The sequence below is a fragment of the Streptomyces sp. NPDC096311 genome (assembly GCF_044763085.1).
In the GTDB taxonomy this organism is placed as follows: Bacteria; Actinomycetota; Actinomycetes; order Streptomycetales; family Streptomycetaceae; genus Streptomyces.
Genome location: NZ_JBIWFN010000011.1, coordinates 364,501 through 405,417 on the forward strand (window position 1 = coordinate 364,501; position 40,917 = coordinate 405,417).

Sequence of the window (40,917 nt, forward strand, 5' to 3'; positions counted from 1 at the left end):
GGGGCCGAGGAGTCGTCGTCCGCGCCCATCTTCACGGTGCAGGACGGGTGGTAGACGGTGTTGTGGGTCTTGTGGATGTAATCGAGCAGCTCGTCGTCCCTCCGGACGTCCGGCCCGGGGGCCAGCTCCGCGCCCGCCCAGCCGCTCAGCGCCGGCTGGGAGGCGATCTTCCGCGCCAGTTTCAGCCCGTACGTCATCACGCGCACGTCGTGCTCGTGCGTGAAGTAGCGCGGATCGACCATCGGCTTGTCCCGGTAGTCCTGGGTGCGCAGTCGCACCGTGCCGCGTGACTTCGCGCGCGTCACGTTCGGCGTGAGGCAGAACGCGTTCTCGGACGTCGGGAACCCGTGCCGAGCCGTGTTCATGTCGAACGGCACCGAGCCGTAGTGGTACATCAGGTCGGGCCGGTCCAGGCCCGGTTCGGTGTCGTAGAAGATGCCCGCCTCCCACCACTGGCTGGACGTGGTGATCATGGGCTGCTTGGCCTCCCACATGATGACGCCCTCGGGGTGGTCCTGGAGGTTCTTGCCCACCCCCGCAGAGTCCACCACCACCTCGACCCCCACCTCGCGCAGATGCGCGGCGGGCCCGATGCCCGACAGCATCAGCAATTTGGGAGTGTCGATGGACCCGCAGGACACGATCACCTCGCGGCGTGCGCGCACCGTGCGGGTGTGGATCAGGTCCGGGTCCAGGTACTCGGCGCCCACACAGCGGCGGCCGTCGAGCACGAGTTTCTTGGCCCGTACCCCGGTGCGCACTTCCAGATTCGGCCGCTTGTCCATGACCGGATGCAGATACGCGACCGACGAGGACTGCCGGATGTTGTTCTCGTCGGAGTTGATCTGGAACCAGTTGGCGCCACGGATCACGGTCTTGCCGGTGTTGAACGCGGTGGTCGGAATGCCCGCCTGCGCACACGCCTCCAGCAGGGCGGAGCCACAGGGGTCCGCGCCCTTCAGCGTGCGCAGTTTCACCGGGCCGGTGCGGCCGTGGTGGTCACCGGGAGCGTCGTTCGACTCCAACCGCTGGTAGAGCGGGAAGAGTTCGGCCGCGCTCCACCCCGTACAGCCCGCTGCGGCCCAGTCGTCGAGGTCCTCCGCGGGTGCCCAGAAGGCGATGCAGGAGTTGTGCGAGGAACAGCCGCCGAGCACCTTGGCGCGGGCATGCCGCATGAAACCGTTGCCGCTGACCTGCGGTTCGACCGGGTAGTCCCAGTCGTATCCGGACTCCAGCAGTCCCATCCAGCGTTCCAGCTTCAGGATGTCGTCGTCGCCGACATCGCTGGGGCCCGCCTCGAGGACGCACACGGTGACGGACGGATCCTCGGAGAGCCGGGCCGCGACCACGTTGCCCGCGGTGCCGCCGCCGACCACGACATAGTCGAACTCATCGACGTTCATGGGGAGTTGACCTCCTTGCTTTGCTCTTCGGTCGGTCGTGTGACGGTCCTTCAGTCGGTCGCGGGGGTCACGGGGGTCGCGACGGAAGCCGTCGCGGAGGCCTGGAACTGGTGCTCGGCGAGCACCCCGGTCCGGTGCCGCTGCACGAACCAGTAGTAGGCGAAGCCGCCGCCCGCGACGACGCTCACGAACAGGACGGCACCCCAGCGCAGGTACCAGTGGTACGGCGCGGTCGCGTTGTAGACCGCGGAACGTGGCCAGATCAGGTTGATCGTCATGGCCGCGCCCCACACCACGGCGACGATGTTGACGAGCAGCCCCCAGCGACCGAGCGAGAACTTGCCGTCGCCTGCTGGCTGCCACGTGCCACGCAGCCGTGCGATCAGCATCGGACCGGTCACCAGCAGATATGCCAGGTAGATCATGATGATGCCGATGCTGGTGACCACGGTGAAGATCTGCGGCTGGCGGATGTTGACCACCAGGATCGCCAGTGCGAGCACACCGATGATCACGGTCGGCAGGACCGGCGTCTGGAAGCGCGCGTTGACCTTGGCCAGCTTCGAGGAGGCGGGCAGGTTGTTGTCGCGGGCCATCGCGAAGGCCAGCCGGATCGCCGCCGTGTGCACGGCCAGGGCGCACACCGTGACCGCGATCAGCACGCACCACAGCATCGCCTTGCCGGCCGTCGGGCCGAGCACATCGAGGACGATGTACTGCAGACCGTCGGTGGAGAGCTTGTCGCCCTTCAGGCTGGAGACGCTCATCAGCGCGAGCAGCAGCACGAGCCCGCCGAGGACGAACGAGGCGACGATGGCACGGATGATGGCGCGCGGCGCGTTGCGCGACGGGTCGAGGCACTCCTCACCGAGCGAGGAGGCCGTGTCGAATCCGTACATGACATACGCGGACGCCAGCGAGGCCACCAGGAACGCGCCGAGGTAGCCGAACGACTGCCCATGGCCGGTGCCCTGGGTGTCCATCACCACCTGCGGGCCGCGTGTGATGTGCACCGCGAACAGGATGATCAGTACGACGGTGGCGATCAGCTCGATGAAGACGCCCGCCGTGTTGATGGTCGCCATCAGCTTCACACCGAAGGCGTTCACCACGGTGGTGAACAGGATCAGTACGGCCGCCAGCAGAACCGCGTTGGTGGCGACGTCGTACTTGCCCGTGCCGTCACCCACGAACTGGAAGGTGGAGGAGATCTGGGGAAGCGTCAACTGATAGGCGAGTGCCACGGCCGAGATCGACACGATCGACGCGAGCAGCATCATCCAGCCCGCGAGCCAGCCTATGTGCGGATTGCCCACCTTCTTCGACCAGTTGTAGACGGAGCCGGCCACGGGATAGCGGGCGGCGAGCTCGGCGAAGCAGAGGGCGACCATGAACTGGCCGATGAAGACCATCGGCCAGGACCACCAGTAGGCGGGGCCACCGCTGCCGTAGCCGAAGTAGAAGAGCTGGAAGGTGCCGGTGAGGATGGAGATGTAGCTGATGCCGGCGGCGAAGGTGTGGAAGTTGCCAAGGGTGCGCTTGAGTTCGGGCTTGTAGCCGAACTCGGAGAGTTCGGCGTCGTCGTTCTGCTCGGTCGCGGGTGGATGGGTGGTCATGAGCGGCCTCCTGGATCAGGGGAGAGGGGCGCGGCTCGTGCGGGTGGTGGGGGGAATCAGGGGATCAGATCATCCGGACGTCACCGGGGGATCATCAGGGGATTACGCGAACCACCCCTGTGGGGACGGGTTGGTGTTGCGCCAGATGTGCTTGGCCTCGCGGTACTCGGCGAGGCCGGCGGGTCCGAGCTCGCGCCCGAACCCGGACTGCTTGAAACCGCCCCATTCCGCCTGAGGGACGTAGGGGTGGTAGTCGTTGATCCAGACCGTGCCGAGCCGCAGCCGGGCCGCCACGCGCTGGGCCTTGGCCTCGTCGGTGGTGAAGACGGCGCCCGCGAGCCCGTAGATCGTGTCGTTGGCGAGCCGCACGGCCTCCGCCTCGCCGCTGAAACGCTCCACGGTCAGCACCGGCCCGAAGGACTCGTCCTGGACCACGGACATGTCGGACGAGCACTCGTCCAGCACGGTCGGCGGATAGTAGAAGCCCGCCTCGAACTCGGGTCCGGAAGGCCGCGCGCCGCCGCAGCGCAGCACCGCGCCTTCCGCCAGCCCCTTGGCGACGTACGCCTCGACCTTGGCGCGATGCGCCGCCGAGACCAGCGGCCCGCTCTGTGCCCGCTCGTCGAACGGACCGCCGAGCCGGATCTCCGAGGCCCGGCGGACGACCTCGTCGACGAACCGGTCGTGCAGCGAGTCCTCGACCAGCAGCCGGGCCCCGGACGAACAGACCTGCCCCGAGTGCAGGAAGACCGCGGTCAGCGCCATGTCGACGGCCGTCTCGAAGTCGGCGTCGGCGAAGACGATGTTCGGGTTCTTGCCGCCGAGTTCCAGGGCCACCTTCTTCACCGTCCCGGCCGCGGCGGCCATCAGCCGCCGCCCGGTCTGCAGCCCGCCGGTGAAGGAGACGAGGTCGACGTCCGGATGATCGCCGAGCGGGGCCCCTGCCTCGGGGCCCGCGCCGAGGACGAGGTTGGCCACTCCGGGCGGCAGCCCGGCCTCCTCCAGCAGCCGCATCAGATGGATCGCCGTGTGCGGGGTGAGCTCGCTCGGCTTGAGGACGAAGGTGTTGCCCGCGGCGAGCGCCGGGGCGACCTTCCAGGCAGTCTGCAGGAGCGGATAGTTCCAGGGGGTGATCAGCGCGCACACCCCGACCGGTTCGTACACGACCCGGCTGTCGACGCTCGCCGTACCGGTCTCGACGACCCGGCCCGTCTCGGCGGTGGCCGCCCGCCCGAAGTAGCGGAAGCAGTTCGCGATGTCGTCGATGTCGTACTCGCTCTCGACGAGCCGCTTGCCCGTGTCGAGCGACTCGGCGCGGGCGAGCGCGTCCTTGTCACGTACGAGGAGGTCGGCGACACGCATCAGCAGGTCACCGCGGTCCGCGGCCGGGGTCGTGGGCCAGGGCCCCTCGTCGAAGGCGCGGCGCGCGGCGGCGATCGCCTCCACGGTGTCCTTGCCGCCGGCCTCGTCGACGACGCCCACCAGGGAGCCGTCGGCGGGGCAGCGGATCTCGCGCGTGCGCTCGTCGAGAGCGCTCCGCCACGTACCGTCGATGAACAGGTCAGGCACTGGGGCCTCCCAATTGCTGGATCAGCCACTCGTGGAAGATCCCGATGTGGTGCTCGGTGGGCACCAGGACACCACCGTTCCGGTAGGCCCGCGAGGTCATGGCCGGCTGCGTACGTTCACACGCCTCGAAATCCTGTTCGTTGACCCGGTGGAAGAGCTCGACCGACTTGGACACGTCCGCGCCGGACTCCACGACCTCCGGCGCGTAGAGCCAGTCGCACTCGACGACCGTGCGGTCCTCCGCGAGCGGGAACATGCGGTGCAGAATGACATGGTCGGGGACCAGGTTGATGAAAACCGTCGGTTTCACAGTGATCGCGTAGTAGCGACGGTCCTGGTCGTCCGCTATGTCCGGCAGCCGGCCGAAGCCCTCGCTGCCGTCGACCGTGAAGCCCTGGATGTCCTCGCCGAACTCGGCGCCGTGCCCCACGTAGTACTGGGCCGCGTAGCCCTCCGCGAACTCCGGGAGGACGTCGACGAGTTCGGGGTGGATCGTCGCGCAGTGGTAGCACTCCATGAAGTTCTCGACGATCAGCTTCCAGTTCGCCTTCACGTCGTAGGTGATGCGCTTGCCGAGGGCCAGCTTCTCGGTGCCGTAGTGCCCGATGGCGGCCGCGTTGCCCAGCCGCTCCACGGCCGCGCCCATCACCGTCTCCTCGAAGGAGGGCGGCTCGTCGGCCAGGCACACCCAGGCATACCCGAGCCACTCGCGCAGTGCGACCTTGACCAGGCCGTACTCCACGCGGTCGACGTCCGGCATCTTGATCAGGTTCGGCGCGGCGACCAGCTTGCCGTCGAGGTCGTAGGTCCAGGCGTGATATGGGCACTGCAGATTACGGCGGACCTCCCCGGACTCCTCGGTGCACAGCCGGGCCCCGCGGTGACGGCAGATGTTCAGGAAGGCGCGCAGCTCACCCGTGCGGGAGCGGGTGATCAGGACGCTCTCGCGGCCCACCTGGACGGTGCGGAAGGCGCCGGGCCGGGCGAGATCCGCGGAGCGGACGGCGCAGAACCACATCGACTCGAACAGGGACTCCTGCTCCTGCCGGAAGATCTCCGGATCGGTGTAGTAGTGCCCCGGGAGGGTGGCGATCAGGCTGGGGGAGAGGGGGGACGGGGAGACGGGGATCGTCGTCACGTGCGTACTCCTCAGGCGGGCGCGGCGGCGAGGCGGTGGGAGTCGAACAGCCCGATCGGGTGATCGGTGGCGCCGGTCAGGGCGAGGTCGGCGACGATCTCGCCGACGACCGGCACGAACTTGAAGCCGTGCCCGGAGAATCCGCAGGCCACAGTCACGGACTCCGGGCGGGCGGGGTGGCGGGCGATGACGAAGTGCTCGTCGGGAGTGTTCGAGTACATGCAGGTGGCGGCCTTCTCCCAGATGTAGATCGGGTGGTTCTCCGGCAGGAACGGCCAGACTCTGCCCCTCGGCTGGAACCAGTACATGACCTGGCGCTCGATCGTGAACGGCACCCCTGGATCGGTGAGCATTTGCGGTGCCCACGCGCCCGGGCAGATCACCAGCTGGGCCGCCGTGTAGGTGTTCTCGGCCGTGTGGACGCGTACGCCGTCCTTGTACGGCTCCCAGCGGGTCATCGGTTCCTCGAAGTGCAGGTCCGCTCCCTGCCGGGTGGCGAGCTGGAGGTGCGCGGCGACGGTGTTCTCGGGGCGTAGGAGCCCGGCCCGCACCTCGAACAGCGCGACCTCGTCGTCCTTCGGGGTCAGGGTCGGGAAACGCCGGCGGATCTCGGAGGCGTCCAGCATCTCGTGCGGCAGGTCCCACTGTTCGGCGGAGAGCAGCGAACCGGAGACCGTCCGGGAGTCGGGGCGTCCGACCATGACGCCGCCGCACAGGGTGGCGATCTCCCGGCCGGTCGCCCGCTCCAACTCCTCGTACAGCTCGTACGAGCGCAGCAGCAGCGGCACGTACGCCGGGTCCTCGAAGTAGGACTGGCGGGTGATGCGGGAACCGTCGTGGCTGGAACCGCGGTTGTGCACCGGGCCGAACTTCTCCAGGCCGAGCACGCGGGCACCGCGCGCGGACAGATGGTGGGCGGCGGCGCTGCCCATGCCGCCGAGACCGATCACGATCACGTCGTACGCGGGGGACACAGGGGCCTCCTCATGCCGGGTGGCCGGGCTCATGCTCATGCCGTGTGGCCGAGCTCCTGTCTATTGATCGGTTTCAGCGGCGGATTCGGTTCATCCTCGGGTCGAAGAGGGGTTCTTCCGCGACGGTCGCGGGGACCTTCTCGCCGAAGTACTCGATGTGCACGCCCGTACCGGTCGGGAGCGTCGGCAGCCAGGCGTACGCGACGCAGCGGCCCAGCGTGTAGCCGTACGAGGCGCTGGTCACGTATCCGGACGGGGCGCCGTCGACATAGACGGGCTCCTTGCCGAGCACGACGGCGACCGGGTCGTCGAGGAGGAGGGGGGTGAGCCTGCGCGCGGGTTCCTCCGTGGCGAGGCCTTGCAGCGCCTCCTGGCCGACGAACCCGTCCTTGTCCATCCGGACCGCGAAGCCGACCCCTGCCTCGAACGGGTTGTGCTCGTCGGTCATGTCCACGCCCCAGGCGCGGTAGCCCTTCTCCAGGCGCAGACTGTTGAAGGCGGAGCGCCCGGCCGCGATCACGCCGTGCTCCTGGCCCGCCTCCCACAGCGTGTCCCAGAGCCTGAGCCCCAGATCGGCGGACGTGTACAACTCCCAGCCCAGCTCGCCGACGTACGACAGTCGCATCGCCGTCACCGGGACGTGCCCGAGGCAGGCCTCCTTCGCGCGGAAGTAGCCGAAGCCCTCGTGCGAGAAGTCGTCGCGAGTCAGCGGCTGCACGAGCTCGCGGGCGAGCGGACCCCAGACGCCGATGCAGCAGGTGCCGGAGGTGATGTCCCTGATCCGCACGTCGTCCGGGGCGTGCCGCACCAGCCAGTCCAGGTCGGTGGGGGAGTTGGCGCCCACCTGGAAACGGTCCGGGGCGAGGCGTGCGACGGTGAGGTCGGAGCGTACGCCGCCCGTCTCGTCCAGAAGCAGCGTGTAAGTGACCGCGCCCGGCTTCTTGCGGAGGTTGTTGGTGGTCATGCGCTGGAGGAAGCCGAGGGCCCCGGGCCCGGTGACCTCGAGGCGGCGCAGCGGGGTCATGTCGTACAGGGCGACCTTCTCGCGGGTCGCCTTCGCCTCGGCGGCCGCGATGGGCGACCAGTAGCGGGCCGACCAGGCGTCGCGCTCGGGCCGACCGTCCACGAGCGGGGCGTTCGCCTCGTACCAGTGCGGGCGCTCCCAGCCGCCGCCCTCCAGGAAGTAGGCGCCGAGTTCCTGCTGCCGGGCGTAGAAGGGGCTGACACGCAGGGGGCGCGGGTGCTCCATCGGCTGGAGGGGGTGCAGGACGTCGTACACCTCGACGAACTGCTGCGAGCCGCGTTCGCGGACGTACGACGGCGAGCGCTGCGCGTCCTCGAAGCGTGCGAGGTCGCATTCGTGCAGGTCGATGGAGGCGCGCCCGTCGACCATCCATTCGGCGACCGCCTTCGCGACCCCCGCGGAGTGGGTGACCCAGACGGCCTCGGCCAGCCAGAATCCGCGCAGTTCGCGCGATTCCCCGAGCACCGGCATGCCGTCCGGGGTGAAGGAGAAGACGCCGTTGAAGCCCTCCTCGATCTCCGTCTCGCGCAGGGCTGGCATCAGCCGGCGGCAGTCGTCCCAGCTCGGCGCCCAGTCCTCCTCGGTGAAGGGGTACGACGACGGCATCTCCATGTCGTTCGCGCGCGCCTCGTCGTAGGGGAGGATCCCGAACGGGTCGATGGGCAGCGGCTTGTGGGCGTAGCTGCCGATGCCGATGCGGTCGTGGTGCTCGCGGAAGTAGAGGTCGCGGTCCTGGAAGCGGAGGATGGGCTTCGAGGCGTCGGTGAGGGTGTGAGCAGTGGTTTCAGCTGTGGTTTCAGCGGTGGCTTCGGAGGTGGCTTTCGGGGTGGCTTCGGCCAGTTCAGGGAGCTGCTTGGTCTTTGCGTACTGGTGTGCGAGCGGCTGAAGGGGGACATCGACTCCAGCCATCCGGCCGATGACCGGGCCCCAGAACCCGGCCGCGGAGACGACGTGGTCGGCGGGGAAGGTGCCGCGCTCGGTGACCACGGCGGTGACCTTGCCGTCCTCCTTTTCGATACCGGTGACCGTGTGGCGGTCGAGGAAACGGGCGCCCCGTTCGGTGGCGTGCTCCCTCTGGGCCCGGGACGCGAGCACGGCGCGGGCCAGGCCGTCGTCGGGGGTGTGGAAGCCGCCGAGGACGGCCGACTGGTCGATGAGCGGCCACAGTTCCTTGCAGCGGGCCGCGCTGACGATCTCGCCGCGTACGCCCCAGGAGGCGGCATAGCCGGCCTTGCGGTGCAGGTCGGCGAGGCGCTCGGGCGTGGTCGCGAGTTCGAGACCGCCGACCGGGTTGAAGCAGGAGACGCCCTCGACCTGGAGCGAGTTGAACTTCTCCACGGTGTACCGGGCGAACGCCGTGAGCGTCTTGGACGGGCTGGTCTGGAACACCAGGCCCGGCGCGTGCGAGGTGGAGCCGCCCGGGGCGGGCAGCGGCCCCTGTTCGAGAACGGTGACGTCGGTCCAGCCGCGGGCGGTCAGCTCGTCGGCGAGCGAACAGCCGACGATGCCGGCGCCGATGATGACGACACGGGGATGGTTTGCGGGCGTGCTGGACATGCCCCTCCTTGCCGGGGTGGGGAGTGGACGCGCTCGGGGGTGATCAGACGGTCGGGACGTGGGGGCGTTCGGCGGCGATGGTGGTGTCCTCGCCGTGCCCGGTACGGACCACCGTGTTGCCGGGGAGGGTGAGGAGCCGGTTGCGGAGCGAGGCTTCGATGGTGGGCCGGTCCGAGTACGAGCGGCCGGTCGCGCCGGGGCCGCCGTGGAAGAGGGTGTCCCCGGTGAAGACCGTGTCCAGGAACGGGGCGTAGAGGGAGCAACTGCCCCAGGTGTGGCCGGGGCTGTGGATCACTTGGAGTTCGATACCGGCGACCGCCAGGATCCGGCCGTCACGCAGTTCCCCGTCCGGCTTGCGCCCGGGGTGCGTGAAGGACCACAGCTCGTTGTCGTCGGGATGCAGGAGCACGGGCGCGCCGGTCAGTACGGAGAGCTCGGCCGCCGCGTCGATGTGGTCGTCGTGCGCGTGGGTGCAGACGATCGCGGTGACACGGCGTCCGGCGACGGCCTTGTGGATCGTACGGGCGTCGTGGGCGGCGTCGACGATCAGCACCTCCTCGTCGTCGCCCACGAGCCAGACGTTGTTGTCGACGTCGAAGGTCTCGCCGTCGAGACTGAAGGTGCCCGAGGTGACGACGCGTTGGACCCGTACCGTGTGGTCCTGTTCGTGACCGTGTCCCTGGGGCCCGGCTTGGCTCACAGGACCACCACCGACCGCAGCACCTCACCGCGGTGCATCTTCGCGAACGCCTCCTCGACCTGGTCGAGGGAGATGGTCTCGCTGACGAACGCGTTGAGGTCGAGCAGCCCGTACAGGTACTGGTCGATGAGGAACGGGAAGTCGCGGCTCGGCAGGCAGTCGCCGTACCAGGAGGACTTCAGCGCACCGCCGCGCGAGAACAGGTCGATCAGTGGGAGGTCGATCTTCATCTCGGGGTCGGGGACACCGACCTGGACGAGCACACCCGCGTGGTCGCGCATGTAGAAGGCCTGTTTGTACGTCTCCGGTCGGCCCACCGCGTCGATGGCGATGTCGACCCCGAAACCATCGGTGAGCGCACGGACGGCCTCGACGGGATCCGTCCCGCGCGAGTTCACCGTGTGGGTGGCGCCGAACTTCTCGGCCTGGTCGAGCTTCTTGTCGTCGATGTCGACGGCGATGACCTTCATCGCGCCGTTGAGACAGGCGCCCGCGATCGCCGCGTTGCCGACGCCTCCGCAGCCGATGACGGCGACCGTGTCGCCGCGCCCGACGTTGCCGGTGTTGACCGCCGCGCCGTATCCGGCCATCACACCGCAGCCGATCAGGCCCGCGGCCTCGGGGCGGGCGGCCGGGTCGATCTTCACGGCCTGCCCGGCCGCGACCAGGGTCTTCTCGGCGAAGGCGCCGATGCCCAGCGCGTTGCTGAGCGGGGTGCCGTCGAGCAGCGTCATCGGCTGGGTGGCGTTACGTGAGTCGAAGCAGTACCAGGGGCGCCCGCGGCGACAGGAGCGACAGGTTCCGCAGGGCGCCCGCCAGGCGAGGACCACGTAGTCGCCCGGGACCAGGTCGGTGACGCCGTCGCCGACCGCCTCGATCGTGCCGGCCGCCTCGTGGCCGAGCAGGAAGGGGAAGTCGTCGGTGATCGCGCCCTCCCGGTAGTGCAGATCCGTGTGGCAGACCCCGCAGGCCTGGACGTTGACGAGCACCTCTCCGGGGCCCGGGTCGGGGACGACGATCGTCTGCACCTCGACGGGTGTGCCCTTCTTGACGGCGACTACGGCACGGACCTCGTGTGGCACGACAAGCTCCTCTGCTGTTGCGCAATGCACGATGGGTTGCGCGATGAGGAACATATTGAGAACGCCGTCATGGGGTCGTCAAGGGGTCGGCGTTAACCCTTGGCAAAAGGAACGGGCCGTCCGAAACGTGCCGGACATACGGACTGGACACACGAAGGGGCAGGGCCGGGAGAATCCCGTGCCCTGCCCCTTCGCCCCTGAGGGCGCTCAGAAGCCGTACCCCATCCGGCGCGACAGCTCGGCCCCCGCCGCCACCGTCCGCTTGGCCAGCTCCGGCAGTCGGTCGGAGTTCAGCCGGTACACCGGACCCGACACGCTGATCGCCCCGATCACCTTCCCGTCGTGCGCCCGGATCGGCGCGGCCACGGCGGCGAGCCCCAGCTCCAGTTCCTCGATGGTGACCCCGTAGCCCTGCTCGACCACGGCCTCCAACTCGGCGCGCAGCACGGACGTACCCGTGATCGTGCGCTCGGTGAACCGTGGCAGGGCGCGCGCGAGCAGTCCTTCGCGCAGGGTGGGCGGCATGTGCGCGAGCAGCACCTTGCCGCTGGAGGTCGCGTGCAGCGGGGTGCGCCTTCCCAGCCAGTTCTGCGCGGTGACCGACGCGGTGCCGCGCGCCTGCATGATGTTGACCGCCGCGTCGTCGTCGAGCACCGCGACGTTGACGGTCTCGCCCAGTTCGTCGGCGAGTTCGCGACAGACCGGCACGCCCTCCTGGGAGATGTCGAGGCGCACCGCCGCCGCCCCCGCCAGACGCAGTACGGCGGCCCCCAGGTAGTACTTCCCGCGGTCCTTGGCCTGGGCCACCAGACCGCGGTTCTCCAGGACACCGAGCAGGCGGAAGGCGGTGGACTTGTGCACGTCCAGCTCCTCGGCGATCTCGGTGACCCCGGCCTCCCCGACCCGGGCGAGGATCTCCAGCACGCTCACGGCGCGGTCCACCGACTGGACGGCGCTGCCGGCCCCTCTCCCGTGCTGCTTCTCGGAACCGTCCCCGTTGTGCTCAGCCTGCTTCTGCGTGCGGGTCATAGCTCAACTCTCACCACCTGACGGCCCGGTTTGGGCCGCATCTGCGGGAAGCCCTTGACGTGACGGGACCCCCGCGCGGATTCTGTTGCGCATAGCGCTCCCTCGTGCGCCATGCGAAACATCATGTTACCGAAGCGTCCGGAACCCGAAAGGTCTCCGGACCCACCTGGACCAGGAGGTCCCGGACGAAGAGTCCAGGACCGAGAGGGGGGCCCATGATTCCCGTCTGCCGCCTCGACGACCTCCCCGCGGGCGAATCCGTCCGTGTCGACACCACGCCGCCCATCGCGGTGTTCAACGCCGACGGCGAGTTGTACGCCATCGACGACACCTGCACCCACCAGGACGCCTCCCTCTCGGAGGGCTGGCTGGAGGGCTGTCTGGTCGAATGCCCGCTGCACGCCGCCTCATTCGATCTCCGTACGGGTCTGCCGACCTGCCTGCCCGCACGCCGCCCCGTCCGCACCCACCGCGTCACCGTCGACGACGGAATCATCCACGTCCACCTGGCCGCGGAGGAGGGCACCGCCGCATGAACGCCCTGACCGAGTGCGCCCAAGAGCGCGCCTCATGAGGACCGTGACCGTCGTCGGTGCCTCCCTCTCCGGGCTGTACGCCGCCCGGGAACTCCGGGATCAGGGGTTCGACGGCCGCCTGGTGATCGTCGGGGACGAGCCCCACCTCCCGTACGACCGCCCACCCCTCTCCAAGGACTTCCTCACCGGCCGCGCCGACGAGACCCAGCTCGCCCTCGCCGACGTCGAGGAGACCGCCGAACTCGACGCCGAGTGGCTGCTCGGCGTACGCGCCCGGGGCCTCGACGCCCGGGGGCGCACCGTCCTCCTCCACGACGGCCGCACCGTCTCCACGGACGGCGTGGTCATCGCGACCGGCGCGTCGGCCCGCCGGCTCCCGGGGGACGGACTCGTCGGCGTGCACACCCTGCGCACGCTCGACGACGCCCGCGCCCTGCGTGCCGAGCTCTCCCGGGGCCCGCGCAGCGTCGTCGTCATCGGAGGCGGCTTCATCGGCGCCGAGACCGCCTCCTCCTGTGCCGGACTCGGCCACGACGTCACCGTCGTCGAGGCCGCGCCCCTGCCCCTCGTTCCCCAACTCGGCCCCGAGATGGCCGCCGTGTGCGCCGCCCTGCATCGCCGCGGTGGTGCAGGCCTCGTGACCGGCACCGGTGTCGCCGGCCTGCGGGGGAGCGGCACCGTCACGGGTGTGGAGCTCTCCGACGGCCGGGTCCTGCCCGCTGATGTCGTGATCGTGGGCATCGGCGCCACCCCCAACACCGGCTGGCTCGCCGGTTCGACACTCGCTCTGCACGATGGCGTGCTGTGCGACGACGGCTGCGTGACCGCACTGCCGCAGGTGGTCGCCGTCGGCGACGTCGCCCGCGTCGGAGGCGCCCGCGCCGAGCACTGGACCTCCGCCACCGAACAACCCCGCGTCGCGGTCCGCAACTTGCTCGCCGGGCGCACCGTCGAGGGCGCACGGTCCCTGCCCTACTTCTGGTCCGATCAGTACGGCGCACGGATCCAGTTCGCGGGGCGCCGGCACGCGGCGGACGCCGTCCGCCTCACCGAGGGCGCGCTCGACGACGGCGCACCGGCCGAAGGCGGCCTTCTCGCCCTGTACGAGCGCGGCGGCCGCACCACAGCCGTGCTGTCCATCGACCGCCCCCGCCCGTTCATGAAGGCACGCCGTGAACTGGCGCGCAGCGAGGACCCGGTGGAGCCGGCCGGCGCCGTGTCGAGCTGACGGCCCGTGGGCGGACCCACGGACGGGGGGCCACCTTGACCACCGGGTTCACGGGCTCCACGGCGTCCGTGGAGCCCGCCCCTTGGCCGTGCCGTGGGCAGCCGTGAGCCGGGCTCAGTCACGAGCCGGGCTCAGCCGCGAGTCGTACCGTACTCAGTCGCGAGCCGCACTCGTCGCGAGCCGCACTCAGGGGTGCGACAACTGCCCGGTGCCGCCCTGTCGTCGTATTCGCTCCTGGGCGCGCTCCGTCGCGCGTGTTTGCCGTCGGGCCCGGCGCCGCTCGCGCCTCAGGGTCCTTGCGGTGCTGCTCGGTTCGGACACCACGCCATTGCGCTGGTTCCACACCTGGCGGGTGACCCAGACGTCGAGGGCGGCCCAGGTGGCCACCACCGTGCTGGCCACGCTGCTCAGGACCATCGGGAAGGCGAGCCAGGACTCCGCCAGCGTGGACAGGAAGGCGATCACGGCCTGGATCAGGGTCACCGCGATGATCAGCACCGCACGTACGGCCGACGTGCGCACCGGATCGGGCAGCCGTCGCCGACGCGCGGGCTCCTCGATCCACAACGGCCGGTAGTACGCCTGCTCTTCGTATCCGTCCGCGTGCCCGAGAACTGCCCGCGCCTGCCCGCCGGCATGCCGCTGACCGTCAGCGGCACCCTCCCCGACCGCCCGCTCATGCCCACCGGTTGCAGTGCCCCGCCCGCCCACCGGCCCGGGCCCGCCCTCCGCCTGGGCGCTCATGCGCTCGCTTCCGATTCCGGCGGCACCCGTCCGGTCGTTCTTCCGGTCGCGTCCCTCCGGGGCCACGCTCTGCCGGCTCACCCGATCGCGACCGTCCGTCACGACGCCTTGTCCGCTCGCTTCGTCGCGCCCGTCCGCCGAGTCCGCCGGTATGTCGCGATCCGTTGTTCGTGTGGCCGATCGCACCGCCACAGGCGCCGCAGTACCCACCCCTGGTGTCCCGCCCCGCTCCGCCGTGCCCATCAACTTGTCACTCCCCACCGCCCAGCAGACCCTCGCACAGGTGTCATACGACACCTGCTCCCCAGTGGCTGCCCGGCTTGCGCTGTTTTACGCCGCCTGGACGCGGCATGCGGCCCCTGTGGCCGATTCCGCCCCCATTTCCCATAGAGAAGGACGAACAATGTGCCCGGAAGATTCCCAACAAGCGAAAAATTCCGGCCAACTGACCAAGTTCACTGGCCCGATGGGCTCTGGCTCGCCATGCCGGATTCGGGGCGGCAATCTCCCCCAATGAACGGACAACTGCCCATCTCCGGTTCCCTCAAGAGCCAGGGTTCCACCCTCTTCACGCCGGGCGGCCGCCCGGACACGTCTTCGAGTTACCTGTGCGTCAGTAGTAGGCTCACGCCGTTTGTTGACGTACAGGTGTGCCCCCGGGCCGGAGGGGGTCGAGCTGGGGGAGGCCATGCGCTTTCGCGGGAAGTCCATCCGCCGGAAGATCGTGGCGCTGCTCCTCGTGCCGCTCCTCTCCCTGACGGGGATCTGGGCCTTCGCGACGGTACTCACCGGCCGCGCGGCCAACCAGCTGTTCAACGTGTCGGACGTGGTCGAGAAGATCGGCTACCCCACCGAGGACACCATCAGCGTTCTCCAGCAGGAACGCCGCCAGACACTCGTCTATCTCGCCGATCCCCGCGCCTCCGACGCGCTGGCTGCGCTGAAGCGCAGTCGCACCGCGACCGACCGGGCCGTGGCGAAGGTCCGCAAGAACGCCAAGGACGAAGACGTACAGGAAGAGATGAACGGGGGCACCTCACAGCGCCTCACCACCATCCTGGACGCCCTCGACGGCATCGACTCGCTGCGCCGCAGTGTCGAGGAGAGCACCGTCAACCGGGCCCAGGCCCTCGACCTCTACAACCGTCTGGTCGACCCCTGTTACACACTGATGGCCAACCTCCACGTCGTGGACAACGTGGAGATGGACAAGCAGGGCCGCGCCCTCGTCAACGTCGCCAACGCCCGCGAACTGCTCTCCCGTGAGGACGCCCTCCTCGGTTCCGCGCTGGTCGCGGGCCGCGTCACCCGCGACGACATCCGCGACATCTCCGATCTCGTCGCGCAGCGCACCCTGCTGTACGACATCAGCCTGCCGCTGCTGCCCTCCTCGGAACGAGGCCGCTTCGAGCGCTACTGGTCGAACGCCGACACGGCTCCCCTGCGCGTGGCGGAGCAGGCCGTCGTCACCTCCCCGGCCGGATCTCCGCACGGTGTCACCGCGCAGAGCTGGGACCGGGCGGCCGGACACGTGCTCGACGAACTCGCCGACCTCGACGACAAGGCCGGCGACCGCTACCAGGACCGTGTCGGCCCCGTGGCCACGGGCGTCATCGTCAAGGCGGTCATCGCGGGTGTCCTCGGACTCATCGCCCTGCTGGCCTCGCTCGTCATGTCCGTACGCATCGGCCGGGGCCTCATCCGCGACCTGCGACGGCTGCGGCTGGACGCCCACGAGGCGTCAGGCGTCCGCCTCCCCAGCGTCATGCGCCGCCTCTCCGGGGGCGAACAGGTCGACGTCGAGACCGAAGTGCCCCGCCTGGAGTACGACAAGAACGAGATCGGCGAGGTCGGCCAGGCTCTCAACACCCTTCAGCGTGCGGCCGTCGAGGCCGCCGTCAAACAGTCCGAACTGCGGGACGGCGTCTCCGAGGTCTTCGTCAACCTCGCCCGCCGCAGCCAGGTCCTGCTGCACAAGCAGCTCACCCTCCTCGACACCATGGAACGCAGGACCGAGGACACCGACGAACTCGCCGACCTGTTCCGCCTCGACCACCTGACCACCCGTATGCGCCGGCATGCCGAGGGCCTGGTCATCCTGTCCGGCGCGGCCCCGTCCCGGCAGTGGCGCAAGCCCGTCCAGCTCATGGACATCGTCCGCGCCGCCGTCGCCGAGGTCGAGGACTACGAGCGCATCGAGGTACGCCGACTGCCCCGCGTCGCCGTCACCGGGCCCGCGGTCGCCGACCTCACGCACCTGGTCGCCGAACTCCTGGAGAACGCCACGGTGTTCTCGCCCCCGCACACGGCCGTGCAGGTCGTCGGCGAACGCGTCGCCAACGGTTTCACCCTGGAGATCCACGACCGCGGTCTGGGCATGGCGGCCGAAGCGCTCCTCGACGCCAACCTACGGCTCGCCGAGACCCCCGAGTTCGAACTGTCCGACACCGACCGGCTCGGTCTCTTCGTGGTCAGCCGGCTCGCGCAGCGGCAGAACGTCCGTGTCTCCCTCCAGCCTTCCCCGTACGGCGGCACCACCGCCGTGGTGTTCATCCCCGACGCGCTGCTCACGGACGACGTCCCGGACACCAACGGCATCGGCTTCCGTCTCGACCGAGCGCTGCCCTCGAAGGAGGGCAAGATCGAGGAGGACCGCAAGGCGGCGCTCTCCGACGTACCGGTGCGCCTCCCCGGCCTGCCTGCCGCGATCCTCGACGGGCCGGTCGAACTGGAGGCGCCGGTCGATCTTGACGTGCTCGGCGGTTTCCCGGGCGCCCTCGACGACGAGGACGCCGAGCAGGGCGGTCTGTTCCGGCCGCGCCGCTCCATAGCGGGTGTCCCGGTCGAGCCGCACCGGCCCCACCAGCAGCCCCGCACAGGCGGCGCGGAGACGGCCCGCTCCGGCGACGACGACCACGCCGGGGGCCCGGTCCCCCTGCCGCGCCGCAGAACTCCCAAGCTGGTCAGCTCGCACGGTCGTCCCGTGACCCGGACGAGGCCCCGGCGCGGCGAGGCGGGCGAGGAGCCCCCCGAGGCGCTGAAGCCGGTGGAGAACCTCGAACCGGTCCTCGAGCCGGTGGAGCGGCAAGGCATCGCGGAGAGGGGGAGCGCACAGTCGTCGACCGCCCGGCGTGCTGACCGCCCCGAGACCTCCGGACGCCGCAGCAACGAACGCACCGAGACTCCGGGCCTTCGCTCCGAGGCGTCAGGCCTCCGAGAGGCCCCCGCTCTCCCCCGGCGCACTCGCTCCACCGACGCGCCGGCGGGCAGGGCTGGGACCACCCGGGGCTCCGCCGCCACGACGCAAGGGGCAGAATCGGGTGCGAGCCCGCTGCCCCGCCGCGTCCGACAGGCCAATCTGGCCCCTCAGTTGAAGGACGGACCCGAACGGCGCGCCGAGCGCGACAAGGACCACACCCCGAAGGGGGCGGAACTCGCCGATCGCGACGCCGACGAGGTACGCAGCCGGATGGCCTCGCTCCAGCGGGGCTGGCAGCGGGGCCGCGAGGAGAACGCCGCGGGCGACGGGGCCCAGGGCGGCACAGCACCAGGAACGACGAAGGGGGACGGTCGATGACCGCACCGAAGGCCACAGGGCCCACCGCGACCAGCAAGACGTCGGGAGAGCTGAACTGGCTGCTCGACGACCTGGTGGACCGTGTCGCCAGCATCAGCAAGGCGATCGTGCTCTCCGGCGACGGCCTTGCCACCGGGGCCTCCAAGGATCTGACCCGGGAGGACAGCGAGCACCTGGCCGCCGTCGCCTCCGGCTTCCACAGCCTCGCCAAGGGCGTCGGCCGCCACTTCGAGGCGGGAGGTGTCCGGCAGACCGTGGTCGAGCTCGAGGAGGCCTTCCTCTTCGTCACGGCCGCCGGGGACGGCAGCTGTCTCGCCGTTCTTTCGGACGCCGACTCCGATGTCGGGCAGGTCGCCTACGAAATGACGCTTCTGGTGAAGCGGGTCGGCGCACATCTGGCCGCCGCTCCGCGCACCGATCTGCCCTCGGGCGGGTAGTGGGATGGCATGAGCGGAGACGGTCAGGGAAAACGCCACTGGTTCGACGACGACGCCGGACCGGTGGTCCGTCCTTATGCCATGACACGCGGGCGCACCACCAGTCCTGCCCAGCATCGCCTCGACCTGATCGCGGTGGTCGTCACGGAGCCCCACGCGGATGACCCCGAAGCCGACCATTCGCTGTCCCCGGAACACGTGGACATAGTCGAGCTCTGCCGCGGCACCCCCCAGTCGGTCGCCGAGCTCGCCGCCGAGCTCGACCTGCCCGTCGGAGTGGTCCGGGTCCTCATCGGGGACCTCGTGACCGAGGAAATGGTCCATGTGACACGTCCCGTACCCCCTGCCGAGCTGCCGGACGAGAGTATTCTGCGCGACGTGATCAGCGGCCTCCGGGCGCTCTGAGCTGGGCGGAAGCGGGGAACAGACGTGACAGGCTGGCAGTTCTGGGTCGACCGAGGCGGCACATTCACCGACATCGTCGCGCGACGCCCGGACGGCCGCCTGCTCACGCACAAACTGCTGTCCGAGAACCGGGCGAGGTACACCGACGCGGCGGTGGCGGGTGTGCGTGAACTCCTCGGCGGCAACCAGGACGCCCAGGGCGCGCGGATCGACGCCGTCCGCATGGGAACCACCGTCGCCACCAACGCCCTCCTGGAACGCAAGGGAGAGCGCACCCTCCTTGTCGTCACGCGAGGGTTCCGCGACGCCCTGCGCATCGCCTACCAGAACCGCCCCCACATCTTCGCCCGCGCGATCGAACTGCCCGAGCTGCTCTATGAACGCGTGGTCGAGGTCGACGAGCGGATCGCCGCCGACGGCACGGTCCTGCGCGCCCCCGACCTGGACGCCCTTGCCGGGCCCCTCCAGGAGGCGTACGACTCCGGGATCCGGGCCGTCGCCGTCGTCTGTATGCACAGTCACCTCCACCCCGCCCATGAAGAGGCCGTCGCTGAACTGGCGGCACGCACCGGCTTCCCGCAGATCTCGCTCTCCAGCGAGGTCAGCCCGCTGATGAAGCTCGTCCCGCGCGGTGACACGGCCGTCGTCGACGCCTACCTGTCGCCCGTGCTGCGCCGCTACGTCCAGCACGTCGCCGATGAGCTCCAGGGCGTGCGACTGATGTTCATGCAGTCCAACGGAGGCCTCGCCGAAGCGGGTCAGTTCCGCGGCAAGGACGCCATCCTGTCCGGCCCGGCGGGCGGTATCGTCGGCATGGCCCGGATGTCGCAGCTCGCCGGCTTCGACCGTGTCATCGGCTTCGACATGGGCGGCACCTCCACGGACGTCTCGCACTTCGCGGGCGAGTACGAGCGGGTCTTCACCACCCGGATCGCCGGGGTCCGGCTGCGGGCGCCCATGCTGGACATCCACACCGTCGCCGCGGGCGGCGGCTCGGTGCTCCACTTCGACGGCTCCCGCTACCGGGTGGGCCCCGACTCGGCCGGCGCCGACCCCGGCCCCGCCTGCTACCGCGGTGGCGGCCCGCTCACCGTCACGGACGCCAACGTCGCACTCGGCCGCATCCAAGCCATCCACTTCCCCGAAGTGTTCGGCCCCGACGGCGACCAGCCCCTCGACGACACCCTCGTCCGCGACCGGTTCGCCGCCCTCGCGCGGGAGATCAGTGAGAAGACCGGAGACGACCGCACCCCGGAGCAGGTGGCGGAGGGTTACCTGCAGATCGCCGTGGCCAACATCGCCAACGCGGTCAAGCGGATCTCGGTCCAGAAGGGCCACGACGTCACCCGGTACGCGCTCACCACCTTCGGCGGTGCGGGCGGCCAGCACGCGTGCATGGTCGCCGACTCGCTCGGCATCCGCACCGTCCTCGTCCCGCCCATGGCCGGCGTCCTGTCCGCCCTCGGCATCGGACTCGCCGACACGACGGCCATGCGCGAGCAGTCCGTGGAGGCACCCCTTGAGGCCTCCGCGATGCCCGGCATCCTCAAGACCGCCGACGACCTGGAGGGCGCCACCCGCGCCGAACTCCTCGCCGAGGACGTGCCCGAGGAGCGCATCCGCGTCACCCGCCGGGCCCAACTCCGCTACGACGGAACGGACACGGCGCTCACCGTCGAGCTCACCGAGCCCGACACCATGACCCACGCCTTCGAAGAACGCCATCGCGCCACCTACTCCTTCACCCTCGACCGTCCGGTCGTCGTGGAAGCCCTCTCCGTCGAGGCCACCGGACTCACCGAACCCCCCGACCTCTCCGCCCTCGCGACCTCTTCGTCCGCCCGAGGCGCGGCGCAGACGGTCAGCCTCCACACGGGCGGCGCCTGGTGCGACGTACCCCTGCACCGCCGCGAGGAACTGCCGCCCGGTGAAACGGTCACCGGCCCCGCGATCATCACCGAGGCCGGCGCGACGACCGTCGTCGACGACGGCTGGCGGGCCGCGACGACCGACGACGGGCATCTGGTCATGGAACGCGTGGCGGTTACGCAGAGTTCCGATCTCGGCACGCAAGCGGACCCGGTTCTCCTCGAGGTCTTCAACAACCTCTTCATGTCCATCGCCGAGCAGATGGGTGCCCGCCTGGAGTCCACGGCCCAGTCGGTCAACATCAAGGAACGCCTGGACTTCTCTTGCGCGCTCTTCGACCCCGACGGCAGCCTCGTCGCCAACGCCCCCCACATCCCTGTCCACTTGGGCTCGATGGGCACGAGCGTGCAGGAGGTCATCCGGCGACGCGGCGACAGCATGCGCCCGGGTGACACGTACGCGGTCAACGACCCGTACCACGGAGGCACCCACCTCCCCGACGTCACCGTGATCACCCCGGTCTTCGACACGGAGGGTGAGCACATCCTGTTCTATGTCGCCTCGCGCGGACACCACGCCGAGATCGGCGGCATCGCACCGGGCTCCATGCCCGCGAACAGCCGCACCATCGAGGAAGAGGGCATCCTCTTCGACAACTGGCTGCTCGCCGAGAACGGCCGCTTCCGCGAGGCCGAGACGCTTCGCCTGCTCACCGAGGCGTCCTACCCCTCGCGCAATCCGAAGACCAATCTCGCCGACCTGCGTGCCCAGATCGCCGCCAACCAGAAGGGCGTCGACGAAGTCGCCCGCATGATCGAGAACTTCGGCCTCGACGTCGTCCAGGCCTACATGCGGCACGTCCAGGACAACGCGGAAGAAGCCGTACGCCGCGTCATCGACGCCCTGGAAGACGGTGAGTTCGCCTACGAGACCGACTCCGGAGCGGTCATCCGTGTCCGGGTCTCCGTGGACCGCGAAAATCGTTCCGCCACGGTCGACTTCACGGGTACGTCCCCGCAGCTCGGCACCAACTTCAACGCACCCTTCGCGGTGGTCAACGCCGCCGTCCTGTACGTCTTCCGCACTCTGGTCGCCGACGACATCCCGCTCAACGACGGCTGTCTGCGCCCGCTCGACATCGTCGTGCCGCGTGGCTCGATGCTCGCTCCCGAGGCCCCGGCCGCCGTGGTCGCGGGCAATGTGGAGACCTCTCAGGCGATCACCGGCGCGCTGTACGGAGCCCTGCGCGTGCAGGCCGAAGGGTCCGGAACGATGAACAACGTCACCTTCGGCAACGAGCGCTACCAGTACTACGAGACCGTGGCCTCCGGATCCGGCGCGGGCGACGGCTTCCCCGGCGCCTCCGTCGTACAGACCCACATGACCAACTCGCGGCTCACCGACCCCGAGATCCTGGAGTGGCGACTGCCGGTCCGGCTCGAAGAGTTCGCGGTCCGGCCGGGCAGTGGCGGAGCCGGACGCTGGAGCGGCGGGGACGGTGCCGTGCGCCGTATCCGGTTCCAGCAGGCCATGACAGTCTCCACACTGTCCCAGCACCGCAGGGTCCCGCCCTACGGCATGGCCGGCGGCGAGCCCGGGGCGCTCGGCGCCAACCGGGTGGAGCGCGCGGACGGCACGGTCACGGAACTTGGCGCAAGTGATACGGCCGACGTCGGCTCCGGCGACGTACTTGTCATCGAAACCCCCGGCGGCGGAGGCTACGGCCCACCGTCCCACGACCCCCATCAAGCAGGAGAAGAGATCGATGATCTTCGGGCGTTCTGAGCGCGGCAAGCCCCCGGTCGAGCCCGTCACGCTCAAGATCCTGGTGGCCGGTGGCTTCGGGGTGGGCAAGACGACCCTGGTCGGCGCGGTCAGCGAGATCAAACCGCTGCGCACCGAGGAGGTGCTCACCGAGGCGGGCCGCCCGGTCGACGACACCAGCGGCGTGGAGGGCAAGCACACCACCACCGTCGCCATGGACTTCGGCCGCATCACGCTCCGCGAGGACCTGGTGCTCTACCTCTTCGGGACGCCCGGACAGGACCGCTTCTGGTTCCTGTGGGACGAGCTCGCCTCCGGCTCCCTGGGCGCCGTCGTGCTCGCCGACACGCGCCGCCTGGAGGACTGCTTCGCCGCCGTCGACTACTTCGAGCGGCGCTCCATACCGTTCGTGATGGGCGTCAACTGCTTCGAGGGATCGTCCCGGTACCCGGTCGACGAGGTCCGCCAGGCACTCGACCTCGACGACGAGGTTCCGGTCGTCCTGTGCGACGCCAGAGACCGGGAGTCGGCCAAGGAGGTCCTCATCGAGGTCGTCCAGCACGCGATGGCGTACGGAGCCGACCGACGCGAACCGGTCACCACCTGACCCGTACAGACGGTCCGAACCGCGCATACGGCCCGTACCCCCGCCGACCGGGGTACGGGCCGTCGTCCCGCACACGCGTGTGGCTCACGCGAGACGCACGCGCGCGTGGACCCCTGACTCAGCTGACGTTGTCCTCGTGCCAGCCGAAGCTCTTCTCCACCGCCTTGCGCCAGTTGTGGTACTCACGGTCGCGCACGGATGCCTCCATGGACGGTGTCCACTCGACGTCCTTCTGCCAGTGCGACTTCAGCTCGTCGAGGTCGTTCCACACACCGGTCGCGAGCCCGGCCGCGTAGGCCGCGCCCAGGCAGGTCGTCTCGGACACCCGGGGACGGATCACCGGCACGCCCAGGACATCCGCCTGGTGCTGCATCAGCAGATTGTTCTTGGTCATGCCGCCGTCCACCTTCAGGGTGGTGATCTGCACGCCGGAGTCCTGGAACATGGCGTCCACGACCTCACGGGTCTGCCAGCTCGTCGCCTCCAGGACCGCGCGGGCGAGGTGCGCCTTGGTGACGTACCGGGTGAGGCCGGTGACGACACCGCGCGCGTCGGAGCGCCAGTAGGGCGCGAACAGGCCCGAGAACGCCGGAACGATGTACGCGCCGCCGTTGTCGTCGACGCTCGCGGCCAGCGTTTCGATCTCGTCGGCGTTGCGGATGATGCCCAGTTGGTCGCGGAACCACTGCACCAGGGCGCCGGTGATCGCGATCGACCCTTCGAGGCAGTAGACGGGCGCCTCGCTGCCGATCTTGTAGCCCATGGTCGTCAGCAGCCCGTTCTTCGAGGGGACGGGCCGGTTGCCGGTGTTGAGCAGCAGGAAGCTGCCGGTGCCGTACGTGTTCTTGGCGGTGCCCACGTCGTAGCAGGCCTGTCCGAAGACCGCCGCCTGCTGGTCGCCGAGCGCCGAGGCGACGGGGACGCCCGCCAGCTGGCCCACGGCGGTGCCGTACACCTCGGCCGACGACCTGATCTCGGGCAGCACCGCCTCGGGGATGTTCATCGCCGCGAGGATCGACGGGTCCCACTGAAGGGTCTCCAGGTTCATCAGCATGGTGCGCCCGGCGTTGGTGACGTCGGTGACGTGCCGACCGCCGTCCGTGCCGCCGGTCAGGTTCCAGATCAGCCAGGAGTCGATGGTGCCGAAGGCGATCTCGCCGCGCTCGGCACGCGCGCGCAGCCCCGGCACGTTGTCGAGCAGCCAGGCCGCCTTGGGGCCGGAGAAGTAGCTGGCCAGCGGCAGGCCGGTCTGTTCGCGGAAGCGGTCCTGGCCGTCCGTGCCGCCCAGCTGGTTGCAGAGCGCCGAGGTCCGGGTGTCCTGCCACACGATCGCGTTGTGCACGGGCTTGCCGGTGGCCCGGTCCCACAGGACCGTCGTCTCGCGCTGGTTGGTGATGCCGAGCGCGCTCAGCTGGTCGGCGCGCAGCCCCGCCTTGGCGATCGCTCCCGCGACGACCGCCTGCACCTTGGACCAGATCTCGGTGGCGTCGTGTTCCACCCAGCCCGGTTTGGGGAAGATCTGGCGGTGCTCGCGCTGGTCGACGGCGACGATCGCGCCGCTCCGGTCGAAGATGATGCAGCGGCTGGAGGTGGTGCCCTGGTCGATTGCGGCGACGTATTTCTCGGCGTTCTCCGTCATGACGTCCCCTTACGTCTTCTTCGTCAGAAGGCTGCGTTGGAAGCCTGCGTTCTCGTCAGAAGGCTGCGTTGTAGATCGCGGCCCCGATGGCGGCACCGGCGATCGGGCCGACCACCGGGATCCAGGAGTAACTCCACTCCGAGGTGCCCTTGTTGGGAATCGGCAGCAATGCGTGGGTGAGGCGCGGTCCCAGATCACGGGCCGGGTTGATGGCGTACCCGGTGGGCCCGCCCAGCGAGAGTCCGATACCGACCACGAGGAACGCGATGAGCTGGACGGGCAGTCCCGCGTCGCCGATCCCGGCCACGTGTTTGTGGCCGCCGACCATGGCCAGAATGGGCAGCATCAGGCCGACGGTGGCGATGGTCTCGGTGATGAGGTTCTGCACGGGATGGTTGATCTCTGGCCGGGTCGAGAAGATGCCCAGCGTCTCGATGGCCTTGTCCTCGTCGGCGTTGAGGTTGAACTGGCCGAGGTAGAGCAGCCAGCAGAGCACGGCGCCGATGATGGCGCCTGCGAACTGGCCCAGAATGTAGAAGGGCACGTCCTCCCACTTCGTCGAGCCCTCGATGGCGAAACCGATGGTCACGGCCGGGTTGATCTGACCGCCGGACAGCGGCGCCGCGGTGTAGGCACCGGCGAGCACCCCGAAACCCCATCCGAACGCGATGACGACCCAGCCGGCGCCCTGTGCCTTGGACTTGTTGAGGGTGACCGCGGCGCAGACCCCCGCGCCGAACAGAATCAGAATCGCAGTGCCGATCAACTCGCCGACAAAAATGTCGCCGTTGCTCATGGCGGCTCCTAGGCCTCGCCCGGAGCGGTCCGCTCCGGGCCACCGTGCGGGGTGCGTTTCCCATGGCTACTTCAGCCGAAGGCAGGGAGGTCCCGCGCCCCGCCCGGCGTCCGTGACGAGCGTGCCGTCGCAGCGGAATCGCCCGTGGGGGACGGCCTTGGAAACAGGTCGCGAACCCGAGCGGTGCGGTGCCTGAAGACGCCCGAATGCGGCGATGCCGACTGACATCCGGAAGTGTTCACCGGCGCCCAGAGGGCGTCAAGGTCGCCGACGGCAACGGTTGAAGGCCGTGAACGAGCCAAGATCAGGACACGGTACGGGCCTGTCCAGGGCACGGTCTCGGGCAGGCCGTCCCTTCGCCCTCACCCGTCACAGGAGCCCCGGGCGGCACGGCCGTTGCTCAGAACCCTCCCGGTCCGTCGCTCAACCGGCCTGTGCTCGCTCCGCCCCCGAACCACGCAGGACCTCATGCCCCGGCAGTCCCGCCCGCCCCAGCACCCAACTCGCCCCGCTCAGAGCCTTGGCTGCCTGCTTGAGCGGTGCCAGACAGGCGGCCGCCTGTCGGTGGTCGGTCACGCTGCCCGGTGCGCACAGGACCGTGGCCAGCGACAAGGTGACGGGACGTCCGCCCGCCGACCAGGGCGCGTCGAGTACCGTGCCGGCCAGCGGGCCGAGAGTCTCCGGATCGGCGAGGACCAGGAAGTCGTCGCCGCCGATGTGCCCCACCCGGGTCGTCCCGGAAGCCGCGTGCTGCAGCGTCCGCCCGACCTCCCGGATCAGCTCGTCTCCCGCGGCGAAGCCCGCTCCGTCGTTGACCTGCTTGAAATGGTCGACATCGAGCCAACTGAGCGCGAACGTCCGGCCGTCCGCGATCCGCCGGTCCACCTCGCCGGTGATCGCGTCCGAACCGGGCAGCCTGGTGAGCGGGTTGAGCCCAGCTGCCTCCTCGACCCGGCTCTCGGAGAGCGCTCGTACGAGATCGGCCAGGCGTACGACCCCCACGCACCGCCCGTAGTGATCGACGACCGCGACATCGTCCGACGTACGGTCCCGCTCGCCGTCCGCCACCACGTCGAGGACCTCCCATGCGGTCGCGTCGACGCCGACCGTACGCGGCGGATCGCCGAGCTTGGCGGCCGGCCGGTCGGCGTACAGGGCATGCCCGTACGGTCCCGACATCGCCAGCAGGAAGCGTGACCGGTGCACCGAGCGGACCGGGATCCCGGAGGGATCCACGAGCAGCACCCCGGACACGTCGGGCGAGCCGGTGAGCAGCGCCCGCACCTGCCCCGCGGACGCCGTCGCGGGCAGCAGCGCGGCGGGCCGCACGAACTGCCGCACCGACGGTCCCGACCGGGGGGCCGCCGCGACGCCGGGGGAGAGGGCCGGAACGTATACGTCCGCGACGGGCAGCCGCGCGGGCGGCGCGAAGAGCTCGCCCTGCGCCAGCTGCGCCCCCGCCGACACCGCGGCCGCGCACTGCAGCTCCGTCTCGACGCCCTCCACGGACAGCAGCGCGCCCAACTGCTCGCACAGCGTCCGCATCGCCCTGACCGCCGCCGGCCGCGTCAGCAGGGACGCATCGAGTTTCACCAGCTCGGGCGCGAGGTCCGTGAGCAGCCGCAGGGGTACGTCGCCGTCGCCCACCCCGTCCGCGCAGATCCGGAAACCTTCGCTCCGCACCGTGGACACCGCCTCCAGCAGGCCCTGGTGCGGCACGTGCGTGTACGGCGGACCGATGTCGATCGTCACCTCCCACGGCAGCCGACCGGCCTCGCGCACGGCGTCGCGCAGCGCGGCGAGCCGTCCGAGATCGGCCAGTGTCCCGGCGAAGACATTCACGTGCAGCGGCAGCATCGTCTCCCTGCGGGCCGCTGCGCGCATCGCCAACGCCGCCAGCCGCCCGTCGAGTTCGGGGTCGCGGCGGGCCTGTGCCAGGATGTCACCGGATTCGGGACGGGCGAGTATCTCCAGCGCCGCAACCCCTCCGGTCGTCAGGTTGACGACCGGCTGGAAGGCGAAGCGGACAGTATCCGTCCAGGAAGGCACGGGAGCATACTGGCCCCGCCCGCGCACGCCCGGGGGCGATTCACGAGCTGTTCACGCAGCATTCCGAGGTCGTCACACCGAGTACGGACGGCCGCGGGGCGAGCGCCAGTGGACGGTCGTCTTCGCGGCGCACGCCGCCCCTGGATGCGGTGCGTTCGGCCGGCCGCCGACTCAGCGAACGGCGACGACCGACGAACCGTGTCCGAACAGCCCCTGATTCGCCGTGATTCCCACGCGCGCGCTCGCGACCTGCCGGTCGCCCGCGTCCCCGCGCAGCTGCCATGTCAGCTCGCACACCTGGGCTATGGCCTGCGCCGGAACGGCTTCTCCGAAGGAGGCCAGTCCGCCGCTGACATTCACCGGTATGCGCCCGCCCAGCGACGTGGCACCCTCCCGCAGCAGCTTCGCGGCCTCCCCGTCCCCGCACAGCCCCAGGTCCTCGTACCACTGCAGTTCCAGGGCCGTGGACAGGTCGTACACCTCGGCGAGCGAGAGGTCCTCGGGACCGATGCCCGCCTCCTCGTACGCCGCCCGCGCGATCGAGGCCCGGAAGGTGCCGGCCGCGGGTTCCACCGCGACGGCGGAGTCCGTGGCGATGTCCGGGAGGTCGAGCACGGTGGTGGGGTAGCGCGGTGTCACCGTCGACACCGCGCGGATCCGTACGGGGTCCGCCGCCCCGTGCCGTCGCGCGAAGTCCATGCTCGACAGTACGAGGGCGGCGCCCCCGTCGGACGTCGCACAGATGTCGAGCAGCCGCAACGGGTCGGCGACGACGGCGGAGCCCGCGACCTCTTCGGCCGTGACCCTCTTGCGGTACCGCGCGTTCGGGTTCAGCGCGCCCAGGGCGGCGTTCTTCACCTTGACCTGCGCGAAGTCCTCCAGGGTGTCCCCGTGCACGGCCATCCGCCGCCGTGCGTACAGCCCGAAGTACGTCGGATTCGTCGCTCCGAGGACCCGGAACCGCAGCCAGTCGGGATCGTCCGGCCTGTCCCCGCCCGCCGGACGGAAGAATCCCTTGGGCGCCGCGTCGGCACCGACCACGAGGACCACGTCCGCGAGGCCCGAAAGGATCTGCGTCCGCGCCGTGTTGATGGCCTGCGCCCCCGACGCGCACGCGGCGTACACACTCGTGACCCGTGCTCCCTGCCAGCCCAGGGCCTTCGCGAACGTCGCTCCCGCCACGTACCCCGGATAGCCGGCGCGCACGGTGTCCGCGCCCACGACCGAGCCGACGTCCCGCCAGTCGATCCCCGCGTCGGCCAGTGCAGCACGCGCCGCCACGACCCCGTACTCGACGAATCCGCGCCCCCACTTGCCCCACGGGTGCATGCCCGCGCCGAGCACCGCCACCTCACCGCTCATGCCGTCCCCCGTACGCCACATGCCCTTCATGCCGTCACCCCCGTCGGCCGCCAGTGCCACGTCGTCCAGGTCGTCTCCTCGTCCTCGTTCAGCACACCGGGGACGACCTCCACCTCCATGCCCACCGCCAGGTCGGAGACGGTGATCCCGGGAATCGTCTGGCCGAGTACGACGAGTCGCTCGGATTCCAGTTCCACAGCGATCAACGCATAGGGTTCCCACGAGAGTTCCGGATCGGTCACATACGGTGACGGAGGCCGGTAGCGGCTGTCGGTGTACGACCAGATCCGACCGCGCCGGGACAGCGGAACCTCAGTCAGCTCACCGCCCCGGCACCCCGGATTTCGGCAGAAGGCGTCCTCGCGGGGGAAGAAGACCGAGGCGCACGCGGAGCAGCGCGTGCCGAGGAGACGGAAGTCGTCCCCGTCCCCGGCGAACCATCCGGTGACCACGGGTGTGCGTGTACGCGACAAGACCCCTCCGCGACGCTGGATCTGACGGGACGTCAGAAGTGTGCCACGGGCATCGGGAAATAGGCAGCGCGACGGAGAGAACCGTGGAGGCCTCCTGGGCGTCGGAGTATCGGGAGGTGCGGCCGGGGCCCACGGGGGTGGTTCCGGCTGTGCCTCCTCGTGCGGCTCCGGGGCTCGTTGGGCGATCCGCCGATTCCCTCACTCGATGGTGCCCGACCGCCTGTGATCCCTTCCCCGACGGATCCCGCACCTGATAGATGCAGGGGGCATGACACGACTCTCCACCGCCGTACGCGGTCTGGTGACCACACTCGCCGCCTTACTGGCCGTGACCGCCGCCTCCGCCACCGCCCGGGCGACGCCCGAGCCGAAGGCTCCCGAGGACTTCGTGGCCCTGGGATCCGTGGACCCGACGATCATCCAGGAGATGCGCTACTTCACGCCGCACAACTTCGTGGGCGAGCGCGTCGACGGCTACTGGCAGCCGATCTGCATCCTCACCCGACCCGCCGCCGAAGCCCTCCACAAGGCCCAGGTGACACTGCTGCACGAGGGCTACACCCTCAAGGTGTACGACTGCTACCGGCCGCAACGCGCCGTCGACCACTTCGTGCGCTGGGCCGAGGACCTCGACGACCAGGCGATGAAGCCCGAGTTCTATCCGCAGGTCGACAAGACCCGTCTGTTCGAGGACGGTTACATCGCCGAGAAGTCCGGACACAGCCGTGGCTCGACGATGGACCTCACGATCGTGCGGCTGCCGGCGAAGCCGACCCGCCCGTACGTCCCCGGAGAACCCCTCGTGTCCTGCTACGCGCCCCAGGCCGACCGCTTCCCGGACAACTCCGTCGACATGGGTACCGGCTTCGACTGCTTCGACACCCTCGCGCACACGCTGGACCCACGCGTCCAGGGCGTGCAGCGAGCCAACCGGCTGCTCCTGAAGAGCACCCTCGAAGGCCTCGGATTCGTCAACCTCGCCGAGGAGTGGTGGCACTACACGTACAAGCCCGAGCCCTACCCCGACACGTACTTCGACTTCCCCGTGTCCACGAAGTCACTGACTTCATCCCCCTGAGCCGGGCCGGTCCGCCCCGTGGCGGCGGGGCGGACCGCATCACGAGACGCACTTGGACAGGCGCCCGGACCGCACCTGATGAGGCACCCGAAGACGAGCGCGAAGTGATCGGCTACAGTCCGCGGCGTGTCCGCAACCCCGCACCCACCCGCCGACTTCGCGCCGGACTCGCACTGTTCGAGCTGCGGAGCACCCTACGGAGAGGGCAACTCCGGCTGGCCCCGCACTTGCGCCGTCTGCGGCGGTGTGGCCTACCGCAATCCGCTGCCGGTCGCGGTGGCCCTGCAGCCCGTGTACGACGACAGGGGCACCGCCCTGGTCGTCATCACCCGGACCATCGCCCCCGCGCGCGGAGGCATCGCGCTGCCCGGAGGGTTCATCGACCACCGGGAGGACTGGCGGCACGCCGTCGCCCGGGAACTCAAGGAGGAGACGGGAATCGACGTGGCGAGCCGCGAGGTGCGGCTCGCCGACGCGATGAGCTCTCCCGCCGGCCACCTGCTGCTCTTCGGGCTCCTACCGGAGCGCCCGGCCGCCGAACTGCCGCCGTCCGCCGCCACGGACGAGACCCAGGGCTGGCACCTGCTGCGCCGGCCCACCGAGCTCGCCTTCCCGCTGCACACCTTGGCGGCGCGCGCATGGTTCGAGGGACGGTACATCTGAGGGGGCCCCACGAGGTTCTCGGAGGCCGTCAACGCGCCCCGAGGCCCCGCACCCGGACCGGATACTCCGGCTTGCCCGCTCCGCCCTCTCCGGCCCGCCGCACGACCACGTGCTGCCCCTCCCAGCGCGTCACGTAACGTTCGAGCTCGGGCTCGTCCCAGCCGTCGCCGCGGTCCGGCACGGCGAGCCCGCCCCCGACCCGCCCGCGCGCCGGAGCCCACGCCTCCAGCTCCAGGCCACCGTCGTCGCCCCGGACGGGCACGACGGCACCCGCGCGCGCCAGCACCGGAATCCGCGACAAGGGGGCATCGAGCAACACCTGAGCCGGCCCCTCGTAAGCCTCCTCGGTGACCGTGTCGTACCAACGCCCCCGGGGCAGCTGCACCGCACGACGGTCGGCCCCGTGGTCCAGCACCGGTGCCACAAGGAGGCTGTCACCTAGCATGAAGGCGTCCTCGCAGTCCCTGAGCGCCCGGTCCTCCGGCGCCGCCCACCACAGGGGCCGCACATAGGGTGCGCCCGTGCGGCGCGCCAGCAGCGCCAGCGTCATGAAGTACGGGAGCAGCCGCCGCCGCTCGACGAGAGCTGCGCGCGCGTGCTCCAGTACGTCGTCACCGAACTCCCACGGCTCCCGGCGCCCCGCCCGCAGACTCGCGTGCGTACGGAACAGCGGCAGATACGCGCCGAGCTGGAACCATCGCAGGTACAGCTCGGGAGAGGGGCTGCCGTCGAATCCGCCCACGTCGGGACCCGAGTACGGAACCCCGCACAGCCCGAGCCCCATCACCAGTGACAGCGAGGCCCGCAGCCCGGGCCAGCCCGTGGCCACATCTCCGGACCAGGTCCCTCCGTAGCGCTGCATTCCGGCCCACCCGGAGCGCGAGAAGAGGAACGGCCGCTCCTGGGGATCCAGCTCGCGCAGGCCCTCGTACGCGGCTCGTGCCATGCCCAGGGCGTAGACGTTGTGCGCCTCACGATGGTCGCCGCCACGTCCCTCCAGGGAGTGCCGAGCCGACCTCGGCAGCGTCGACTCCCCGAACGCCGTGAACGACGTCGGCTCGTTCATGTCGTGCCAGAATCCCGCGAACCCCTGCGCCAGCCGTTCCTCGTAGAGGCCGCCCCACCACTCCCGCACACGCGCGTGCGTGAAGTCCGGATAGACCGACTCCCCGGGCCACACGACTCCCCGTACAAGCCGGCCCGAGCCGTCCCGCACGAAGGCGTCCTCGGCGAGACCGCTGTCGTACACCGCGTTGTCCGGTGCGGCCTTGACCGCCGGGTCGACGATCGACACGAGCCGGATGCCGTCGCGGCGCAGCTCCTCGGCGAGCACCGGCAGCTTCGGGAAGCGCTCCCGGTCCACCGTGAACACCTGGAGGGCGTCGTAGTGATCGATGTCCAGGTGGACCGCGTCGAGGGGCAGACCGCGCTCCTGATAGCCCGCGACGATCCGCCGCACCTCCTGCTCGCTGCCGAAGCCCCAGCGCGCGTGATGGTGTCCCAGCGCCCACGCGGGCGGCAGCGCCGGGGCCCCGGTGAGCGAGGCCCAGGCGTGCAGCACGCGCGCGGGGGTGCCCACCATCAACCAGCAGCGCAGCGGGCCGCCGTCCATCCGCAATTCGCACGAGCCCGCGCGGTCGTGCCCCGACCCCGCGCCCTCCTCGCCCTCGCGCAGGGTCACCGTGCCGTCCCAGGAGGTGTCATGGAACACGAGATGTGTGCCCGCGTCGGAGACCACCATCTGCACGGGCATCGTGATGTACAGCGGATCGTCGCCCGGCGCGAAGGCGTGCCCGGGATCCGTGTTCCACAGCCGGTACGTCCCGTCCCGCAGCCTGGGACCGGCCGCGCGCCCGCCCAGACCGAAGAACCGGGCGTCGGCGGCCACTTCCGAGCGCTGCATCCACCGCGCGCCGCCCCCGTCGGCCGGCTCCCACCAACGGGGCGGCAGATCACGGCGCAGGATCACACCACCCGGGGTTCGCACCTCGACGGCGCCGTGCCGCGAGACGGCAACCGTCACCCGTTCGGCCACCACCCGCCAGCCGCCGTCCTTGTCGGGCTCCAGAACGGCCCGCGGGTCCGGCTCCGGGCAACGGCCCGCGAGCGCGTAGGACGGCTCCGGACCGGCCCCGTCCCAGCCCCAGAACACCGCCCCGCTCACCGCGACCGTGATGCGCAACTCGGACCGTGCGAACCGGACGATCCCACCCCCGGGCCCCGGCTCCGCCCCCTCCACCGGGCCGGGCACCCGCGCGCGCTCGGCCCCCCGCCGCGGCAGCCCGGCGGCGTCGGCACGCCTCCTTCGCCATGCGGCCCGCACGGTACGCAAGCCCTGGGCCGCCCCCGTCGAACCGACTGTCTTCACCGAACGCACCAGGTCACGACCGTCCATGCTGCTCACCCTGCCATTGCCTGGGCCAAATGAGTGAGCCGTTCAACTGCCGTTCACCCGCGATGGGGGCACATCTTCACGCGGAAGACCATCTGCGGCGCACCCTGGTGCGGAAGTCGATCACATGGCATCGTCCGTGTCAGCCGCGTGACGCGCACACCCCAGCTCGTGCGCGACCGACGCACACAGTCCGGGAGCCGATTCATGTCCACCGCGAACCCCTCAGCGCTCTGGCAGCCCGACCCAGGGCGCATCAACCAGGCGCAGGTCACGAAGTTCCAGGCCTGGGCGGCCGAGCACCACGGAGCCCCGTCCGACGGCGGCTACCCGGCACTGCACAGCTGGTCGGTACGGGAACTGGACACGTTCTGGAAGGCCGTCACCGAGTGGTTCGACGTACGGTTTTCGACCCCCTACGCGCGCGTGCTCGGTGACCGCTCGATGCCCGGCGCCGAATGGTTCCCCGGGGCGACCCTGAACTACGCCGAGCACGCCCTGCGCGCGGCCGAGACCCGTGCGGACGAAGCAGCGCTCCTGTACGTCGACGAGACGCACGAGGCGACCCCGGTGAGCTGGTCCGAGCTGCGCCGTCAGGTCGGCTCCCTGGCCGCCGAGCTGCGCGCCCTCGGGGTACGCCCGGGGGACCGCGTCAGCGGCTATCTCCCGAACATTCCCCAGGCCGTGGCCGCCCTGCTCGCCACGGCCGCCGTAGGGGCCGTGTGGACGTCCTGTGCCCCCGATTTCGGCGCGCGCAGCGTCCTCGACCGCTTCCAGCAGGTCGAACCCGTCGTGCTCTTCACGGTCGACGGCTACCGCTACGGCGGCAAGGAGCACGACCGCCGGGACGTGGTCGCCGAGCTGCGCCGCGAACTGCCGACTGTGCGCGCCGTCGTCCACATCCCACTGCTCGGCACCGAAGCCCCCGAAGGTGCCCTCAACTGGTCCGAGCTGACCTCGGCGGACGTGGCACCCGTCTTCGAAGAGGTCCCTTTCGACCACCCTTTGTGGGTGCTCTACTCCTCCGGCACGACCGGCCTTCCCAAGGCCATCGTCCAGTCCCAGGGCGGCATCCTCGTCGAGCACCTCAAGCAACTGGGCCTGCACTGCGACCTCGGCCCCGAGGACCGCTTCTTCTGGTACACGTCCACCGGCTGGATGATGTGGAACTTCCTCGTCTCCGGCCTGCTCACGGGCACCACGATCGTCCTCTACGACGGCAGCCCCGGATACCCGGACACGGGTGCCCAGTGGCGTATCGCCGAACGCACGGGAGCGACCCTCTTCGGCACGTCCGCCGCGTATGTGATGGCGTGCCGCAAGGCGGGCGTCCACCCCTCCCAGGACTTCGACCTCACGCGTGTGCGGTGCGTGGCGACGACCGGCTCGCCGCTGCCGCCCGACGGTTTCCGCTGGCTGCACGACGAGGTCCGCGACGATCTGTGGATCGCCTCCGTCAGCGGTGGCACGGACGTGTGCTCCTGCTTCGCGGGAGCGGTGCCGACGCTCCCGGTGTACATCGGGGAACTCCAGGCCCCCGGCCTCGGCACCGACCTCCAGTCCTGGGACCCCAGCGGCAAGCCCCTGATCGACGAAGTCGGTGAGCTGGTGGTCACCAACCCGATGCCGTCCATGCCCATCCGCTTCTGGAACGATCCCGACGGCAGCCGCTATCACGACAGCTACTTCGACACGTATCCGGGAGTGTGGCGCCACGGTGACTGGATCACCGTGACCTCGCGCGGTTCCGTCGTCATCCACGGCCGCTCGGACTCGACGCTCAACCGCCAGGGCGTGCGCATGGGGTCGGCCGACATCTACGAAGCCGTCGAATGCCTCCCCGAGATCAAGGAGTCGCTCGTCATCGGTGTCGAACAGCCCGACGGCGGCTACTGGATGCCCCTCTTCGTCCACCTCGCCCCTGGAGCCGCGCTGGACGAGGCCCTCCTGAACCGCATCAAGCAGACCATCCGCGAACAGCTCTCCCCGCGCCACGTCCCCGACGAGGTCATCGAGGTGCCCGGCGTCCCGCACACCCTCACGGGCAAACGCATCGAGGTTCCGGTCAAGCGCCTTCTCCAGGGAGCCCCTTTGGAGAAGGCGGTCAATGTCGGCTCCGTGGACAACGTCGAGTTGCTGCACTTCTACGAAGAGCTGGCCCGCAAGCGCGGCTGATCAACCTCCGTAGGTGGCCTCGGACTCGCCGAGCACGGCAGCGAAGTCCGAGGCCAGGCGCATCGCGTCGGAGGGTTCGAGTTCCGCGACCGAGATCCGTACACCGGGCGCGGAAGCGAGCCTGAACCGCGCACCCGCCGCGACCCACCACCGGTAGGACCGCAGTCCATTGACGACGGCCGACTCATCGCGCACCGGTACCCAGACATTCATTCCGCTCACGGAATGGGACGGGATCCCCCTGTTCCGCGAGTCGGTGTCGCAGTGCGTTCCGCCGCAGCGTCCTGTACTTCACCTACGTCACCGGCCTGTCCGTGGCACAGGTCGGCACCCTCGCCGCGGTCTCGGGGGCCATCGGCATCGCCGGCGCACCGCTCGGCGGCCGCATCGCCGACCGCCTGCCCCTCACCCGCGTCCTGATCTCCCTGCAGATCCTGCGAGCCCTGGCCTCCCTCGCCCTGCTCACCACCGACAACTACGCCCCGCTGCTGGCCTTCTCGGCCGCCGGCAGCTTCGGCGACAGGGCCGCCAACGTCCTCACCAAGCTGTACGCCACCCGCGTCTCCGGACCCGACCGCGTCCGCTACCAGGCCGTGACCAGAACCGCCGCCAACGCCGGATGGGCCCTGGGCGGCCTCACCGCCGCGGCCGCTCTCACGATCGGCACCACCACCGCCTACCAGTGGCTCCTGACAGGAGACGCGCTGTCGTTCGTCGCCGCCGTCCTCCTCACCGTGTGCTGCGCCGAACCGCCGTCCCCCGCACGCACGATCGCCACGTCCAAGGACCCCGCCCCCACCACCAGGCCGGCCAACCCCTGGCGCGACCGCGACCATCTCGCGTACGTCGCCACCGAGACCGTCCTCTTCCTCGACGACGCCGTGTTCAAGGTCGGCCTGCCGCTCTGGATCGCCCACTCCGACCAAGCCCCGCACGGCCTCGCCCCCTTGCTCATGGTTCTCAACAACCTGATGGTCGTGGCCCTTCAGGTCCCCCTGGCCCGCTACGGCGCCACCACGGCCGCCGCGCGCTCCCTGCTCCTCCCCTTGTCCGCCGCCTTCGCTCTCGGTGGCGTCGCCATGGCACTCTCGGCCACGGGCGGAGCCTTCACCGCCACGCTGTTCCTCACGACCTCGGCCGTCGCCTTCACCGTGGCGGAGATGCTGCACGCCACCGTCTCCTGGGAACTCTCCGTCGCCCTCGCGCCCGGGACGGCCCAGGGCGCCTACCTGGGCGTCCATGGACTGGCGCAGTCCGCCCAGCGCAGCATCGGACCACTCGCCGTCACCGCGGCCATCGCGACCGGCCCCCTCGGCTGGACGGCCTTCGGCGCGACCATCGCCGTGACCTGCGTGTTTCAGCACCACCTGGTGCGCGACCAACTCTCCCGCACCGCGTTGTCAGTGCCGCCAGTTACTGTGAGTGAGCATTGATCGACTGTGTACAGGGGGAAACATGGCGCACACCGAGCACCAGACCATGCGACGCGTCCTGCGCCGCGAAATCGTCGGCACCATCGGTCTGCTGACCGACGAGCACGACTTCACGGTGATGCGGCGCTACCGCACCTTCACGTTCGACGACCACACGACCTACCTCCACCAGGTGGAATCCCTGCTGAGGACCCTGGCAGCCCAAGGCAGCCACACCACGGTCGCGCTCTTCGATCCCGAGGAATACGCGGAGTTCTGTACTCACAACGGCCTGGAACCCGACACCGCCGCCAGCCGCACACGCTTCACCGCCGAACTCGCCGCCACCGGACCCACCGTCGCGTACGAGGGACAGCCCCTCGACGAACTAGTCCCCGACCTCGTCGACGAAGCCGTGCGCAAAGCGACCTGGGAGTACGCGACCACACTCCTGGCCCGCATCGGCAACTGCGCGTCCTGCGGAGAGGACATCGGACGAGCGTCCTTCGCCCGCGCCTCCCACCTGCTCACGCGCGTCCTCGACACCGCGAGCCCCGGCGAGCGCCATCTCGTGTGCAGCGTCTCCGCGGCACCGGAAACACTCGTCGCGGTGCTGCGGGCCGACGACGACGCAGAGGGCACCACCTGCGTCGACGAGGCGGAAGCCCTTGAATTCACGACCGTCCTGGCCCTGGGTCTTGCCACCGGAAGCGCCGGAGGACTCGTCATGCGCACCACCGCCCCCGATACGACCGACCGCGTCTATGGATGGCGACTGCGCGGAGAAGGCCTGCAACCCCTCACCGCAGGCGAGGTCTTCGACGCCTACTGCACCGATGTCGCATCCGGAGATCTGGTCTCCCCGGAGTCAGGCGTCGACTACTGCGTACCACCCGACCTCGGCAGCGGGGAGGAGGCGACGGGCCACACGCACTGAACGCGAAGGGGCGCCCCACCCACAGGTGGAGCGCCCCTGAGCAACCGTCGCTAGACGAACGGCCCCGGCTATTCGCCGGACAGCACCGCCTGGGCCGCCGTGCGCGCCTCGTCGGCCGTGTCCGTGGCACGTGCCGCCGCGGCGGCACGCTCGCACTGCGCCAGCGTGTACTTGGCGAGCGTCGCCCGGACATAAGGAATCGACGCGGCACCCATCGACAGGGAGGTGACCCCCAGACCGGTCAGCACACACGCGAGCAGCGGATCGGACGCGGCCTCACCGCAGACTCCACAGCTCTTGCCCTCGGCCTTCGCCGCCTCGGCGGACACGGCGACCAGGTCGAGCAGCGCGGGCTGCCACGGGTCCTGCAGGCGGGACACCGCGCCGACCTGCCGGTCGGCGGCGAAGGTGTACTGCGCGAGGTCATTGGTCCCCAGCGACAGGAACTCGACCTCCTGGAGGATCGAGCGAGCCCGCAGCGCGGCCGACGGAATCTCCACCATCGCGCCGAACTTCGCCTTCAGCCCGGCGGCACGGCACGCGTCCGCGAACGCCTTGGCGTCGATGCGGTCGGCGACCATCGGCGCCATGACCTCGAGGTAGACCGGCAGCCCCTCCGCGGCCTTCGCGAGCGCCGTCAGCTGCGTCCGCAGGACATCGGGGTGGTCGAGCAGGGTGCGCAGACCCCGTACGCCCAGTGCCGGGTTCGGCTCGTCGGCCGGAGTCAGGAACTCCAGCGGCTTGTCCGCGCCCGCGTCCAGCACCCGCACCACGACACGCCCCTCCGGGAACGCCTCCAGCACCTGCCGGTACGCCTCGACCTGCTTCTCCTCGGACGGCGCCTGCTTGCTGTCGTCCAGGAAGAGGAACTCGGTGCGGAACAGACCGACACCCTCGGCCCCGGCCTCGACGGCGGCCGGCACATCGGCGGGACCGCCGACATTCGCCAGCAGCGGCACCTTGTGTCCGTCGGAGGTGGCACCCGGTCCGGTCGAGGCAGACAGCGCCGCCTTCCGCTCGGCAGCCGCGGCCTCCAGCTGCGCCCGCTTCTCGGCGCTCGGCTCCACGAAGATCTCACCGGTGCTGCCGTCCACGGCGATCATCGTGCCTTCGGCGAGCTCTCCGGCGCCGGGAAGCGCGACGACGGCGGGAACTCCGAGTGCCCGAGCGAGGATCGCGCTGTGGCTGGTCGGGCCGCCCTCCTCGGTGACGAAGCCGAGTACGAGGGTGGGGTCGAGCAGCGCCGTGTCCGCCGGCGCAAGGTCACGAGCAATAAGGACATACGGCTCGTCGCTGTCGGGGACGCCCGGCATGGGCACTCCGAGCAGCCGGGCGACGATACGGTTCCGAACATCGTCGAGGTCGGCCACGCGACCGGCGAGGTACTCACCGGCACCCGCCAGCAGCGCGCGATAGGAAGCGAACGCGTCATAGACGGCACGCTCGGCCGTGCTGCCGACCGCGATACGCCGATCCACGTCCGCCATCAGCTCGGGGTCCTGGGCCATCATGGCCTGCGCCTCGAGCACCGCCTGGGCTTCGCCCCCCGCCAGATTGCCGCGCGCCATCAGATCGGCCGCCACAGCCTCGACGGCCTTGCGGGCGCGCCCCTGTTCGCGCTCCGCGTCCTCCGCCGGGATCTGCTTGGCAGGCGGCTCAAGCACCGCCGTTCCCATGTGCCGAACCTCGCCGATCGCCACACCGTGGCTCACGCCGACGCCTCGCAGCGTTGTCTCCATCTCACCCGTCTCCGGTAGTGCGGCGCGTCCCGCCGCCGCGGTGGTTTTCGAACCTGCCGTCTATGACGGCAGCGCTGTTGATGTCACTGCCAGCTGAAAAGGGCGTCGCCGGCCTTCACATCGCCGTCCTCGCGAAGATCGGAGAGGGAGTCGGCCGTCGCCTCGAGCGCCACGATCGGGCAGATCGGGGACTTGCCGGCGACCTCGACGGCAGCCGGGTTCCAGCGCACGACGGCCTGACCGCGGGTCACGGTGTCACCCTTGTTGACGAGGAGCTCGAAGCCCTCGCCGTTGAGCTGCACTGTGTCGATGCCCAGGTGCGTGAGCACGCCATGGCCCTCTGCGTCGACGACGACAAAGGCATGAGGGTGAAGCGAGACGATCACCCCGTCCACGGGGGCGACAGCCTCCCCGGGCTCACGCACGGGGTCGATCGCCGTGCCGGGGCCTACCATCGCTCCGGAGAAGACGGGATCCGGTACCGCGGTGAGTCCGATGGCGCGTCCTGCAAGAGGGGACGTCACGATGGTCATGGGAAGCCTCCCAGGGGTGGAGATTCATATGGGCCGTCACTGCCTGTACCGGACGGCGCACTGTTGAGCAGGGTATGTCATACGAACTGCCGGTTCCGCATGAGAGGTCCCGGTTGGCGGCCCTAGAGCACCGCGCAAACGATTTGCGCGCGCTCCAAACCCCCATGTAGAGTCGTACCCCTGCTTGAGGCCGAGCGGCGCGACCAAGCGTCCTTGCCTGGCAGCACCCAACTTGTCAGATCCTATCTCGGGGTCTGGTTCTGCATGTCCGCAGAGTCGTGGTCAGAGAGACGGAAAATCGCTGATAGTGTTTGGACCGCCGGAAAGGGAAACGCGAAAGCGGAAACCTGGAAAGCACCGAGGAAATCGGATCGGGAAACGGTCTGATAGAGTCGGAAACGCAAGAACAA

31 protein-coding genes (1 of these 31 only partly in view) are annotated in these 40,917 nt (G+C 70.1%); 12 read left to right on the forward strand and 19 right to left on the reverse strand.

What is annotated here, in order from left to right; genetic code table 11:
- The 9 genes from ACIRA5_RS28525 to ACIRA5_RS28565 form a co-directional block, all read right to left on the reverse strand.
- Nucleotides 1-1,403: the 5' portion of a GMC family oxidoreductase gene (locus ACIRA5_RS28525; protein ID WP_403695091.1), read on the reverse strand. It extends 148 nt beyond the left edge of the window; 1,403 of the gene's 1,551 nt are visible here — the first part of the coding sequence; its start codon is at nt 1,401-1,403; the stop codon falls past the left edge of the window.
- Nucleotides 1,404-1,453: 50 nt separating this feature from the next.
- The gene (locus tag ACIRA5_RS28530) at nt 1,454-3,019 is read right to left on the reverse strand and encodes an APC family permease (RefSeq protein WP_403695094.1); all 1,566 of its coding nucleotides are present in this window, start codon (nt 3,017-3,019) and stop codon (nt 1,454-1,456) included.
- Between the two features lie 102 nt (nt 3,020-3,121).
- Nucleotides 3,122-4,588, reverse strand: coding sequence for an aldehyde dehydrogenase family protein (locus tag ACIRA5_RS28535; protein WP_403695096.1), 1,467 nt, complete (start codon nt 4,586-4,588; stop codon nt 3,122-3,124).
- Nucleotides 4,581-5,726 carry an aromatic ring-hydroxylating dioxygenase subunit alpha gene (locus ACIRA5_RS28540; RefSeq protein WP_403695099.1) on the reverse strand — a complete coding sequence of 382 codons (1,146 nt, stop codon included), beginning with the start codon at nt 5,724-5,726 and terminating at the stop codon, nt 4,581-4,583. Before ACIRA5_RS28540 ends, ACIRA5_RS28535 begins: the two co-directional genes overlap by 8 nt.
- An 11-nt stretch (nt 5,727-5,737) precedes the next feature.
- Nucleotides 5,738-6,700, reverse strand: coding sequence for an N-methyl-L-tryptophan oxidase (solA, locus tag ACIRA5_RS28545; RefSeq protein ID WP_403695182.1), 963 nt, complete (start codon nt 6,698-6,700; stop codon nt 5,738-5,740).
- A gap of 73 nt (nt 6,701-6,773) precedes the next feature.
- Nucleotides 6,774-9,281, reverse strand: coding sequence for an FAD-dependent oxidoreductase (locus ACIRA5_RS28550; RefSeq protein ID WP_403695100.1), 2,508 nt, complete (start codon nt 9,279-9,281; stop codon nt 6,774-6,776).
- A 43-nt stretch (nt 9,282-9,324) separates the two neighbouring features.
- Nucleotides 9,325-9,981: an MBL fold metallo-hydrolase gene (locus ACIRA5_RS28555; protein ID WP_403695102.1), complete on the reverse strand. Its 657-nt coding sequence runs from the start codon at nt 9,979-9,981 to the stop codon at nt 9,325-9,327.
- The gene (locus ACIRA5_RS28560) at nt 9,978-11,063 is read right to left on the reverse strand and encodes an S-(hydroxymethyl)mycothiol dehydrogenase (protein ID WP_403695104.1); all 1,086 of its coding nucleotides are present in this window, start codon (nt 11,061-11,063) and stop codon (nt 9,978-9,980) included. Before ACIRA5_RS28560 ends, ACIRA5_RS28555 begins: the two co-directional genes overlap by 4 nt.
- A gap of 207 nt (nt 11,064-11,270) precedes the next feature.
- Nucleotides 11,271-12,092 carry an IclR family transcriptional regulator gene (locus tag ACIRA5_RS28565; RefSeq protein ID WP_352049201.1) on the reverse strand — a complete coding sequence of 274 codons (822 nt, stop codon included), beginning with the start codon at nt 12,090-12,092 and terminating at the stop codon, nt 11,271-11,273.
- 215 nt (nt 12,093-12,307) lie between these two features.
- On the opposite strand from ACIRA5_RS28565, the gene ACIRA5_RS28570 reads away from it, so the two are divergent.
- A complete protein-coding gene (locus tag ACIRA5_RS28570; protein WP_075027482.1) occupies nt 12,308-12,628 on the forward strand; it encodes a bifunctional 3-phenylpropionate/cinnamic acid dioxygenase ferredoxin subunit in 321 nt (106 codons plus the stop codon).
- Between the two features lie 34 nt (nt 12,629-12,662).
- A complete protein-coding gene (locus ACIRA5_RS28575) occupies nt 12,663-13,856 on the forward strand; it encodes an NAD(P)/FAD-dependent oxidoreductase (RefSeq protein WP_403695107.1) in 1,194 nt (397 codons plus the stop codon).
- A 186-nt stretch (nt 13,857-14,042) separates the two neighbouring features.
- Here the strand turns inward: ACIRA5_RS28575 and ACIRA5_RS28580 are convergent, their stop codons facing one another.
- Nucleotides 14,043-14,600 (reverse strand): hypothetical protein, encoded by a 558-nt coding sequence (locus ACIRA5_RS28580; protein ID WP_403695110.1) that lies wholly within the window; start codon nt 14,598-14,600, stop codon nt 14,043-14,045.
- Nucleotides 14,601-15,288: 688 nt separating this feature from the next.
- On the opposite strand from ACIRA5_RS28580, the gene ACIRA5_RS28585 reads away from it, so the two are divergent.
- From ACIRA5_RS28585 to ACIRA5_RS28605, 5 genes are read left to right on the forward strand one after another with little or no spacing between them, the layout of a single operon-like run.
- Complete coding sequence (locus ACIRA5_RS28585) at nt 15,289-18,177, forward strand: nitrate- and nitrite sensing domain-containing protein (RefSeq protein ID WP_403695112.1); 2,889 nt, start codon at nt 15,289-15,291, stop codon at nt 18,175-18,177.
- Nucleotides 18,174-18,614: a roadblock/LC7 domain-containing protein gene (locus ACIRA5_RS28590; RefSeq protein ID WP_054237190.1), complete on the forward strand. Its 441-nt coding sequence runs from the start codon at nt 18,174-18,176 to the stop codon at nt 18,612-18,614. The genes ACIRA5_RS28585 and ACIRA5_RS28590 overlap by 4 nt, the downstream gene beginning before the upstream one ends.
- A 9-nt stretch (nt 18,615-18,623) precedes the next feature.
- Nucleotides 18,624-19,019: a DUF742 domain-containing protein gene (locus tag ACIRA5_RS28595; protein WP_403695115.1), complete on the forward strand. Its 396-nt coding sequence runs from the start codon at nt 18,624-18,626 to the stop codon at nt 19,017-19,019.
- Between the two features lie 24 nt (nt 19,020-19,043).
- Nucleotides 19,044-22,673 carry a hydantoinase B/oxoprolinase family protein gene (locus ACIRA5_RS28600; protein WP_403695116.1) on the forward strand — a complete coding sequence of 1,210 codons (3,630 nt, stop codon included), beginning with the start codon at nt 19,044-19,046 and terminating at the stop codon, nt 22,671-22,673.
- Nucleotides 22,654-23,259, forward strand: coding sequence for a GTP-binding protein (locus ACIRA5_RS28605; protein ID WP_403695118.1), 606 nt, complete (start codon nt 22,654-22,656; stop codon nt 23,257-23,259). The genes ACIRA5_RS28600 and ACIRA5_RS28605 overlap by 20 nt, the downstream gene beginning before the upstream one ends.
- 118 nt (nt 23,260-23,377) lie before the next feature.
- Here the strand turns inward: ACIRA5_RS28605 and glpK are convergent, their stop codons facing one another.
- The 5 genes from glpK to ACIRA5_RS28630 all read right to left on the reverse strand — a co-directional run bounded on the left by glpK (nt 23,378) and on the right by ACIRA5_RS28630 (nt 29,557).
- Nucleotides 23,378-24,898 (reverse strand): glycerol kinase GlpK, encoded by a 1,521-nt coding sequence (gene glpK / locus ACIRA5_RS28610; RefSeq protein ID WP_403695121.1) that lies wholly within the window; start codon nt 24,896-24,898, stop codon nt 23,378-23,380.
- A 55-nt stretch (nt 24,899-24,953) separates the two neighbouring features.
- Nucleotides 24,954-25,694 (reverse strand): MIP/aquaporin family protein, encoded by a 741-nt coding sequence (locus tag ACIRA5_RS28615; protein WP_389597333.1) that lies wholly within the window; start codon nt 25,692-25,694, stop codon nt 24,954-24,956.
- A 423-nt stretch (nt 25,695-26,117) separates the two neighbouring features.
- Nucleotides 26,118-27,743, reverse strand: a complete 1,626-nt coding sequence (locus tag ACIRA5_RS28620; protein ID WP_403695123.1) for an EAL domain-containing protein — start codon at nt 27,741-27,743, stop codon at nt 26,118-26,120.
- Nucleotides 27,744-27,914: 171 nt separating this feature from the next.
- The gene (locus tag ACIRA5_RS28625) at nt 27,915-29,105 is read right to left on the reverse strand and encodes a lipid-transfer protein (RefSeq protein WP_403695185.1); all 1,191 of its coding nucleotides are present in this window, start codon (nt 29,103-29,105) and stop codon (nt 27,915-27,917) included.
- A gap of 26 nt (nt 29,106-29,131) precedes the next feature.
- On the reverse strand, nt 29,132-29,557 hold the full coding sequence (locus ACIRA5_RS28630) for a Zn-ribbon domain-containing OB-fold protein (RefSeq protein WP_403695187.1): 426 nt from the start codon (nt 29,555-29,557) through the stop codon (nt 29,132-29,134).
- Between the two features lie 289 nt (nt 29,558-29,846).
- On the opposite strand from ACIRA5_RS28630, the gene ACIRA5_RS28635 reads away from it, so the two are divergent.
- A complete protein-coding gene (locus ACIRA5_RS28635; RefSeq protein ID WP_403695125.1) occupies nt 29,847-30,656 on the forward strand; it encodes a M15 family metallopeptidase in 810 nt (269 codons plus the stop codon).
- A gap of 126 nt (nt 30,657-30,782) precedes the next feature.
- Nucleotides 30,783-31,319: an NUDIX domain-containing protein gene (locus ACIRA5_RS28640; RefSeq protein ID WP_403695128.1), complete on the forward strand. Its 537-nt coding sequence runs from the start codon at nt 30,783-30,785 to the stop codon at nt 31,317-31,319.
- A gap of 28 nt (nt 31,320-31,347) precedes the next feature.
- Here the strand turns inward: ACIRA5_RS28640 and ACIRA5_RS28645 are convergent, their stop codons facing one another.
- Nucleotides 31,348-33,714 (reverse strand): TIM-barrel domain-containing protein, encoded by a 2,367-nt coding sequence (locus tag ACIRA5_RS28645; protein ID WP_403695131.1) that lies wholly within the window; start codon nt 33,712-33,714, stop codon nt 31,348-31,350.
- Between the two features lie 204 nt (nt 33,715-33,918).
- On the opposite strand from ACIRA5_RS28645, the gene ACIRA5_RS28650 reads away from it, so the two are divergent.
- Nucleotides 33,919-35,886 (forward strand): acetoacetate--CoA ligase, encoded by a 1,968-nt coding sequence (locus ACIRA5_RS28650; protein ID WP_403695133.1) that lies wholly within the window; start codon nt 33,919-33,921, stop codon nt 35,884-35,886.
- Here the strand turns inward: ACIRA5_RS28650 and ACIRA5_RS28655 are convergent, their stop codons facing one another.
- A complete protein-coding gene (locus ACIRA5_RS28655) occupies nt 35,887-36,108 on the reverse strand; it encodes a hypothetical protein (RefSeq protein WP_403695136.1) in 222 nt (73 codons plus the stop codon). It lies immediately after the preceding gene.
- A 62-nt stretch (nt 36,109-36,170) separates the two neighbouring features.
- Between ACIRA5_RS28655 and ACIRA5_RS28660 the strand changes: the two genes are divergently transcribed.
- A complete protein-coding gene (locus tag ACIRA5_RS28660) occupies nt 36,171-37,319 on the forward strand; it encodes an MFS transporter (RefSeq protein WP_403695190.1) in 1,149 nt (382 codons plus the stop codon).
- Between the two features lie 22 nt (nt 37,320-37,341).
- Complete coding sequence (locus tag ACIRA5_RS28665) at nt 37,342-38,235, forward strand: hypothetical protein (RefSeq protein WP_403695138.1); 894 nt, start codon at nt 37,342-37,344, stop codon at nt 38,233-38,235.
- A gap of 68 nt (nt 38,236-38,303) precedes the next feature.
- On the opposite strand, the gene ptsP is transcribed toward ACIRA5_RS28665, so the two are convergent.
- Nucleotides 38,304-39,974 (reverse strand): phosphoenolpyruvate--protein phosphotransferase, encoded by a 1,671-nt coding sequence (ptsP, locus tag ACIRA5_RS28670; protein WP_352049185.1) that lies wholly within the window; start codon nt 39,972-39,974, stop codon nt 38,304-38,306.
- An 83-nt stretch (nt 39,975-40,057) separates the two neighbouring features.
- Nucleotides 40,058-40,507, reverse strand: a complete 450-nt coding sequence (locus ACIRA5_RS28675) for a PTS glucose transporter subunit IIA (RefSeq protein WP_099923862.1) — start codon at nt 40,505-40,507, stop codon at nt 40,058-40,060.
- Nucleotides 40,508-40,917: the final 410 nt, after the last annotated feature.

Bases quoted from the DNA above. Each gene is read 5' to 3' on its own strand.
- ACIRA5_RS28645 (WP_403695131.1), bottom strand. From the start codon at position 33,714: ATGGACGGTCGTGACCTGGTGCGTTCGGTGAAGACAGTCGGTTCGACG.
- ACIRA5_RS28580 (WP_403695110.1), bottom strand. From the start codon at position 14,600: ATGAGCGCCCAGGCGGAGGGCGGGCCCGGGCCGGTGGGCGGGCGGGGC.
- ACIRA5_RS28570 (WP_075027482.1), top strand. From the start codon at position 12,308: ATGATTCCCGTCTGCCGCCTCGACGACCTCCCCGCGGGCGAATCCGTC.
- ACIRA5_RS28575 (WP_403695107.1), top strand. From the start codon at position 12,663: ATGAGGACCGTGACCGTCGTCGGTGCCTCCCTCTCCGGGCTGTACGCC.
- ACIRA5_RS28590 (WP_054237190.1), top strand. From the start codon at position 18,174: ATGACCGCACCGAAGGCCACAGGGCCCACCGCGACCAGCAAGACGTCG.
- ACIRA5_RS28565 (WP_352049201.1), bottom strand. From the start codon at position 12,092: ATGACCCGCACGCAGAAGCAGGCTGAGCACAACGGGGACGGTTCCGAG.
- ACIRA5_RS28635 (WP_403695125.1), top strand. From the start codon at position 29,847: ATGACACGACTCTCCACCGCCGTACGCGGTCTGGTGACCACACTCGCC.
- ACIRA5_RS28650 (WP_403695133.1), top strand. From the start codon at position 33,919: ATGTCCACCGCGAACCCCTCAGCGCTCTGGCAGCCCGACCCAGGGCGC.
- ACIRA5_RS28595 (WP_403695115.1), top strand. From the start codon at position 18,624: ATGAGCGGAGACGGTCAGGGAAAACGCCACTGGTTCGACGACGACGCC.
- ACIRA5_RS28550 (WP_403695100.1), bottom strand. From the start codon at position 9,281: ATGTCCAGCACGCCCGCAAACCATCCCCGTGTCGTCATCATCGGCGCC.
- ACIRA5_RS28585 (WP_403695112.1), top strand. From the start codon at position 15,289: ATGCGCTTTCGCGGGAAGTCCATCCGCCGGAAGATCGTGGCGCTGCTC.
- ptsP (WP_352049185.1), bottom strand. From the start codon at position 39,974: ATGGAGACAACGCTGCGAGGCGTCGGCGTGAGCCACGGTGTGGCGATC.
- glpK (WP_403695121.1), bottom strand. From the start codon at position 24,898: ATGACGGAGAACGCCGAGAAATACGTCGCCGCAATCGACCAGGGCACC.
- ACIRA5_RS28665 (WP_403695138.1), top strand. From the start codon at position 37,342: ATGGCGCACACCGAGCACCAGACCATGCGACGCGTCCTGCGCCGCGAA.
- ACIRA5_RS28625 (WP_403695185.1), bottom strand. From the start codon at position 29,105: ATGAGCGGTGAGGTGGCGGTGCTCGGCGCGGGCATGCACCCGTGGGGC.
- ACIRA5_RS28530 (WP_403695094.1), bottom strand. From the start codon at position 3,019: ATGACCACCCATCCACCCGCGACCGAGCAGAACGACGACGCCGAACTC.
- ACIRA5_RS28605 (WP_403695118.1), top strand. From the start codon at position 22,654: ATGATCTTCGGGCGTTCTGAGCGCGGCAAGCCCCCGGTCGAGCCCGTC.
- ACIRA5_RS28675 (WP_099923862.1), bottom strand. From the start codon at position 40,507: ATGACCATCGTGACGTCCCCTCTTGCAGGACGCGCCATCGGACTCACC.
- ACIRA5_RS28615 (WP_389597333.1), bottom strand. From the start codon at position 25,694: ATGAGCAACGGCGACATTTTTGTCGGCGAGTTGATCGGCACTGCGATT.